Raw genomic sequence first — 57,671 nt, forward strand, 5'->3', positions numbered from 1 at the left:
GCAAACGCTTCCACTGGTAAACCCATTTGATGAATTAATACGCCAATCATCACCATACCGCCGCCAGGTACGCCACCAGCACCAACAGACAACAAGAACACACTGAACAATAACGCCGGTATTTGATCGTTGCTGATTGGCATGCCATAGGCATTAGCAACAAAGAAAATAGCAATAGTGATATAAATAGACACCCCGCCCATATTCATCGTTGCCCCTAACGGCACACCAAACCCTGCGACAGCTTTACTGACACCAAGCTTGTCAGTCAGGGTTCGCATTGTGACTGGAATGGTAGCATTTGATGAAGCTGTCGACAGTGAAAACAGTATTTGCTCTCGGGTTTTGACACGAAATGTTTTCGCTGAAATAGGCGTAAAGAAACTAACCGCATAGGGGTAAACCACAAAAATCCACAACAGTAACAAGCTCAAAATCAGGACTAAGTATTCTGCCACACTGACAAAAATTTCAGGCTCTAAGGTCGCTCCCAACTTAAACATCAAAGCAAATACACCGATAGGCGCAAGGCTCATTACCACCGAAATCAAACGCATCATAATCTTGTTAGCGGTTTGAAAGCCTTTTACTGCACCGTCTACCGCACTGCCCATTGACTTCATCACGCCGCCTAACAGCAACGCCATAAAGATCACCTGCAGCATATTACCTGAGGTAAAAGCAGAAAAAGGATTATTGGGTACAATACTGACAATTAAACTAACTAGATCGGGTAACTCAGTGGCGGTAATAGCAGCGGTATCACTACTGCTCATATCAACGCCTTTACCGGGTTCAATCAGCATGGCGACGATAAATGCCGCCAGAATGGCTATCACAGTATTAATGATATAAAAACCAAAGGTTTTACCCCCTAGACGGCCAAAGCTTTTTAAATCTTGTAGTTCACATACGCCACAAACAATACTGACAAATACCAATGGCACCACAAGCATCATGATCATATTAACGAACATGGTGCCAATGCCGCCGGTAATATTAACTAGCGTACCAGAGAAAAATACAACATCTGCCAGTGCAAATTGCACAATACTGCCAAAAATTACCCCAAGAAAGAGACCCGTGAAAATACGGGCTGATAATGACTTCATCATCGACTTATACATCCTTTTTATTGCCTAAATTTATTTAGGCTTGTTGTTTTAGTGCCAAGATACTGAGCCATCAAAATTCAGATTTCAATTAGTTGATCAATAAAAAAATTAATTCGCAGGTAAAAAATCGGTACACTAAATGTAAGACGCTAATTTTAAATACTAAAAGTATAATTAGAATAGAAGTCGAAATAAAAAACCAATTACCCAACCGAAAACAGCATAATCGATTAAAAAAGCAGATTTAAAAGTTAAAAAGATAGGTTATTTTATTCACTAATGGGAATTAATGTTAGTTCAAGCTGATGCGCTAACATATGCTGCTGTTTGATACTGATACGATGTTGTTGCAGCAAGTTTACTAATTTACGCCAATCATCTAACGCCGCCTTATTAAGATACTTTTGCTGTCGCCATTGTTTATCAAAGTCATCAGGATCATTTAATGTTAATATCAGAGGAGAAAGTTGAGCTTGTTGTGGTATCTGAAACGGTTGTGGCTGTTGTAATCGTTGAAACTGCTCAATAGCGGTTTGATTCACTACTACAGGTGCAATTAACTGACTACAACCTTGAAGTAAATGTGCGATTTGCAGTCCTGCGGGATCTAAGTCCGTAAAGGCGCTGATCTGCATCTTAGGCTGTAACTCTTGGTTTTGCGCAATCACATGCAATAAGCGCTTACAGCCGGCAGGTGAATGCGCGCCACTGCCTCGATACACAATAACCGCTTGCGATATAATACTGGCTAGCAGCGGATCAAATTTAAACTGCAACACATCATCAAAACTGTCTAAGTTTTCAACCACGATAAGATGTAATAAGTTAAATTGCAGGCAAATAGCGATTAGCTGTTCCACCGTCATTCTCAGGCTATATTGGGCCGCTAAGGATGGATAACACTGAATAGGTAGTTTCACTAAAACGTAATTGGCATCGGGGCGAATATTGGCGTACTTTTCTTTTTTACCTTTGGCAGCTAAGGTGCTTCGAGGCTGATTAAAGTTCGTATTTAACACATCAAAACCGCTGTCTAGCTGTGCCATTTCTTGCAATAAAGCATGATCTTTAGTTCCAAAGCTAAGCCACTTACTCGCTCCGTCGACTTCTCCAATATCAAATAGCTGTGAAATTTGCCGCCAATTAGAAGTGAGTTTAGTTCGAGGTAATCGTTTAGTTACCACGGTTTTTATCACATCTAATTGTGTTCTTGTCAGCTTAGCCACAAACCCCTCTCTACCATAGTGCTACCCAAAAATAGCCTTATGCCAACCATAGCTCAACATCGGTGACGATGAAGTTACCGGTATAAACCGGATCCGGCTTACCGATAGGTTCCAACTCAAAGTATTGTTTATGCTCCATAGGTAAGGCTTCATAACCACCAATCACTTGATACAACCAACTTTCGCTGTCCCAGTTAAGTTGCTGCTGATCTAAATACTCTAGTGCAGACTGACGTAAACCTGAGTCAATAATGGCGCAAAAATACTCATCAACGGCGACTTTAAGCGGGTTGTCAGGAATATCAAAATCTTCCACTTCGGTCATTTCAAACGTGAAATTAGCATCACGCTGAGTCACTATACGTTCATCACGGCTAATGGCTTTAACCTGTGCCACCATCTTCATTAAATCAAGCTCATGGTGTGGATTACTGACATCCACATGCGCAGGTTTCAATATTGCTTCAGCATAGTTGAACAACACAGGTACATTATTGTGCCCAGCATGATTATCGGGCTGATAATCAGGGTGTAAATTGGTGTGTAACAGCCAACCTTTTAATAAACGAGTACGACCTCTAATTTGTCTAAAACGCCCCAGTAATTCAAATAGCCGTCCCTGCACTACGCTGAGTTCTTGGGTACAGTAACTTAAGGTATCCTGTAAGCTGGTGATCAATAAACGGCGCAGCTCGCGAATATCGCCAGCAATTTCGCCCAGTTCACTGAACTGGAACATTTCTAAACCGTTCAATAGTTCACTGACTTGGCTTTGGGCTAGTTCGTTTTCTCGAATTTTGGCGTTAATGGTGCCGACATAACCAAACTCATTGTTGATTCGCCCCCATAACACGCGGATAGAATAACGTAAGCTGTCGGTAAAACTGTAAACATGCTCACTTAAATCGGCAAGGTATGCTTCTGCGCCGCCGTGATCCACATTATGACGGGCTTCTTTATAATGATCGGCTAAGGTTTTTATGGTCGCTAATGCCGAGCCGACATTGGAGTCGATTTGACGATTGCGCTCATCACTCAAACCTTCTTCTAATAATGCCCGCACTGAACGCTTTAAACGTAATGCTTGATCTGGCTCTGGTCGCCACAATAGACCACTTTTTTTAAGCTTTTCTATCACTGCAGGGTCATGACTTGACTCATTCACTGAACCCGCTAGATAGGCGTCCATAATCACATCGGCATGCCGAGCCAGCTGCTTAAGCAGCTTTACCCCTGCTTGATGCAAGTTGTTGCTCATATTAACTCCCGCTGGGTGGCGGTTTCAGCCTGTGCCTCTAAGCTTAACCCTTCGGTTTCATCAATAAAGCGGATCACTTCATACAAGTAATCTAGCTTACCAGTGGCAATATAAATCTGTTTTTCAGCGTTTGGTTTGGTTAAATAACCCAATTCAACCAAGCGTTTAAATACCAGCTTAATTTGGCCGTCAACATTGGTACTACTCGAGCCAAATAAACGATAGTGGCTTAGCTTGGTTAATTGTTCACTAAAAGCAGGCGTATCTTCAATGCGGGCTTGTAGTTCAGTTAATCGAATTGGCGCACCTTCACTTAATGGCGCATCTTGACCACTGGCCTCTTGCACTAACACCAGCCATTCCACAAGAGGAATAAGCGCGCCGCAGATTTCTTTAAACTGGCTAGACACCACTTTGCGTTCACTTTCACCCAGCTGCAAATAACCACAAAAAAATACTTCTCCTTCACCGGCGCTGGCAATGGTGCGGTTAATTTGATTCAAATAACTTTCTACTCGCTCGCGGGTACTGCTATTTTTCAGTGCTCGCCAGCCGTCTTCATTGGTCACCCGACAAATAAACTCACCGCGTAGCAATTGTTCTATGATGGCGCCTGCGCCAACTAATACAGTGTCATGGTTATCATAAACTTCGCTAGTCATTATGCTAACTCCTCTGTTTTAGCATTGTGCTGGTTTAAACGTGCCGCTAATGGATTCGCTTTAGGCTTAACCACTTGTAATTTCTTAGTCTGTTTGTTGATAATATAACGGTTAGCAAACAGATTAAGCACTTCTGATTCAGGGTTAGGGAATGCACCTAACACACTGATATTATTGTTTTCACAGGCATCGAAAATCTTCTTCACGTTAGTGTGATGTAAGGTACCTAATTCATCAATTGGCCAATGAATGGTGACATCGGCTTTACCGCGCAATAATCGGGTAAAGGCCAGTAAGAACTTACATAAAATAAGGTAAGCCATACCGTGACTAGATGATTCATTTAACTGACGATCGGTACGAATAATCAGGTCACTGTTGCCCTCTTTTAGGCGCAACTCAATTTCTAATAACTTAGCAATACCGCCAGTTAATGCCGCGCGACCAATAATATCCAGCGCTCGGCGCATACTATTAGTGTAGTGCTCGTCAGGTAAGGTACTGAAGTTATCGGCTTTCCAGGCTTTAAAGGCTTTTACAAACACTTCAAGCTCTGGCCAAAACTCTAACTCACTAATACGTGAACGAATTCTTACCGCTGATTCTGATACGCCATCAAGGAATAACTCTTCACCAACTTCACGGGTAATACGGGCACTTTGTGAAGCGATACGGCGATCAATATCAGCTAATACATCATAATATGCGCTTAAATCGACGCCAAAAATTCGTCCTTGTTCACGAATCGCCATTAATGACTGAGGCACCATCACGTTTAATAACTGCTCAAGCTGTGGCACTAATTTACGGTAGTCGAGTAAGCGAATGCCTTTGTCATTCACAAAGCTCGATTCTTCACGGGCTCGCTCCCAAAACTCAGCCAAACTAGAGCCTGATTTGCTGGCTATCACGCTATCAAAGTGCTCGATATATTGCTTCACTGACCCCTGTAAATAGTCACGCTTAAGCAATAAGTCTTCACCCTGACGTAACCGTTCACCAATGCCGCCGCTGGCTTCTTCTTTATTCGCTGGCAGTTTTAACTCCGCCAACTTACGCATCACAGCACGCAGTTTAGTCAGGTTTTCTGATGCTTCAACCTGAGCAGCATCGGATGCTTTACGTTGGGTCTCTAAGTCGTTTCGACGGCTTTTGATCTCATTGGTTTTGTTGGTTAGCTGCAGCTCAAGCGCCAAAGCCGCTCGTTTAACATCGGCAAGCTGGGTTTGTAATTTCGGTTTTCTAGATAGCCAAGTATGTTGATACCAATCGTCATAGCGTAATACATCACTACGGCGTTGTTCTGCATGACTAATTTTGGCTTCTAATTCACGTATTTCACGTTTAAGCGCCAAAATGGCGCTTTCATCTACACCGCGGGATTTAAGCTCATTTTTATACCAGGTTTCACAGGCTTTTTGCTCTATTTTGGCATTGGCTCGACGCTGTTCAATATTGGCTTTAATCTGCCCCAATTGATTATCGATCGCCCCGACCACTTCTTGCCAATAGGCATTTTTTTCCATCCGCGCTTCAAGCGCTTGGGATTTTTGCTCTGACAACCATTCAACATGCTGGTTTTTAAGCTGTTTTAATTCATTGTCTAACTGCACTAATCGCTTACCTGACTCGGCTTTACGTAGCGTGACAGCTTGATCTATTTTTTGTTGTTCACTGCGTTTTTCATCGAATAAACGACGTAAATCTTCACGGCTATTTTTATAAGCAGTACGCGCAAAGGTTAACTCACGGTTAAGCTTATCTAACGCATCGTTCATAGCAACTAGCTGATCTTCATGCTCAGCTTGCAACTCCTGTGCACTTTTAAGCGCTTCTTCAGCCTTAGCTAAACGAATACGCAAATCTTGTTCAGATTGTGCGTAGTCAGGCACCTCAATCGCTTTTAAGTCAATATTGACCCCAAATAGCGCATCGCTGTCTTGGTTAGCTAGGCTTGGATGTAAGTCAGTGCGATGCAGCAACTCTGGTGCTATCACTTTGCCAAAAGAGTGTTCCCAACCTACCGCTTCTTTGCGCAAAAACTCTAGCAAGGTATGCGATTGCGGAAACAGCATATGGTGAATATCTTCTTTGGCTTGCTCGCGCTCATTAACACGAATGCTGGCAATACGAAGGGACTCATTAGCTTGGTCACGCTTAGCGCGCTGCTTGCGCTCTTCTGTGGTTAACCGTTCTACCTTTTGATTACAACTTTCTTGCTCTTCGTCAGCTAAGCTAATGCGCTCATCAAAAATAGCCAAACGCACTTTTTCGTCTTCTGTGTATGACACACTATCGACTTGATGTTTAAGCTCAGCGGCGGTTAACTTAAGTTGATATTCTTGTTCGCTAAACTTAGCTTTACCAGCATCGGTTTGTTCGCGCCAAAAGCCTTCAAGTTGAGTTAAATCGTCATTAGCTAGCTCGCGTTGTTTGTCACGGGTTTCACGCTGAGTATCTTGCTCTTTATGTAGCGTGTCTAATTCACTGTGTAATTGCTCGGCAATTTTTGAACGTCTACCATTAAAGGCGGCTTCAATGTCTTGATGTTTTTCAGTTTGTAATTTGTGGCGTTCATTGAGGTTTTCAACATCTTGGCGCCAGCTGGGCAAACTGTCTAAATCTGCTTTTGCTTGATCGATATCCGCATCTAAAAAACCGCCATGCTGTTCTTCAATCGCATCTAGCTCATGTTCACACTTCTGCATGTCACCTTTAGCGGCAGATATTTCCGTTTGTAACTCATCGCGGATATCTTTCCACTCTTCATCCAGCATTTTAAGCTTAAGATTTAACTCTTTTGCCAGAGTTTGATTGTCATCTTGGCGATTGGCTTCTAAGGTTTCATCATTACGGTAACCGCGAGATAAACTAGCAAGGCGCATTTCAGCGCTCAATAACTGGTTAAATTCTTGTTCAAGCTTTTCAAATTCTGGACGAATTTGCTCAAATCCCTGCACAAGCTGGCTTTCTCGTATCCAAGATTCAACTCTTTGTGGGTTTAATCGAGACGTTGGCGGATTAACGCCATCTTCTTCTAAAATGGCGGCGATCATCGATTTGACCGTTTCCATTTTACCTTCTTTGGAATGTACGGCTTTGGCCAGCTTTTCGATGTGGCGTAAAGAGTGTTCACTGTCGCATAGGGAGAATTGACGCGCGTAAGTACGCAGCTCATTACGATTAGCACCAGTATTTAGCAAACTGCGATCATTTTGGATAATCGCTCTAAATTCACGGGTATTCAATAAATTGGTGTGAGCAACATCTTGGCGTTTAACTTCACGGCCAAGCTCCGCCATTGAGTGACAAATAATGGTGTCGCCACTACGGTTTTTAACGTAATCCTCAAGCTCAAAACCTCGGGCAATAAAGCGATAATTAACCCCTTTGCCATCACCTGCAGATGCTAGTACCGCTTGATAAAGTAACCCATCATCTTTTTGATATTCATAAATAATGTAACTTGAATCGTGCGGTAAATACCAACGCTCAAAACTGTCACGTGTTGATGGCACAACACGGCTTGGATACTCACCATAAAACACCGGAACTAGACGTTGCAAGGTGGTTTTACCTGATGCGTTGGTACCACAAATATTGGTATGGCCATTTAATGCCAGCTCTACTACACCGGTAAGTGAGTATTAATGAGCACGATTCTTATCAAACTAGGCATGGGAGTCCTTTATTAAAACAAAACAAGCGATTCAATTCACTTCGGGATAAAGCCGCGTTAATTAATGCCGCTATTTTAAAGCAACAGAGGGGCTTTAAGTTAAATTAATCCGTCAACGATGGCAATGACAATCCAGCATGGGATCATACTGTAAATTAGCCTGTGATGGCGGTTAACAAAGTAGCAGTCGATTCAAATTGAGTGAATTGTTGAGCGAAAAAGACGTTCAGGGGAGGAACTATGAGTATTATTTATAATCACATGGTAGTTATCAAGATAACGCTGAAAAGCGCCCATAAAAAAACACCGCCTATAGGCGGTGTTTTTTTTAAAGCACTAACTATAATTAAGCTTCTGCAACAACAGAAATCTTAACGATAGCTTTAACTTCAGTGTGTACTTGCACTTCAACTTCGAAGTTACCAGTTGTGCGTAAAGCACCTAAAGGTAGACGGACTTCAGATTTAGCAAGTTCAACGCCAGCTGCAGTTACTGCATCAGCGATGTCACGGTTGCCAACTGAACCGAATAGTTTACCTTCATCACCTGCTTTAGAAGCGATAACAACGCCTTCTAATGCAGTTAATTTCTCAGCACGAGCTGTCGCTGTAGCTAAATCAGCAGCTATTTTAGCTTCTAAATCAGCACGACGAGCTTCAAATACTTCAACGTTTGTAGCATTCGCAACAACCGCTTTACCAAATGGTAAAAGGAAGTTACGTGCATAACCAGCTTTAACAGAAACTTGGTCGCCTAAGCTGCCTAAGTTTGCAATTTTGTCTAGTAGAATTACGTTCATTATCAAATCCTCTTTATTCGATTAGGAATTTAATACTGCTATATTACTGATGTAAATCAGTATATGGCAGTAGAGAAAGATAACGAGCACGCTTGATAGCGCGAGCTAGTTGGCGTTGGTATTTAGCACTAGTACCAGTAATGCGGCTAGGAACAATCTTGCCACTTTCTGTTACGTAGTTCTTTAAAGTTACGATATCTTTATAATCAATTTCTGTAACGCCTTCAGCGGTGAAGCGACAGAACTTGCGACGACGGAAATAACGTGCCATTTTGACAGTCTCCTAAGTTTTCAATTCGACATTTTCAGCATGCAAAACTAAACGGTTTTGACCATTTCGTCCTTGTTGTAGTGAAAGAAACCCTTCAACTTCAACCTGCACACCTGCTTTTAATTTATCTGCTACGCTATTAAAGCGTGGACCACTCAACACCACTTGTATAAGGCAGTATACGTTTCGTAATAACTCTGCGTCATACTTTTGTGACTTATGTTCTAGGGTAATAATCGTATGATTAATCCCGCTAGGGCTACTCATTTGTTTTGAACGCGTTATGGTTCCAAACAAAGTTAAGTGGTTATTCACAGAGTAAATTATTCAGCGTTTTCTTCAGCGCTTTCTTCGTCCATACGGTCATCAGAAGATGAACGACGTGTTTCACGTTCGTCTCTTGCTTTTGCCATAGGTGAAGCTTCAGTAACAGCAGCTTTAGTGCGCATTACAAAGTTACGCAGAACAGCGTCGTTGAAACGGAAAGCTGTCTCTAACTCTTCAATAGACTCTGCAGTGGCTTCTACGTTCAAAAGAACATAGTGAGCTTTGTGTAGGTCTTGAATTGGGTAAGCCAATTGACGACGGCCCCAATCTTCTAAACGGTGAATTGTACCGTTAGCAGCGGTGATAACACCGGTGTAACGCTCAATCATACCTGGGACTTGTTCACTTTGATCTGGGTGAACCATAAATACGATTTCATAATGACGCATTTATTGCTCCTTACGGTTAAGTAGCCTCTTTTCTGGCTCAGTCATACCAATGTGGAGGCAAGGAACGAATTAAAGTGACTGATTTGAGCGCGCGATGATACCGAAACTCCCTCACAAACTCAAGTAATAAAGTATTCTTTCCTGTGTAATTGAATACAGGTATCATGTCGACAGTTGAAAATGAGTTGTAATGGATAACAAGAAATAGTGATCACTATGAAAAAAGCGCTGTCTATCTGCTGTTTACTGATATTGTCCCCTTCCGCGTGGGCTTTGGTACCACCTGACTATCAAGAGCCCGAAAATGATTTTAATGCTGAAATTGAAGCTGGGTTGCAACTTAATAGTGGCAATAATGAAACCAAAAACTTCAACGGGCGTACGTATGCAACTTACGACACCCTTAATACTAAGCAAGAAGGCACCTTAAAAGCCTACTACTCTGCTGACGGAAGTGAAGCAACCTCGGAGAAATATGAGGTTTATCTACAAAGTAACTATAAATTAGAGCGAGGATACGTTTTTGGCCGCGGTGAATTTACCTGGAACCAGTACGGCTCGTTCACCAAAATTTATACTATTTCCTCAGGTTATGGTTTTGATTTAATCAAAAACTATAGAACCAAACTCAGTTTAGAATTCGGCCCTGGTTATCGTTATGACTTACCCTCTTCATCTGTTGCTGACCCAGAGCCTGCGCCGAACAGGGATATCATTTTACGTTCAGCGGCTAAGTATTCTGTAAAACTACAAGAATATACCAGCCTTAATGCCGACGTCACCGCTGAAACAGGTCAAGATAACAACACCTTAACCTTAGATATGAACTATAGAAATACCTTTATTCAAGATTGGGCATTTAAAATTGGCGTCAACGTTAAATATACATCAGATGTCCCACAAGACAGTCAAAAAACTGATACGATTACGACATTCAATTTATTGTACACATTCCAGTAATTACTCTTATTTAAGTGGAGTAATAAATAACCTACTAGAGGCAGTGTGATGACCAGTCCATTACGTAGTTTTACCTCGTTATACAGTACTACCTTTATGATGGTACTGGCAGCCGGTCTACTGACTACATATTTAGGCCTAAAACTCACTACGATGGAAGTACCACAAATATGGGTAGGTGGCATGATGTCTGCCTACTATATTGGTTTGGTATGTGGCTCCAAAGTAGGTCACAAACTCATCGCACAAGTGGGCCATATTCGCGCTTTTGTTGCTTGCGCAGGTGTGGTCACTGCATCTGCGTTAGGTCATGCATTAATTGACGACTTAACCATTTGGTTAATACTGCGAGTCATTGTTGGCATGGGTATGATGTGTCAATACATGGTGCTTGAAAGCTGGCTTAATGAGCAGTCTGAGCCAAGCCAGCGCGGTACCGTTTTTGCCAGCTATATGATTGTATCTTATCTTGCACTCATGGCTGGTCAAGGCGCTATTAGCTTGTATCCTGACTTAGGCATTGAACCTTTGTTACTTATCGCAATTTGTTTTGCCTTATGTACCGTGCCGATCTCGATTACCCGTCGCATTCACCCAGAACCATTGACACCTGCACCACTTAACATGAAACACTACTGGAAGCGCGCGCCACAAGCACTCACTACCATAGCTTTAGGCAGCATGATTGTGGGGTGTTTTTACGGTTTAGCGCCAGCATATGCCACAGCGCAAGGGATTGAACCGCAATCTGTCGCCTTATATATGACCTGTACTATTTTTGCAGGTTTATTAGCCCAATGGCCGATGGGTAAACTGTCAGATTTAATGCCAAGAAGCCGCCTTATTCGGATTAATTGCGGTCTGCTTGGTATATTAGTGCTAATTATTGCACTGGTACCTTTTGATGCTCAAATCTCGTTAGTCTTAACCGCAATATTTGGCGTGTTAGCTTTTACGCTCTATCCATTAGCCACAGCGTTAGCCAATTCACGTGTCGAGCAACATGAACGTGTCGGGTTATCGGCGACCATTTTAGTGACATTTGGTATTGGAGCCAGTATTGGCCCGCTTGTCGCGTCATCCCTTATGCAGCATCTAGGCAATGATATGCTATATGGTTTTATGAGTATTTGTGCCTTCACTTTAGTTATTCGGTTATTGTTTATTAATAACAAACAAAAAGCAGAACAGGGCTCAAGCCATGATTATGTCATGGCTGGCGGAGATTTAGTCTCGTCGCCATTGGCTGCATCTTTTGACCCCAGAGTAAATGTGCAATCGGTGCAAGATCAAATGATCAATCCAGATGACAATGCATTTGATATGGTTGGCAGCGAAGACGATGTGTTAGACGATGAGCCTGATTACTCTCAAGTTGTTGATGATACAAATGATGATGACATCAATACCCACACAACCCCAAATGATGTCATTACCCCTATTGAAATACCAAAGCCAAGCGAGAAATAGACCTTCTAGGTACTTTTGTTACAAAACAAAAAAGCGAGCAGATGCTCGCTTTTTTACCATTATCAAATGACCGCTATACTAAACGTTGACGTACTGCTTCAAATAAACAAATACCGGTAGCAACAGATACATTTAAGCTTGAAACTGTACCAGACATTGGAATAGAAATAAGCGAGTCACAGCTTTCGCGGGTTAAACGGCGTAAACCCTTGCCCTCTGCGCCCATCGCAATCGCTAACGCGCCTTTAAAGTCAGCTTGATACACATTACTATCTGCCTCGCCTGCTGCACCTACAATCCACACACCTTTTTCTTGGATGTGACGCATTGTGCGTGCCAAGTTAGTCACTTGAAATAACGGCACAACTTCTGCTGCACCACTCGCAACTTTGCTTACAACTGACGTTAGGCCAACCGAATTATCTTTAGGCACAATAACCCCGTGCGCACCAGCAGCATCAGCATTGCGAATACAAGCACCTAAATTATGCGGATCTGTGACACCATCGAGTATCAAGAAAAATGGCGTTTTCTGCTCAGCACTGAGCTTATCCAGTAAAGCGTCTAACTCATTTTCAGCAAGCACTTTAGCTGCAGTTACGCGTGCAACCACACCTTGGTGCTGGGTACTTTCTGCTTTTTCATCGAGCACTTTTCTAGCTGAACGCTGTGACTTAATACCCGCTTCTTGAGCGGCATTAACTAATGGCTCTAAACGTTCGTCATCACGACCTTGCATTAGCCATAATTCAATCACGCGTTCTGGACTGTTTTTTAAAAGGGCTTCAACTGCGTGAATACCAAAAATAACATCTTGTTTTTTCATTTAATTACTTTCTCTTACTGCTTTTGGCTTCAGCCGCTTTTGCGGTTGATTCGCTATTGTTGGCTTTATTAGCATCTGGCTTCTTAGCTTTCGATTTACTCGCTAAAGGCTTTTTGACAGTCGTTTTTTTAGCGTCAGTCTTTTTGGCGCTAGGTTTTTTTACCCGCGGCTTTTTGCTAGTCTGTTCTTTAGCGGAACCCTTGTTAGCTGAATCTTTGCTAACTGCTGAGCCGGTACTTTCAGAAGCTACTTTTTTGCGTCGACCTTTAGACGGCTTATCACCCTCTTTAGCGCCACGTGTAGTCTTAGCACCTTCTAACTTAACGCGATCACGTGCCGTAAGTGGCTTGTTACTGTTTCGACGTTTGCCCTGACCTTTGCTGTTGTCACCAATCATGATTAAATCGATTTGACGATCATCTAAGTTAACTGCGGCAACTTTGACGCTAACGGGATCACCAACTTGGTAAACTTGACGGGTATTTTCACCGACTAAACGCTGGCGCATAGCATCAAACTGATAGTAGTCACTGGCTAAGCTGGATATATGCACCAGACCATCGATGAATAAATCATTTAAGCGGACAAATAAACCAAAGTTGGTCACTGATGCAATGACAGCTTCGAAGTCATCACCTACATGATCTTGCATGTATTCACATTTAAGCCAGTCGCTGACATCGCGAGTCGCTTCGTCGGCCCTGCGCTCAGTAGTTGAACATTCTTCCCCTAATGAATCTAACTCAGCTGTGGTGTACTGATAGCCACCGTCCTGAGTCCACTTGTCTTTAACTGTGCCTTCACTATTAGCCAGTAAAAACTTAATCACGCGATGAAGAACAAGATCAGGATAACGGCGAATAGGCGATGTAAAGTGAGAATACTCTTCTAAAGCTAAGCCAAAATGCCCTTCATTATCTGGGCTATAAATAGCTTGGCGCATAGAGCGTAATAACATGACCTGAATAAGCTCAGCATCCGGTCTGTCTGCTATTTTCAGCATAATACCTTGGTAATCTGCTGGTGTAGGCTCTAAGCCACCGTCCATCGATAAACCACGCTCCGCGAGAAACTCTTTAAAGTTAACTAACTTTTGTTCAGATGGCGCTTCATGCACACGGTATAACACTTCACCTTTGTTCTTTTTAACGAACTTAGCAGACGCCACATTGGCTAAAATCATACATTCTTCAATAATTTTATGCGCTTGGTTACGGCCTCTAGGAACAATCTTATCAATTTTGCGTTGTTCATTAAAAATAAATTGCGTCTCTAATGTTTCAAATGCAATAGCACCTCGCTCTGCTCGTCGCTCATCTAAGGTTAAGTACAAAGACTGTAAACACTGTAAATGCGGGAACAATGCTTTATGTTCAGGGGCAATCACGCCACCTTCTAGCATGTCGGCAACTTGGGTATAAGTGAAACGCGCATGGGAATGCATTACTGCGGAGTAAAATTTATAGCCTGACAGCTTACCGCTGGCGGCAATAGTCATTTCGGCCACCATACACAAACGATCGACATGAGGGTTTAACGAACATAATCCGTTAGAAATTTTCTCTGGCAACATGGGAATCACTTGCGAAGGAAAATATACCGAGTTGCCACGCTCACGAGCTTCGACATCTAATGCCGAATCTGTGCGCACATAATGGCTTACATCAGCAATAGCCACCCACAAGCGCCAACCACCACCGGTTTTTTTCTCCGCATAAACCGCATCATCAAAGTCACGAGCATCTTCACCATCAATAGTGACGAGTGGTAAATGACGTAAATCTACTCGGCCTTGTTTGTCTGACTCAGGCACTTCATCAGGTATACGCTTAAGCTTTTTTCAATAATATCTGACCAGGTATGGGGTAAATCATAATTGCGCAGTGCAATTTCAATTTCCATACCCGGAGCCATCGTTTTGCCTAGTACTTCAGTGACTTTACCCGCAGCTTTCACAAATCGACCTGGTCGTCTTGTTAGCTCAACCACCACGACATCACCAGCACGGGCACCGTTTCTATCTTCATCGGCGATTAAAATCTCTTGGTTGATACGACGATCATCGGCAATAATAAATGCCATCCCGCCATCAACATGATATCGGCCAACTAATGCCGCACTTCGCTCTTGAACCAAACGAACTATTCTTGCTTCTCGGCGTCCACGACGATCTGTACCCGCTTTTTGTGCCAGCACTTTATCGCCATGAAAATACATCAGCATGTCACGGTTATTAATAAATAAATCGTCACCACCTTCTTCAAGCTTTAAAAAGCCGAAGCCATCTCGGTGGCCAATAATGGTGCCCGATAATAAATCCATTTTCTCAGGTAACCCGTAGCTTTGACCCTGGTAAATACTAACTGGCCATCACGCTCCATCGCACGCAAACGGCGACGCAAAGCCTCTAATGGTTCTTCCTCAGTTATTTTTAACGCTTCTGCTATTTTGTCACGGGTAACGGGTGACTTTTGCGCGCGCAAGTACTCTAAAATGTACTCACGGCTAGGAATAGGATTATCGTACTTGTCTTGTTCTCTCTCAAAATGAGGATCGGTGATCATTCAATTTCCAAATCATCGGCATAATATTGTATGCCTTATTGCATATAAAGTTGTTGCTGCTGAGCCCTTTCAACAATACTTGTGGGCATTTTCACAGCAAGTTGTTGTAATAGTGAAGTCGCTTTCTTTTGCTGACTCTCACCATCGAAAATACTGTTATAAAGCCAATGATAGCCTATTTCATAATCTTTTGGGCTACCATAACCTTCAGTAAACAGTTTAACTAACATCATACGTGCATTTACATCACCATTTGCTGCTGCCGGTAACGTGTATTGCACTGAACGATGTCGATCTTTTACTACTAATTTTCCTTGGTAGTAATAATCTGCTAATTTTAACATTGCTTCGGCACTGCCTTGTTGGGCGGCCGTTTGTAACATAGCAACTCCACGAGCAGGATGCGCTTTCACACACACGCCGTGATTTAACATTTCGCCCCATAAAAATTGATATAAGGGCTGCTGTAGCACTTCTGCTCTAGCTTCAATATCTTGTACTAACTGACATTCATCAAGCTTCACACGTTGGAGATATTGATTACTGCGGATCAAATTAATGAGTTGTTCATCACTATAAATGTCATAGGCGGCAGAGACAGCCCTAGCCATTTGAATAGAAGAACCAAATAATAACGTGAATATGAGAAGTAATGAAAGCCGTAACATAAAAATTCTCGATGACAGTTTGATTAACTCATTAATCGGCCGCTACAGATTTTTCTTAAGTATTGAGCCAATACTTTCTTAGCTGCTTTCATTAAAAAGGCCGCTTAACGCGGCCTTTTACGATATTGATTTTAGTTAAATGGATTAACTAGAATCATGGTCTCGTTACGGTCTGGACCGGTTGAGATAATATCGATTGGCGTTTCTAATAGCTCTTCAATGCGTTTGATGTAGTTAATTGCCGCAACAGGTAGTTGCTCAATTGAAGTTGCACCAAAAGTCACTTCTTTCCAACCTGGCATAGTTTCATAGATTGGTGTAACTAACTCATAGCCTTCAGCGGCTAATGGGGTAATTTTAGAAACAGTACCATCTGGATATTGATAACCAACACAGATTTTAACTTCTTCTAAACCATCTAATACATCAAGTTTAGTTAAGCAGAAACCACTTACGCTGTTAATTTGAACTGCACGGCGCATTGCCACAGCATCTAACCAACCTGGACGACGCTTACGACCCGTCGTCGCACCAAACTCTTGGCCTTTCTCACCAATGTAATCACCAATTTCATTGGCTAATTCAGTTGGGAAAGGACCAGCACCTACACGGGTAGTGTAAGCTTTCATGATACCAAGTACATAATCAATATGACGAGGACCAAAGCCTGAGCCTGTAGCAACACCACCAGCAGTAGTATTAGAAGAAGTTACAAATGGATATGTACCATGGTCGATATCCAATAGTGTACCTTGAGCGCCTTCAAATAGAATTGGCTCACCAGCCTTACGGGCGGTATCTAATAACTCAGTCACATCAACACACATACTCTTTAGATAATCGGCAATAGCTAATGCATCATCGAGAGTTTTTTGGTAATCAACGGCTTCTACTTGATAGTATTCAGTTAGCATAAAGTTGTGATATTTCATCACTTCTTTTAGCTTAGTTGCAAAAAGTTCTGCATTGAATAAGTCGCCGATGCGAAGACCACGGCGTGAAACCTTATCTTCATAAGCTGGTCCAATACCGCGACCCGTTGTGCCAATCGCTTTATTGCCACGCGCTTTTTCGCGAGCAATATCAAGTGCACAATGGAAAGGTAATATTAGCGGACACGCTTCAGATATAAGTAAACGCTCTTCAACCGGTACGCCGCGCTCTTTCAGCATGTTGATTTCTTTCATCAACGCATCAGGCGCAACAACTACACCATTACCAATCAGACATTTTACGTTGTTACGTAAAATTCCTGACGGAATTAAATGAAGTACCGTTTTTTCACCATCAATTACCAAAGTATGACCGGCATTATGACCGCCTTGGTAACGAACTACGTATTTTGCCTGTTCTGTTAAAAGGTCGACAATCTTACCTTTGCCTTCGTCACCCCATTGAGTGCCGAGTACGACTACATTTTTGCCCATTATTAGCTGCAACGTCTTGTGGTATAAAATAGAATTTTAACAGATTTTAGGGGGTTGTAGGCAAGTATTTTATTAAAAAATAATCAATATAACGATCCCTGCTGTGACTAAAGATCCACCTAAGCGCCTGAGAACATTTTGGTTTTGTCCAGAAAGCTCAAATAAATACTTTTTCCATTTTTGTGGAAACAATAACGGACCAAGCCCTTCAACGATAAATACTAAGGCAATTGCAGTCATAAAAAGCTGTAAGGTCATCTAAAACGCCCTCGATTTAGGTGCGATAATCTTATCATCATAAAATTCAGCCAATAAAAAACCCAGCATAAGCTGGGTTTTTTGTATTCCAAAGGCGAATTAACGCTTCGAGAATTGTGGCTTACGACGTGCTTTACGTAGACCAACTTTCTTACGTTCAACTTTACGAGCATCACGGGTAACAAAACCAGCGGCACGTAGAGAAGGACGTAAAGTCTCATCTAGTTGCATTAACGCACGAGTAATACCGTGACGAATTGCACCTGCTTGGCCAGTGGTTCCACCGCCTTTAACAGTTACATATATGTCGAATTTATCAGTCATTTCAACTAACTCTAATGGTTGACGAACAACCATACGAGCAGTTTCACGGCCAAAATATATATCAAGTGGACGTTGGTTAACAACGATTGTACCACTACCTGCTTTAACGAATACGCGAGCAGTTGATGTTTTACGACGGCCAGTGCCGTAGTACTGAGTTGCAGACATTAGCTTACTCCCGTTTTAAATATCAAGAACTTGTGGTTGTTGTGCGGCATGGTTATGCTCAGTGCCTGCGTAAACCTTAAGTTTACGGAACATAGCACGGCCCAATGGACCTTTTGGCAACATACCCTTAACAGCTTTCTCGATAATCATCTCAGGTTTATGAGCTTGCAATTTCTCAAAAGAAATTTGCTTAATCCCACCGATGAAACCAGTGTGCGAGTAGTAAATTTTACCCGCAGCTTTGTTACCAGTTACAGTAACTTTCTCAGCATTAATAACGATGATGTAGTCACCAGTGTCAACATGAGGTGTATACTCAGGCTTGTGCTTACCGCGTAAACGAGTAGCAATTTCAGTAGCCATACGACCTAAAGTTTTACCTTCGGCATCAACGACGAACCAGTCACGTGTGACTGTTTCTGATGTAGCATTAAATGTAGTCTTCATTTTTTACAAAAACCCAATGTTTAAAATTCTGTCTCACATGCCAACTGCAAGTCGCAATTAACACAAAATGGACCGATTCTTGCCCCTTCGAGCATGAATATTGGCTTAAAACTTCCGCCCAATTCGACGGAGTAACGAGGGCAGGTGCGGATTATACGCAAACATAAGATAGAAATCACCTGATATTTATGAAAAGCGTTAAATAGTTTGATCGTTTTATCAGCAACTCTACCGTTTCCTTTTGCTCAAAATAGCAGCAAATTTAGTATCTATACTATTTTAAGGTAGATGCTCTAAGGTTAAATAATCATGGGATTGCATTTCTATAAGTCTTGAGCGGCAGCGACGAAACTCAAAGTTCAACATACCTTGGGTGTAAATATCCTCTAAAGGCACCTGAGCTGAAATAATAAGTTTTACATTTCGCTCGTAAAACTCATCCACCATAGCTAAAAAACGCCTTGCAATATCATCACCGGTTAATTGCTCACCCATTTGTTCAAGCCCACTGAGTAGGACGGTATGATAAATTCGGGCAATCTCCATATAATCTCGCTGAGAACGCGGCCCATCACATACATCTCTAAAGTTGGCCAGTAACACCCCTTGAGATTGCTGACGAATACTGATTAAGCGGCCATCAATATTGATGGCGTCGGTCAACACCTCCGACTCTGGTGCAAGCTGTTTAAAGTAAGTGTGTAAATTCAAGTCAGCCTGTTCATCAAGCGGGTAATGATAAATCTCAGCTTGCTCTAAGGTTCTTAAGCGATAGTCTATACCTGAATCAACATTCAAAATTTCACAATGCTGATTAATCAATGCGATAGCAGGTAAAAAGCGTACTCGTTGCAAGCCGTTTTTGTACAAATCATCAGGAATAATATTAGAGGTAGCCACTAATGCCACCCCTTCCTTAAATAGGGCTTGAAACAAAGTGCCCAATAGCATCGCATCGGTAATATCAGAAACAAAAAATTCATCAAAGCAAATGACTTTATATTGATTGGCCATTTTTTTTGCGATCGTCAGTAACGGGTCTTGTACCCCTTTTAACTCGCTTAAATCATGGTGAAGCTGATGCATAAAGCGATGAAAATGCGCTCTGAGCTTTTTATCACCCGGAAGCGCATCATAGAAGGTATCCATTAAGTAGGTTTTACCACGCCCTACACCACCCCATAGATATAACCCTTGCACCGATGTTGTCGGTTTTTTACCAAATACGGCTAATATTTTAGTTAGACCTGAAACAGGTTGCTCTGCAGCAATTAATTCATCAAAGACACGTTGCAATGACCTAACAGCTTGTTCTTGAGCTGGATCATGGGAGAAACTCTCACGGGTGAGATCTTGTTGATAATGCTGCCAAGGGGATAACTGTGACACGACTATGACTCTCTTACATCTGATAATTGCTGCGGATAATAACATTAAAATTTCAATACGAGTAACCGCGTTAAACGATCAAATTAACCTTTGTTAATCGTTAATGAACTATCAAATCGAAACCGACTCCCAATAAATAATATATCCACTTTTGCATCATTGTTACGTTTTACCGCGTACCCAATTGACGCTCATTTTGAAACAACGACTATTTACAGAAACAATTGCTCATAAAAATAATTGCACTTTAATGACCTAATAATTTATCTGATTAACGATATTTAACTTTAATTTACCTCATTCAAGCGCCATATTTTTAGTACTAGGTACTAGCTTGAGTGTCCAAGGAGCCATATTAATGAAAACCAAACTAAGCTTACTTTCTGCAGCCCTGTTAACCGCATCATTAACTGTTATACCAAACAGTTCTTTTGCCGCCATTCCACAATCTGTTGATGGCCAATCAATACCCAGTTTAGCGCCTATGCTAGAACGCACCACGCCAGCAGTGGTGTCTGTAGCAGTGTCAGGCACCCAAGTATCTAAACAACAAGTACCTGATGTATTTCGCTACTTTTTTGGTCCAAACGCTCCGCGCGAACAAGTACAGGAACGTCCGTTTCGAGGCCTAGGGTCTGGGGTGATTATTGATGCTGAAAAGGGTTATATCATTACCAACAATCATGTCATCAACGGTGCTGACAATATTCAAATTGGTTTAAACGATGGCCGAGAAGTCGAAGCCAAGCTCATTGGTGCTGATAAAGAATCCGATATTGCCTTATTACAAATTACTGCTAAAAATCTCACCGCGATTAAACAAGCCGATTCAGACGAAGTCCGTGTAGGTGACTTTGCCGTTGCTATTGGTAATCCATTCGGTTTAGGGCAAACAGTGACATCGGGTATTGTTAGTGCTTTAGGGCGAAGTGGCTTGGGTATAGAGATGCTTGAAAACTTCATCCAAACCGATGCAGCCATTAATAGTGGTAACTCAGGTGGTGCATTGGTTAATTTAAATGGCGAGTTAATGGGGATCAACACCGCCATTGTGGCACCTAATGGCGGTAACGTCGGTATAGGCTTTGCCATTCCTGCTAATATGGTCAATAACTTAGTCCAACAAATTATTGAGCACGGTGAAGTTAGACGAGGTATTTTAGGGGTAGCGGGTCGTGATTTAGACAAAGAACTCGCTACCGCATTTGGACTAGAAACCCAACATGGCGCTTTTGTTAGCGAAGTCGTACCAGACAGCGCTGCCGCTAAAGCAGGCATCAAAGCGGGTGATATTATTACCAGCGTAAATGGTCGAAAAATCAAATCATTCCAAGAGTTACGCGCTAAAGTGGCTACTATGGGAGCCGATGTAAAAGTTGAGTTTGGCCTTATTCGTGATGGCGGCACTAAAACCGTTAAAGCCACTTTAGGTAAAGCTGATGCGATTGAAGCGGCTGCTGGAGCCTTACATCCTATGCTTCAGGGTACTACGCTTAATAATGGCACTAAAGGCGTTGAAATAACCGATGTCGCCCAAGGTTCTCCGGCGGCGATGTCAGGACTTCAAAAAGGTGATTTCATTGTCGGCATTAATCGCACCCAGGTTAAAGATTTAAAATCCTTTAAAGCCTTACTAGAAAAGCAACAGGGTTCAATTGCACTGAAAATACTGCGCGATAACAACTTGAGCTATTTAGTTTTACGATAATGAACAATCGATAAGTGACAGCAATCGATTGATAATAATGAGTGATTATTGAACTGCAATCACTTAAGCCAATGTTAGCATTCATTAATTAAGCATCGAGTATTCAAGCCCGATGCTTAATTTTTTCAGTTATGTTAATATTTGTGCTATTCACTTCACATCGATCAGACTATGAACTTTAAAGACATTAGTATTTATCTGAGCAAATCCATTTTATTTGGTCTGATCATGGCTGCGGTTTTTCTTATCGCAACCTCATTTGACGGCAGCCCTTTCAAAAGTAGTTTGACACAAGGGGCGAATAAGGGCAGTGAGTTATCTTTTGCTAAAGCTGTTCGCCGCGCAGCCCCCGCCGTGGTTAACATTTATAGCTTGAGTATTGATCAACGTGCACCGCTTAACTCAAGTTCACTACAGGGCTTAGGTTCTGGCGTGATTATGAGCAGTCAAGGTTATATTCTCACCAACTATCACGTCATAAAACGTGCCGATGAAATTGTTATTGCACTGCAAGATGGACGGCGTTTTACCTCCGAAGTCGTTGGCAGTGATCCTGAAACAGATTTAGCAGTGTTAAAAATTGAAGGCGACAACCTCCCTGTTGTACCGATTAATTTAAATAACCCAGCCTTAGTAGGCGATGTAGTCTTAGCCATTGGCAATCCATACAACCTTGGGCAAACAATTACTCAGGGTATTATTAGTGCGACTGGCCGCAGCGGATTAAGCTCAGGTTATTTAGATTTTTTACAAACTGATGCTGCCATTAATGCCGGTAACTCTGGCGGCGCGTTAATTGATACCGCTGGCGAATTAATTGGCATTAACACTGCTGCGTTTAAAGTTGGCGGCGACAATGGTGGTAATGGGATCAGTTTTGCCATCCCGATCAAACTAGCACACAGTATTATGGATAAATTGATTGCAGACGGTCGTGTTATTCGTGGCGCTATTGGTATTTCCGGAGAAGCATTAACCCCTGTTGTGGCTCAGATTTTAAACTTACCTGATTTAAAAGGCGTTTTTGTTACTGGTATTGACCCTAACGGACCAGCTGCCAATGCAGAGATACAAGCTCGAGATGTCATTATTGCTTATGCAGATGCTGACATTCCAGGTGTTGAGGTATTAATGGATAAAATAGCAGAAACGCCACCTGGTAATAAAGTATTACTGACGGTAATACGACAAGGATTGAAGCTAGAAATACCTGTATTTGTTGTAGAAAAAAATTCTTTTGATCAATAGTAACAAATACAAAATAATTCCAACTATGATATTAAGTTGAAAAACAGTCATTAAAAAAGCCATCAATTAAAATTGATGGCTTTTTTAATTCAGCGATTAAGTCGTTGCCCTAAAGCTATCAGAATTAAGACACGCGAATAACTTCGCCGCCTAAACCTTTAAACTTAGCTTCAATATGTTCATAACCACGATCTAAATGGTATATGCGATCCACCGTTGTGGTACCTTCAGCCATTAACCCTGCTATGACCAAGCTTGCTGAAGCGCGTAAATCAGTTGCCATCACTTGCGCACCATTTAATGACTCTATGCCTTCAATAATACAAGTATTACCTTCAAGCGCCAGTTTAGCTCCCATACGGCTTAATTCTGGTACGTGCATAAAGCGATTTTCAAAAATCGTCTCAGTTACTCGTCCAGTACCTTCAGCTAGTGCATTCAGTACACAAAACTGAGCTTGCATATCTGTTGGGAATCCTGGATAAGGAGCGGTTTTAATATTAACAGCCTTTGGACGTTGCCCCTGCATATCAAGCTCTATCCAGTCCTTACCTGTCGTAATAATCGCACCCGCATCTTCAAGTTTTGATATTACCGCTTCAAGAGAGGCAGGATCTGCCGCTTCACAGCGAATATGCCCACGAGTCACGGCGGCGGCGACTAAAAATGAGCCTGTTTCAATGCGATCAGGCATTACACGATACTCACACCCATGAAGACGTTCAACGCCTTCAATCGTTAACGTAGTCGAGCCAATACCACTGATTTTTGCTCCCATTGCGATTAAGCAATGGGCTAAGTCAGACACTTCAGGTTCACGGGCAGCATTTTCAATCACGGTTGTACCGTCAGCTAATGCTGCAGCCATCAGTAAATTTTCAGTGGCGCCAACACTGACCATATCCATAAAGATATGCGCACCTTTAAGACGGCCATCTACACGTGCTTTTATATAGCCTTCTTTTACTTCAATTTTAGCCCCCATTAACTCAAGGCCATGAAGGTGCAGATCAACAGGTCGCGCACCAATGGCGCAGCCACCAGGTAAAGACACATCTGCAGTACCGTAGCGTGCTAGCAATGGACCTAAAATTAAAATAGATGCCCGCATGGTTTTTACCAAATCATATGGCGCACAAAACTCATTTAAGTTGGTAGTAGAAATACGTACTTTACCTTGGCCTAACTCTTCAACATCAGCACCTAAACAACGCAATAGCTTACAGCTGGTGCTAACATCTCGTAAACTTGGGACATTAGTTAAAATAAAGTCAGTTTCGGCCAATACACCTGCCATTAAAATCGGCAAGGCGGCATTTTTAGCACCTGAAATAACAACACTGCCAGTTAAAGGCTGGCTAGCTTTAATGGTTAATTTATCCACTTGGCTCTCTAATTACATATTGAAAAGTTTTTCACGCTTCCACTGGGTCGGCGTGAATGTCTTTATAGTTAACGCGTGCAGCTCGCCATTGGCAATATTTTCTGCTAACGGTCCATATATTGCTTGTTGTTGTTTGACTCGGCTCATGCCATCAAAACATTCACCTACAGCAACAACTTTAAAGTGGCTACCGTCAGATGTAGCATGAACCTCTGTCAGTTCTAATGCTTCGGATAGAATTTGCTCAATAACTTTGCAATCCATGAATTTATACCTTTATTGCGACGTTAATTTAACAATATTAACGTCGTGAATGGTGAACTAAATGCCGATCAAATTAACGAGAATTATCAGCAAAAAAAGTGTGTAAATCGTATAGCTCAATCATTTTTTGCAATTGAGCCGCAGGATGCTGCAATATACGCGAAATAGCCCCTGAAGACATATTTTGCTCTGACATTGCTAATCCTTTTAGTGTAAGCAGCATAGCGACACCTGCACTATCGACATAAGTCAAAGCGGACAAGTCTACCACTTGAGTCGATGCAGTAAACAGTTGATGTCGATTCGGCCACAATTGTATGACCTCATCTTGCGTTAAACGCCCTTGCACTAAGCAAGTATCACCTTGCTGTTCAAACTGAATCACGCCGCTTTATCCTCTTTATCAAGTTTACGGTCAATCTTTTGCTTTGTTTTATCATTCAGCATAGTAATGACCGACTCAATGCCCTGCTGGCGAATTAAGTTTGATATTTCAGATTGTTTTGATGCAAGTAAGCTGACGCCTTCTGCGACTAAATCAAATGCTTTCCATGAGTTATCTTTTAAACGACGTACTTTGAATTGAATTTTAATCGGTGGACGACCTTGTTCAATAATTTGCACGCTAACTTCGACCATTTTGTCTTGGCTAAAGTCTGACGGTGGTTCAAATGCCACAGTTTGATCAGTATATGCAGTTAACGCTTGTGCATAAGTACCGATTAAATAACCTTTAAAAGCTTCGACAAACCGTACTCTTTGATCATCACTGGTTTCACGTAAATACTGTCCCATCACTTTATAAGCGGCGTATTTATAATCCACATAAGGCATAAGTTCGTCAGCCACAATGACTTTTAAATGACTTAAGTCTTGATCAATTATTGCTTTGTCTCTTTTAAAGCGATCAAAGGTCTGATTTGAAACTTGTTCAATTAACTTATATGGATCTTGAGTATTAATCTCTGCCGCCCAGGTTTGAATACTGGTCAACAATATAACAGCGCTAACGATACGCACTAATAATGCTTGCATAAAACCGCTCCTATTTATCTTTTGACGACATGCTATATAACAATTGGCCTATTAAGTCTTCTAAAATCAACGCGCCGCGGGTGTCATCAACTTTGTCACCATCACTAAGCATGTCAATATCATCATCCATAAAGCCTGGGGTTAAACCAATAAACTGCTCACCTAACAAACCTGATGTTAAAATTGACAGGCTACTGGTTTCTGGGAAATGATCATAACGCTTATCCATAGTTAAGGTGACTATAGGGACAAGTTTACGGTCATCTAAAGTAATATTAGCCACTCGGCCAACCACGACGCCACCAACTTTGACTGGCGCTCGAACTTTTAACCCGCCAATATTATTAAACTCAGCAATTAACGAATAATTATTGTTTTGGGTATCAACTTTGACATTGGCTACATTAAAAACCAGTACGCAAAATGCTAACACCCCTGACAATAAAAATAGACCAACAAGTAACTCAATCTTTCGTGTCAACATACGCTTAAACCACTTAAATAGTTAATAAATTAATCTTAATTTCCGAACATTAATGCGGTTAGCAAAAAGTCCAAAGCTAGAACAGCTAAACTGGCCTGCACTACCGTAGAGGTTGTCGCCCGACTAATCCCTTCTGGATTAGGCTTGACTTCATAACCTCGATATAATGCAATCCATGTCACCACAATACCAAATACAGTGCTTTTAATAAGGCAGTTAACAATATCTTGTCGCCACTCAACTGAAGCCTGTAATATCGACCAAAAAGCACCAGTATCAATACCTTTCCATTCCACACCGACTAAGTGACCACCTAAAATACCGACTAAGCTAAACATCATTGCTAACAATGGCATACTGATCACACCGGCCCAAAATCGTGGTGCAATAATCTGCTTTAACGGATCGATAGCCATCATTTCTAAACTTGATAATTGCTCTGTTGACTTCATTAAACCAATTTCAGCAGTTAATGCAGACCCAGCACGCCCAGCAAATAACAGTGCAGTGACAACAGGCCCAAGTTCACGTAATAAGCTTAAAGCGACCATAGGACCTAAGCTGTCTTCGGTACCAAAACCCACTAAAATATTATACGCTTGAAGCGCTAATACCATGCCAATAAATAAGCCCGATACGATAATAATAATCATTGAGCGTACGCCCAATACATAGATCTGTTTGATCAATAAGGGCAAGCCTTTTTTGGGATTTGGCACATGCACTATCGCGCGCCATAACATGACGCCAGCCTTCCCATAGCCACTGACTAAACCAATGGCATAACGACCAATTGCAGCAATCAAATTAATCGGATTCACTCAACAACTCCTGTTGATAATCAACTGCTGGATAATGAAATGGTACAGGGCCATCTGGCGCACCATCAATAAACTGTATTAGCTGTGGATTATCTGATTTTCTCAACTGCTCAGGCGTACCTTCTGCAATGACTTTCTTATCGGCAATCACGTAAACATAATCAGCAATGCCTAAAACCTCTTTGACATCGTGGGACACAACCACAGAGGTGAGTTTTAAGGAATCAGATAATTCCCGAATTAACTTAACTAACATGCCCATTGAAATTGGGTCTTGTCCCGCAAAGGGCTCATCATACAGCACCATTTCAGGCTCTAAAGCGATGGCTCTAGCCAATGCTGCACGACGCTGCATTCCGCCCGACAATTCGCTTGGCATCATATAAGCCGCACCACGCAGTCCAACAGCTTGTAGTTTCATCAATACAATTGAACGAATAATCGTCTCTGGTAAGCCAGAATGTTCACGTAATGCAAAAGCCACGTTATCGAACACATTCATGTCTGTGAACAAAGCGCCACTTTGGAATAACATACTCATACGTTTACGAACTTGGTATAGCTCAGTACGGGATAATTGATGCATATTTAGACCATCAAACAGTACTTCACCAGAATCTGGGATTAACTGAGCACCAATTAATTTAAGTAAGGTGGTTTTACCAATACCACTGGGCCCCATAATAGCGGTCACTTTCCCTTTGGGGATCGTTAAAGAAATATCATCATAAATGACTTTCTCACCCCGACTAAAACCAAGGTGTTTAATTTCTACAAGCGGATTTTGCAACACGATTGATGTCTCAGACATAATATTTGAAGAGATAGCTGCCATCCTGGCGCGTAAATGAGGGTTAAATTTTACGTGAATGTTGCTCACCTAACAACCTCATCTCAATAAAAATACCCTAACCTTAAATGAAATTAATCTTTATCAAAGGTTAATCGACTGATTGATTCGGTTATTTATAGTTATTGTTCCTTTCAATTTGATTCATTTACAGAGAAAATACCCATGTTCAAATAAAATAAAGGGATGACATGTTAGTTAATATTTTGATGCTTTGCGTTGGATTAGCCGTACTGGTAATTAGTGCTGATAAATTTGTGTATGGCGCATCTGCATTTGCCCGTAACCTTGGCTTACCCCCCATGTTAATTGGGCTTACTATTGTTGCTATGGGTAGCTCTGCACCTGAAATGTTTGTTGCTGCGACCGCATCAATGGAGGGCATGAACGATACCGCTATAGGTAACGTCCTTGGCTCAAATATTGCCAATATCACCCTTATATTAGGTATTACAGCCTTACTAGGCGCTATCAGCGTTAGCTCTAAGACTCTAAAACGTGAAGTACCACTCATGCTTGCTGCAACTGTATTGGCGGGATATTTGATCCATGATGGTTTTCTAACTCGCATTGAAGGAATGATTTTAGTGGTGGCTTTCTTGCTTGTTATGGGCGGATTTATTTATCAGGCCTTAAGTAATAAAGAAACTGACGCACTTGATGATCAAATCGACGGTGAGATCCCTAAAGATGTCCCTACCTTTCATGCTATCATGTGGATTGTTGTCGGCATTGTTTTTTTACCATTATCAGCTGGTTGGATGGTCGACGGTGCAGTAGGTATTGCAAAAATTTACGGTTTGTCTGATTTAGTGATTGGACTGACCATTATTGCTGTTGGCACCAGTTTGCCTGAACTAGCAGCATGTATTGCCGGAGTGTTAAAAAAAGAGCACGATTTAGCCATTGGCAATATTGTCGGGTCGAATTTATTTAATATTCTTGCGGTTCTAGCTATTCCGGGGCTAATCTCACCAGGTGAGCTTGATGCCACTGCTGTGAATAGAGATTTTTACATGGTTCTGGGTACTAGTGCCGCATTAGCAGTATTAGTGTTATCCAGCGGTGCCAAGCGACAACTTATGCGTTGGCATGGCGTTTTATTACTATTAACCTTTGTTGCGTACCAATACGTTGTTTTCAACGCTTCTTAATGGAGCGCAAAGGACTTTACTAAGAGAAACAGATATGGCAAACCAAACTCAATTTCGTCAATGGGGCCGTAAAGTCATTGATATTGAAAAAGCGGCACTAGAGCATCTCTACCAATTTGTAGATTCAGATGCTTTCGGGCAGGCATGTGAATTAATCATGCAATGCACAGGTAAAGTTATCGTAATGGGTATGGGAAAGTCTGGCCATATTGGTAATAAGATTTCAGCGACCTTTGCCAGTACTGGCACACCGGCATTCTTTGTTCATCCTGGAGAAGCTAGCCATGGCGACCTTGGCGCATTAGCTAAAAATGACATTATTTTAGCGATTTCGAACTCAGGCGAGTCTAGTGAAATTTTAACATTAATGCCTGTTATTCAACGTATGGGCGTGCCTGTCATTGCTATTACTGGCAAGCCTGAATCTAATATGGCGAAGCTGGCAAAATTGCATCTGTGTATTGAAGTGCCTGAAGAAGCTTGCCCACTTGGTTTAGCGCCAACATCAAGCACGACAGTAACATTAGTCATGGGTGATGCCTTAGCGGTCGCACTATTACAAGCAAAAGGATTTACCCGTGATGATTTTGCCCTCTCACATCCAGGGGGCTCTTTAGGCCGTAAATTATTACTCAAGGTGAATGAAGTTATGCACCAAGGCAAAGATCTCCCCTTGGTAAAGCAAGATATTTGCATCACTGAAGCCTTATATGAAATATCGAATAAAGGCTTAGGCATGACAGCGGTGGTTGATGATAATAATGTCTTAGTCGGTATTTTTACCGATGGTGATTTACGCCAGGTTATCGATGCAGAAGTCAATCTTCGCACCACACCAATTTCACAGGTTATGACCAAAAATTGTGTCACCAGCCCAGCCAACATCTTGGCAGCTCAAGCATTACAAATAATGGATGAAAAAAACATCAACGGTTTGATTGTGGTAAATAACGCACATCAACCCATAGGCGCATTAAATATGCTCGATATGGTTAAAGCAGGGGTAATATAAGTATGACAATGAATACGCAAACTCATCTAGGTTTTTATGGCCCAATTAGCGATGATACTTGGCAACGCGCCCAAAAAATAAAACTGCTTATTTGCGACGTTGATGGGGTTTTTTCTGACGGCCGTATTTACCTTAATAATAGCGGCGAAGAGTCAAAAGCATTCCACACACGAGACGGGTACGGTGTTCGTTCAATATTAACCAGTGGCATTAATGTTGCCGTTATTACCGGACGAAAATCTAAAATTGTCGAAAATCGCATGACAGCCTTAGGCATCAAAGATATCCATCAAGGGATCGATGATAAATTGACTCCCTACGAGGCATTAATCAAAAAATATAACGTCACCGCAGAACAAGTAGCTTACATTGGCGATGACATGGTAGATTTGCCTGTTATGAAAGTAGTAGGACTGGCTGTCAGCGTTGCCGATGGACATCCATACGTTAAACAACACTGCCATATGATAACCACAATTAAAGGTGGCCATGGTGCGTTAAGAGAGCTAACTGACTTGTTGCTTTTAAGCCAAAATAAATTTGAAAGTGCCCATGGTATGAGTATATGAATCGAACCACACTGGCTATTTGCGCATTTTTTGGCTTAGCCTTGATATTGTATTGGCAAGTACAAGTCAAACGAAATCAAATGGCATTAATCAAAGATCCTAGAGTTGAGCGACCTGATTTTGTGGCCGATGATCTTCGCACTACAGAATTCAACAAATTGGGACTCGTTGACAGCAAAGTCAGCGCCCAACATATGGAACATTTTACCAGCACAAACACCACTTTATTTACCGCGCCAGTACTGCTTCTTTATCCTGAAAATGGTAAGGCGCAATGGCAAATAACGGCTAAAAATGCAACGTTAGATCAGCATTCAAATGAAGTCAGCTTATATAACGATGTAGTAATCGATGCCATTGATATTGAAGAGCCGTTACAATCACTTGAAACTCAGCAAGTCACCTTTAATTTAAACACTATGATAGGGCGTTCTGAAGAGTCAGTTACCATTAAAGGTAATGGTTTTATTATTCAAGGCTTAGGGCTATTTGCCGATCTCAATGCAGAACAAATTACCTTACTCAGTCAAGTAGAAGGGACATATGAACCACATTAAGTTTTTAACCACATTGCTCGGTAGAAGCAGTGTTATTTGCACTTTAGCTATTAGTGTTTTGGCTGGCAACGCCGTGGCCAAAGAAGGCGACTTAAAGCAAGAGCTTAAAATTGCTGCCGTGAGCCAACGAGCTGATGTTAAAAATAACCAAATCATTTTTAACGGACCAGTAAAAATCACCCAAGGCTCGATCAATATCGAAGCCGATGAGCTGCGGGCATTTTCTGCTGAAAACGGCCAAACTAAAACGCTAATTGCCACCGGCAACCCTGCTACGTTCTCACAAGAGCTTGATGATGGCCGCATAGGTACAGCCAGTGCCAATGAAATTCGTTATGACTTAGCAACGACCGGACTCTTGCTAACCGGAAACGCTAAGCTAGATCAAGCAGGCAGTAAAGTGACAGGAAACGTAATCCGTTACAATATCAATGCCCAAGAGCTTATCGCGGAGAGTACCGGTAAAGGTGAAGATCGTGTGATTACCATTATTCAGCCGGAAAACTTCCAAAATGATGCATCACCCGCACAAAAACTACCTGAAATTCCGTTAAAAAAGCAAGGTAACCAATGACCCAAATTACCTTAACAGCTGAGAATTTAGCTAAAAGCTATAAAAATCGTCAAGTGGTTAAAAGTGTCAGTTTAACCGTAAAAACTGGCCAGATTGTTGGGCTACTAGGTCCCAATGGCGCAGGTAAAACCACGACGTTTTATATGGTTGTTGGCTTAGTCAAAAGTGACCATGGCCGCATTTTAATCGATGACGATGACTTAACCGCTGATCCAATGCATTTACGGGCGCGAAAAGGTATTGGCTACTTACCCCAAGAAGCCAGTATTTTTAGAAAACTCACCGTGCACGATAATATTATGGCTGTCTTGCAAACCCGTAAATCGATGACTCCAGACGAGCGGATCCAGGAACTTGAACATCTTTTAGAAGAATTTCATATCACCCATATTCGCGATAGTTTAGGTATGTCACTATCTGGCGGCGAAAGACGACGGGTAGAAATTGCCCGCGCTTTAGCAGCCAACCCTAAATTTATACTATTAGATGAGCCCTTTGCTGGTGTTGACCCTATTTCAGTGATTGATATTAAAAAAATTATTCTGCAACTCAAACACCGTGGTCTAGGGGTATTAATTACCGACCATAACGTCCGTGAAACACTTGATGTGTGCGAGCGTGCATATATCGTTAGTCAGGGTAATTTAATTGCCGAAGGAACTCCTACTGAAGTACTAAACAATCAACAAGTTCGGGCTGTATACTTAGGGGAACAATTCAAGCTATAGTGAATCTAAAGAGGCTCTGAAACACTTGCTTAACATTGTATTCTGGTGGCTGAGCTATCTGATGATAGAGTTAATCGCTCATATGTAACTAAAGTCAGAGCATTTGTTAAAAAATTTGCGACTCTCACTCACTTTAACCAGTGAGACGCCGAATTATTCTAGGGATCAGCAGTAATGAAAGCTTCACTCCAACTTAAAATGGGTCAGCACCTCACTATGACCCCACAACTGCAACAAGCGATTCGTTTGTTGCAGTTATCGTCTTTGGAGTTACAGCAAGAAATTCAACAAGCATTAGATTCCAACCCTTTGCTTGAAATGGAAGATGAATTTTCAGTACTTAGCGATAAAAATGAAAACTCAAAAGACCTGTCAGACACTGACTTCAACGAAGTCAGTGTCCCTGTTGTCGAAAAAGACACTTCAAATATCGATACCGCAGAGTCAATGACTAAAGAGCAAATGTCTGACGATCTGCCAATGGATACCACTTGGGATGAAGTGTACAGCGCCTCCCCAATGGCAAGCCCAGGTTCGGGGTCAGGCAGCATGCCAAATGATGACATGCCTTTCCAGGGTGAAACATCTGAAGGCTTGTATGAACATCTAGAATGGCAAAAAAATCTGACTCCCTTTTCTGAAACAGACTTAGCTATCGCAACTGCGATTATTGATGCTATTGATGACACTGGCTATCTCACCCAAAGTACCGAAGACATTTTAGAGGCCATGGGCGATGACTCTGTCGAACTAGACGAAGTAGAAGCTGTGCTAAAGCGCATACAACATTTTGATCCACTTGGTGTTGCCTCACGCAGCTTAAGTGAATGCTTGTTGATTCAACTTGTTCAGTTTGCACCAAACACACCACATATTGATAATGCCAGAATGTTAATCAAAGATTATTTAGATTTGATTGCTGGGCGTGATTTTCGCACCTTAATGCGTAAAACAAAGCTAAAAGAAGATGAGCTGCGCGAAGCAATTGAATTAATACAATCTTTAAATCCACGTCCTGGCACCATGATCACTCCACCAGATGATGAATATGTTATCCCAGATGTGTCAGTAACCAAAAAGAATGGCCGTTGGGTAGTTGAGTTGAACCCTGACAACATGCCAAAAATAGGCATCAATCAACAATATGCTGCCATGGCAAAAAGCAGCAAAAGCTCAACAGACACTCAATTTATTCGAGGCCACTTACAAGAAGCCAAATGGTTCATCAAAAGCTTAGAAAGCCGTAGCGATACCTTGCTTAAAGTATCAAATTGTATTGTGCAATTTCAGCAAGGTTTTTTTGAATACGGCGCAGAAGCCATGAAACCTATGGTGTTGAATGACATAGCTGAAGCTGTCGAAATGCATGAATCAACTATCTCGCGTGTCACCACACAAAAGTATATGCATACACCACGCGGACTATTCGAACTTAAGTATTTTTTTTCTAGCCATGTAAGCACCGACGATGGCGGAGAGTGCTCATCGACAGCAATTAGAGCCTTTATTAAAAAGCTGGTTGCAGCTGAAAACCAGAAAAAGCCATTAAGTGACAGTAAAATGGCTGATCTTCTGGCTGAACAAGGGATTAATGTTGCACGTCGCACTATCGCAAAATATCGCGAAGCGATGATGATCCCTCCCTCAAACCAACGTAAGAGCTTATAATCTACCTAGGCAATTGGAGGATAAATATGCACATCACCTTAGCGGGTCACCATATTGAAATTACTGAATCACTGAGAGAATATGTTACAAATAAGTTTACAAAACTTGAACGACATTTCGATCAGATCAATAATGTCCAAGTAGTATTGAATGTCGAAAAGCAGTTACAGAAAGCTGAAGCAAAAGTCAGCCTAAATGGCACTGAAGTATTTGCCACTGCTGAACATGCTGACATGTATCACGCCATAGACGCCCTGATTGACAAGCTCGATCGTCAGGTCATTAAACATAAAGAGAAATTAACTAAACATTAATGATGGAACTTAGTACCATCCTGCAGCCGGAATGCACCTCCTGTGCCACACCGGGCAGTAAGAAAAAGGTACTGGAACTTATCAGCGATTTAGTCGCTGCCCAGTACCCATCCCTCTCCTCACAAGAGATTTTTGAAAGCCTAGTGGCTAGAGAAAAAATGGGTAGCACAGGAATCGGCTCTGGCATTGCAATTCCGCATGGACGACTCACGACCATCGAGCGCCCTATCGCCGTTTTTGTAAAGTGCGAAGAGGCTATTTCATTTGATGCTATAGACAAACAACCTGTGGATCTCTTATTTGCACTTTTAGTACCCGCTGATCAATGCCAACAGCATCTGAGTACTTTATCCTTAATGGCAGAAAAATTGTCAGATAAACATATCCTTAAACAGTTACGTAAAGCGAGTAACGCAACCGAACTTTACCAGGTCATCACAACATGAAATTAGTTATTGTATCCGGTCGTTCAGGCTCGGGTAAATCTGTCGCACTAAGAGTACTAGAAGACCTAGGCTACTATTGTGTTGATAACTTACCATTACCTTTGATTGGACGGCTCTTAGAGCAGCTTAGAAACACCAATGAACTGGTGGCGATTAGTGTTGATGTTAGAAATATAGAAGAGCAAGGTAAAGTATTAAAGCAGCAGCTTGCGTGGTTATCTAACGATACTGAAATTATTAGCTTTTTTTACAAGCAAGTGATGAAGCCCTGTTAAAACGATACAGTGAAACCCGAAGACTGCACCCTTTATCGAAAAAGAATATGTCCTTACAGGATGCTATTCAATTTGAAGGTGAATTACTCGCGCCTATTTCTGAATATGTAGATCATTTTATCGACACCTCAAAGTTGAATATTTATCAACTGAGTGATCAAGTACGCGAAATTCTAATGGGCAGTGTTGATAAAGAGCTGGTCATCAACTTTGAATCATTTGGTTTTAAATATGGTATGCCCGCTGAAGCCGACTTTATGTTCGACGTACGTTTTTTACCTAACCCACATTGGGAAATAGAATTACGTCCCTTTACTGGATTAGATAAGCCAGTGCAAGAATTTCTTGGGCAGCAACCTTTGGTAAACAAGTTCATTTGGCAAATAGAAAACCTATTTGAAACATGGATGCCTCACTTAGAGCGCAACAACCGTAGCTACTTAACCATAGCTATTGGCTGCACCGGTGGTCAGCATCGCTCAGTTTATATAGCAGATCAACTTGCTAAACGATTTTCAAATAGTAAAAAGCATGTTGTTCAAGCAAGGCATAGAGAGCTTACAAATAAGCATAAATAATGGCGATTGTGTTACTTGTCGGAGCTTAATTAAATGAGTATTTTACAGCGTCAAGTCATCATATCAAACAAGCTTGGATTACACGCTCGAGCAGCCACCAAACTGGCCATTCTTGCTAATGCATTTAATGCCAATGTTACCTTAATCCAAGGTGAAAAAAGGGCCTGTGCAGCCAGTGTATTAGGCTTATTAATGTTGGAAAGTGGCATAGGTAAAACTATAGATATCACAGCAGAAGGCCCAGATGCACAATCTGCACTTGATGCTATATGCAATTTAATTAATGACAAATTTGAAGAAGGCTGTTGATCCAAATTTCTTTTCTTGTCATTGAGTCCAATTTTCAACATAAATTAATATAAACTTTGTTTAAAACTTGCCTCCCACAATTAGTGCAATTGCACCAATATCTTGCATCCCCCCTACAATCACCATACAAACAAAAAACATAACCGCCTGAAAATAAACAAAAATTAAAATATAAAATAGTTGGTATGTTCTTTTCATATAGAAACCTACACTCATAAAGTGGTATTTAATTTAATGCTAACGAAACTTGTCGGAGAGAAAATTATGCGAAATACACAATTAACCTTAAATACGATTAATATTATTTTTGAACATACTCTTAAATTAGTTAGCGCAATTTTTACTAAGGTTCAGCAGCACTATACATTCTTTACCAATGTTGGTTTTAGTCAGTGGGAAGTGGAACAAAGATAAATATCTAGATTAACCAAGTGGACTTTGACTATGAAAAAATATCTAAGCAACCGTTATCCTGACACACTGATCAGTGAAGTGATAAACCAGATCACTCATCATAATCGCTTGTTATCAGTAGTCGCCAAAGAATATGGCGTGTCATCTCGAGTGGTTTACCAATGGGTAAAACTAACCACTGAACCTGTTGAGATTAAAAAAGATTTACTCACAGAACAAATAGCGTCTTTACAACGGCAAATACAAAACTTGAATAAACAATTGCAAATGATTGCATAAACCAGTTTCGGCAAGGGTGTTTGGATATATTCAATTATTCCCCAGTAATGGGATATATCAATGCAAACAACAACCACACATAATAATATGGCGCTAGAAGCCTAAAAGTGACGCACTTACCCCCTTGCCACTTTATCTACTCCAATGCCTAGGCTAAACACCATTTAGTCTCCCTCAATAATGAATTGTATTGCTACGGTTAACACCCGTACTAAAGCAATAAACATGAGTCAAATCTGAACTTAAACTACTACTTTCTGCTAACTCTTATTAAGATTGTCAGTTTTTTGTTAAACAATTTAGCGCACATACATCTTAGCAACTACACTTACCATTATTAACTAAAATCAATTACGTATGAACTTTCAACTCCCAGTATTTATAATGCTTGTGGCACTATTATTGGCCTGCCAGCCAAATTCAACGGTTAATTCACAAAAAAATACCGCTAGTGTCATCAAAATAGCAGTATCAAACACGCCTTTATCAACACCTTTATTTGTTGCACAAGAAAAGGGTTTTTTTAAGCAGCATGGTTTACATGTTGAATTAATCAAACATGAAGGGGGAGTAAAATGTTTTGAAGCACTTATCGCTCAACAGGTAGATTTTGCCACCTCATCAGAAACAGTAGTGATGTTTAATAGCTTCTATCGGAGTGATTTTTCTATTTTGGCCAGTTTTGTTGAGTCAGATAATGACGTTAAATTAATCAGCTTATCGGCGAAGAAGTACCATAACCTAGCGAATCTGAAAAATACAAAAGTAGGCATAATAAAAGGGAGCGCGAGTGAATTCTTTTTTGATAGCTTGCTGATGCTTCATCACCAGCAAGACTTACCAATAGAAAGGGTTTATTTATCACCTAAAGAACTGATACCCGCGCTAGAAAGCGGTGAAGTAGATGCCATTTCAGCTTGGGAGCCATTTGGGTATCAAATATTACAAAAGACTAACAGTGCTAACCAGGTTATGAGCACTAAAGGACTTTATGATCTGTCATTTAATCTGCTTGGGTTAAAAGAAAATCAAGTCAGTCTTAAAAAACGTCAAAGTTTACTTAAAGCGCTCAATGATGCAATTGACTTTATTAGCGAAAACCCTGCGGAATCACAGCTTATTGCCAGTCAAACATTAGACATAGATTTGCAAGAACTGCGTTATCTATGGAAGGATTATTCTTTTCGAGTATCATTAAGTAATGCTTTAGTGTCAAACATGCAGTCGCAAGCCCAATGGGCAATTGACAACAGACTAGCCCTTGAAAATAATCGCATTGATATCAGGATGATTATTGATAAACAGTTATTTGAATCCGCAATCAGTCAGCATCAGGATGAGCATTAATGACACTTGCAACACGATTAAAATTGACCGCTATTTTGTGTGCATTGTTAACGCTTGCGGTCGGTGAAGCTTCATTTCGAGCACACAACTACCAGCAGAAGATCTATCAACAACTTAACCATTCTATGCAAATTCAGCTCAGTATTGACAGCCTTCGCAGCCAATTATGGCTTTATGAAGAGTACGCTGATCAACTCAGTTTAACTGAATTAAATGCTAGACAAGCAAGCTTGGCATTTGAACTATCACAAAATATGCAGTGGAATGCTCAGCAGCAGCAAGTATTAGATAACCTCAACCGGCTGAACACCAATATTAGAGTACTGTTTAATACACAGCAAAACTCCAAAAATGGCGTAACTCCCACACAAAGAACCTCAAATTCAGTGCGGTTACTTAAAGTAAAATACAGCATGAATATTGAAAGAATGACTGAGGATATGTTTCGTCTGCACCAACTGACCATTTCACAAGCAAAGCAAACCCAGCAATCTTTATTAATATCTATTTCAATGGTCGTGTTACTGCTTTCTACCATAGCAACCCTTTGGTCATCTATTACTCTGATTAGGTTTAAACGTGGTATGAAAGCACTTAATAACGGTATGAAAAAACTAGCTTCTGGTGACTTAGAGAGTCGTATTACTTATACAATTAAGGATGAGTTTTTCGAAATGATCTACAACTTCAACCATATGAAGTCCTCACTACAAAAAATCACCGTAAAAAAAGATCAACTAAAGTTAGAAGTCGCTAGGCAAACAGAAAAGTTAACCGCTCAACAGGTAAAGCTAACCTATCTGGCTGAACATGATGAACTCACATCGATTTACAATCGCAGGGCGTTCATCAAACAAATTGATATTGCTATTGATAGGGGCATACGAAGGAGTGAGAAAGCGGCTTTATTGTTTATCGACCTCGATAGATTTAAAGAGATTAATGACACTTTAGGCCACCAAATAGGAGATGAGGTATTAATTACCATTGCACAACGGCTCACATCCCATTTACGTAGTAGCGACTTTGTCGGCAGGCTGGGTGGCGATGAATTCGTTGTCTGGTTGGATTATATTGATGATCTAGATGATATTATTGCCAAAGTTAATCAAATTAACATGCTGATAGAGCAACCGATAATAGTCAATGGTGAAACACTTTGTGTAGGGGCCAGTATTGGCATAAGCCAATTCCCATTACATGGCAATAGTAGCGGTAGCCTTATCACAGCGGCTGATACGGCAATGTATTTTGCAAAACAAGATGTTAATAACCATTACTGTTTATTTCAAACGATAAATGAAACCCGTTCGTTATAGGTCATAAACAAGCCATTCCACTCATGCCTTTTGCGCTTTTTATCTCTTTATTCTACTTTGACATAGCTCTCTGTTGACCAATCATAAGCATACTTGATGCCTTGCCATTCATATAAGGTTTTCCCCTCTAGCTGAATCACTCTAGCATTGTCAGGTAAGGTTTTTATTCCATGGTCATACTGTATAGAGGTTGTTGTTCTTTCTGGCGGAGCAACCACAACAGGGTCGACTCTGACTTCACGGCGAGGATAATTATTATATCGGTTATCGCCATAAGAAGAGCGCCAACCATTATTCCAAGGGTTTTGGTAACCCCAATTATTACCCCATCGATAACCAGAATTCCAGCCAATGCCGACAGTTGGCCCCCAGTGATTATTCCAACCTGCGCCCCAACGCCAAGGGTGTTGGTAACCATATTGATTATTTTGCCAATAGGTTTGTCGATGATTTGGTTGATAATGCTGCCGATGACTCTGCTGATAACCTTGACTGACGCTATGTTGCTGACCAATAGATGCTTCTGTATCTTGGTTGAATAGATCAAACCTTAACGGCTCTTGTGCTAAAACTAGATGACTACCACTCATAAAAATCGCAAATAACAACGTCTTTATAATATTGATTTTCATAATTATTCACCTTTACATTTCGCTAAATACACAAATAGCTTTGCCAATGTCAAACCACTCAACATCAGTTTACACCTAAGCCTATTAATCACACATAGATAACGTATATATAGCACACCGATAGGGATCAAATGGCTTAACCTCAAATTATAAAAATGCTATAGTGCGCGCCACATCGAATTGCATATATAGGCGGTAGGTATGAGTTTCAAGGATTTACGCAGCTTCATTAATCATCTTGAAGCCAATGGTGAGCTCAAACGCATTAGTCATCCAGTTGACCCTCACCTTGAAATGACTGAAATCGCCGATAGAGTATTGCGCTCAGGTGGCCCAGCCTTGTTGTTTGAAAATCCAGTTAACAATTCTATGCCTGTTTTAGTCAATTTATTTGGCACACCTAAACGTGTTGCTATGGCCTTAGGTAAAGAAGATCCGCTCGCGCTTCGAGAAGTTGGCGAATTATTAGCATTTTTAAAAGAACCTGAACCACCAAGCGGCTTCAAAGACGCTATTTCAAAAATCCCAATGTTTAAACAAGCGTTAAACATGCCGCCTAAAACAGTGCGTAATCCCCCTTGCCAAGAAGTGGTTAAAACCGGTGACGAAGTTGATTTAACCTCTCTACCTATACAACATTGTTGGCCAGGCGATGTCGCCCCTTTAGTCTCCTGGGGATTAACAATTACCAAAGGTCCACGTCAAAAACGGCAAAATCTAGGTATTTATCGTCAACAGCTTTTAGGTAAAAACAAACTCATTATGCGTTGGTTAGACCATCGTGGTGGTGCATTAGATTTTAAAGATTTTAAAGAGAAACACCCAGGTGAGAACTATCCAGTAGTGGTTGCGCTAGGAAGCGATCCAGTGACTATTTTAGCCGCGGTAACACCAATACCAGACTCTATGAGCGAATATGCTTTTGCAGGGCTGTTACGTGGCGAACGTACCGAAGTCTGTAAAGCAATCAGTTGTGATTTAGAAGTGCCCGCTACCAGCGAAATCATCCTAGAAGGCTATATTGCCCCCAATGAAGTGGCTGAAGAAGGCCCTTATGGTGATCATACAGGTTATTACAATGAAACCGATGCATTCCCAGTCTTTACGGTAACCCATATTACTCACCGTAAAGATGCTATTTATCACAGCACCTATACTGGCCGACCACCTGATGAGCCCGCCATGTTAGGCGTAGCACTCAATGAAGTATTTGTGCCCATATTACGTAAACAATATCCTGAAATAATTGACTTTTATTTGCCGCCAGAAGGCTGCTCTTATCGCATGGCAATTATCTCTATTCGTAAACAATACCCAGGTCACGCAAAGCGAGTCATGATGGGCGCATGGTCATTCCTACGTCAGTTCATGTACACCAAGTTTATTGTGGTAGTCGATGACGATGTAAACTGCCGTGACTGGCAAGATGTTATTTGGGCAATCACCACTCGTATGGACCCTACGCGTGATACAGTGATGATAGATAATACTCCTATCGATTACTTAGATTTCGCTTCTCCAGTGGCTGGTTTAGGCTCAAAAATGGGCTTAGATGCCACCAATAAATGGCCTGGTGAAACCAATCGAGAATGGGGAACCCCCATTGTGATGGATGAGGCTGTAAAAGAGAAAGTTGATCAAATGTGGGATCAACTGGGTATTGATGGCCAAGCTACGTTATAGGGTATGTAAGCTTTTCAAGGTACATTTTAACCATGAAAAAGTAACATCTCAGTAAAGCGTGAGTTAAGAGTGACTAAGCGCTATAATTTAGCAAATGATAAACCACCTTCAAGAGAAAGGGCCTAAAGGACGTTAGATGAAAACCATTCGTTGTCAGATTAAAAAAATCACCCCGTTTAATGACGCTGTGTTCCAGGTCGTGCTTAAACCTGATACCGCTTTTGATTTTAAAGCGGGCCAGTACCTCAGTGTTGTTATGGGTGAAAAAGACAAACGTCCTTTTTCTATTGCATCTGCGCCTAATGCTGACGAAATTGAATTACATATCGGTGCAGCAGTTAGCGAAAGCTACCCAATGCAAGTAGTAGAACGTTTAAAAAACTCTACACATATTGATATTGAAGCCCCAGCTGGTGATGCCTATTTTCGTCAAGAGAGTACCCGTCCGCGTGTGTTAATTGCTGGCGGCACAGGTTTTTCATATATAAAAAGTATTATTGAGCACCAAATTGCTATCGGCGAAAAAGTGCATACCCAGTTTTATTGGGGATGTCGCACCGAAGATGCTATGTATTATCAAGATATAGCACGTCAATGGCACCAAGCCCATGACTGGTTAGAGTTTATACCTGTTATTGAACAGGCCAATGCGGACTGGACTGGTAAACAAGCCAATTTACTCGAACAAATTAAGCAGGACTTTATCAGCCTTAATGGTTATGACGTCTATATTGCTGGACGCTTCGATATGGTCGGTGCTGCACGTGAAATATTTCGAGCCCAAGGTATTGAAGAAGCCCATCTTTATGGTGATGCTTTTGCATTCATAAAGTAGTTATCTCTACCGTTAAATCTATTTAAAAACCGACTGACTAAGTCGGTTTTTTTGTATTGATAATTGTAACTTAATGTCTCTTTTACAAGATCTAACGTGAAAGTTATCTCTTCATCATTTAATATTAGCGATAACTAACAATTAAAGCCTACGCCTTGCGTACGTAAAATTATGGATGTACCTGATGCGAAATAAGCCCATTATCAATAAGGAAGTTGAACTAAGAACGGGCGATGAGTTGGTTTCAATAACCGATACTCGCGGTATTGTTACCTATGCAAACGCCACTTTCATTCGAATATCGGGTTTTAGTGAAAATGAGCTTGTTAACCATAACCATAATCTCGTGCGTCATCCCGACATGCCTGCAGAAGCATTTAAAGAACTCTGGAGCAAATTGAAAGCGGGTGAGTCTTGGCGTGGTATCGTTAAAAACCGTTGTAAGGACGGCAGTTATTATTGGGTTGATGCTTTTGTATCCCCTCTATTCGAAAATGGTAAAGTCATTGGTTATCAATCTGTTCGAATAAAAGCAAAACCTGAATATATTGCTAGGGCCACTAGCTTATATGCCAAAATCAAACAGGGTAAAAAGCTTTCTTCACCCATGAGTTTTAGCCATAAAAAAATGGCCGCGGCTATCATACTCATAGTAACGGTTATCGCGATGGCTGTTGTTATTAATACTGGCACCGCACTATTCACCCTTGCATTATCCATTTTAATGGCCAGTCTTTTTAAAGAGGAACTGTTTACTATTCCCGCAAAAATACAGCAATTACAACAACAATATGATTCTGTTAGTCGATTAGTCTTTTGTGGTAATAGCAACAGCACAGTATTAGATTTTCAGCTGATCCTTAATCAAGCAAAAATGCAGGGTGTATTAGGACGTGCACAAGATCAAGGCAATAATCTTGATCAAATAGCCAATGAACTGGTTGCTTCATCTAAGCAAGCAAATCGAAGTATTGAGCAACAACAGCATCAGATTAGTCATATTGCTACCGCGATAGAAGAAATGAACGCCACAGTGTCAGATATGGCACAACACGCCTTATCCACATCACATCATGCCGAACAAGCCCAGATAGTATGTGTAGATAATCGTCAAACAATGCAACACAATAAAAAACAAATTGAACTGCTTAGCCAGTCGGTGAGCGAGGCGGCTGAAAACTCGCATTTATTGACCAAAGAAGCGGAAAAAGTGTCTAATGCAATGCTTGAGATTAATGGCATTGCTGAGCAAACTAATTTACTGGCGCTCAATGCCGCCATTGAAGCCGCCAGAGCCGGTGAGCAAGGTCGAGGTTTTGCGGTTGTTGCAGATGAAGTTCGCGCATTATCTAGCCGAACGCAGCTTTCTACCAATACTATCTCTAAAAGTATTCAGTCAATGCATACCATGCTACATGACTGGTCTGTTCAAATGCAAAACAGTAAGCAACAAGCCGAAGTTTGTGCAAATGAAATGGGTCAAGTGACTGAAAAATTTGATCAAGTATATCAACGCATGAGTGAAATAAATCAGTTTACCCAGCAAAGTGCGGTGGCAACAGAGCAACAAAAAAATGTAACCGTTGAAATGACCCATAATATTCATCAAATAAGTCAGCTTAGCCAAAGTAATGTTGATAATTTAAATGTGATAGGATCGGCGGCAATCAACATTCAGCATCATGCTGAAAAGGCCAAAGGCTTACGTAATACATTTGGGTAACGTTATTAAACCTAACACAGTTACTTTATCACCCAATAAATAAACAGTTCATTACTAATTTATAAGGCTCCACATGCAATTAAGTCAGTTAACTCAGCCCATTTTTGATCACCTTTACCATGATATTTTTGAATTTCGCAGCACATTTGACCTTCCGGTTGCCGACGAATCAAGTTTAGACAGTAAAGCAGATACCCTTCACACCTCGCTTATTATTGAAGAGTTAACTGAGCTAGCTGAGGCAGACTGTAAAGTTGAGCAGGCTGATGCCATTGTCGACTCTGTATATGTGTTAATGGGGCGTTTAGTGCACTTAGGTGCGGCTCAGGTAAGTGATCGTTTAGAAATTAGCTATCTGATTGATCTATTGTTAAATGTGGCTAAAAACCGTCAAATAGATTTTATTAAATGCTGGGATGAAGTGCACTCAAGTAATATGAGTAAAGTGTGTCGCAACCAGCAAGAACTTGATGAAACGATTGCCCATTATGCCAAACAAGGCGTAGAGATTGTGGGCAGTCAAAAAGGTGATTTTTTAATTGCTAAGTGCGCTAAAGATGTCGAAATGGCAGGAAAAACAGTTCGCCAAGGCAAGGTACTTAAATCAGTTTATTATCGCCCTGCCGATTTAACCTTGTTAGTGCAAGGCTAAAGTCCATCTAAAGTGCCTGCAAAAATACTCGTAATGAATATGGCAACATAGCCAACTAAAATGCGCTTACCTTATTAACGGTAAGCGCATTTTTTGTATTTAATTTACAAAGATAATCGCGTTTACCCTGCCCACCTAAATTTAAACTCAGTTAAATTTTTATAGACGTAAAAGATGACTCCATGTGCAGATTATCCAGCGAGACGCCGCAAGCACGTCCATGTGGGCTTAACCAAAACGTCCTGTTTTGGATACTCGCTGGCTCATCTGCACCCGAATTTTTGTCTCTTCGATTTAGCTTCATTGATGGCTGTGGGGAAGTGCTCTACCAAACAAGATAACAGCTGAGCTGTTAATTTATTTCTTATAAAGTTTACCCGGCCCCACTAAATCCCGGACTCTATTTGTCATTGTCTGACTTCTTAAATCTTTTAGAATCAAAAAATAACGGCTGATTGTTTCTGATTTCAATTTGTTGAGCAAGCCTATTTTTTTTAATGTCACTTACTTTTAGGGTAAACATAATATCGCTTACAGTGTAAATGGTAATAATTAACTCAAGCGTTACAAGTAGGCCGTAAAATAGCAAAAAGGAGCCGATAAACTCACCCTCTATTAATTCTGGTGCAAATGCTTTATTTATCCCAGAGAGAAGCAATATGAATATATAAACAACAAGAGGGTCTCTTGTTAGCGAGTTACTTTACTTTGTAAATTTCTACACTGCCAACTTTCTTACCTTCTGCACTACCACCGTGATGGTGATAAGTTCTGCGGAAGAAAAACTCTACGTCTGTATTTTTTGAAATTAACACAAAATCAATTTTTGCACGTTTTAGAGTAGAAATGGCAGTTTTAATTGCTTTATTTGGACAATCAAAAGTTTGATCATCTTTTTGAAGGTTTCCGCTTTGTCTCAATATTCTAACTAGATATTTTCCATTGTGTTGTAGAGTTGAAACTTCTTCGAGTTTATCTAGATACACAACACTATCATCATTGGGATCATCAAGTTGTTTCTCTCTACTTGATGATACTGCAAATGTAATCAATATCATGATTACACCAGCGATTATTGTGAGTGCTACTTCCACTTAATGTGCTCCATACTAAACTAATTCGCTAACGCCTGGCTCACCGAGAAAATTTTTGATGGCGGTTTTTGTACGTGTTTTTGAACAAAAGGTGACAGCGGAAATTTGTCCGATGCAGCCGTTTGTTAGCGCTGCACGATATAAGCATGATCTGACGGAACAACCAATGCAACACGCCCATCTTTCCCCTCAACCTCAATTACAATGTTCTTTCCGAAGCCATTAAACAAAATTGAAGTTTTTTCAAATTTCGAATAGTCACTTCCGAAGTTACTTTGCAGACCTTTTACTCCAAATTCAGCCGCATACTTAACATACGGCTCTTTCACATGCACAACAGCGGCATCTGCTCTGACATTCGCGAGACGCATTGCCCCGTCCAAAAGCTTTCCTGATACGCCGCCTATCAATAATGGTACAACCAAGATCACCCCAAGCAAGAAAGGTTGAAAGTCAACCAATCGCTTTAGGCGTTTCGATTCCTCATCCGTAAAATTGTCACTGCGTTCTAGCAAATCGATTTCACGTGAATTCTGTTGATAAGTGCTCCACAGTAATGCACATCCCCAAACACACAACACCAAGGTTGAAAGAACCTTAATATCAGAAAAGCTAAAACCCCAGATAAAAAACAACCCAAATATTGCGAAAATGAATAATTCAAAACCACCCTTTTCTATAGTAAAAGGTGTGTAGCTAGCTGTTCTTCCGGAAACTCTTTCGTATCCTTTTAGTAATAGCAAAAATAGCTTTTGAAGCCCGTGCCACACTGGCCTCAGCGATAAACCAAGGCTTGTCAAACACACAACGAAAAACAGATAGACACCACCGAATGCAATAGCCAACAATATAAATAGCAAGCCATCACCAACCGACACATCCTGTGGGAAATAACCGATTTTCCAACAATAAAAGAGCAATACTGTTCCACCAACTACGACTCCAAGCTTAAAGGCAAGAGAAAAAAGTTTGTCTATCAAATCAAGTTTTTTGTCTAAATTGCTAATTTTTTCCACGACCTTTCCTTTGGGCGCTAACGTTTTAGTATTTATGCGTTGCGCTGTTGGCAAGGCATAAATCGCTTGTTGGACTTGGCCGATGCCACATCCAAATTAACCGGTATAATTTATGCTATAGGAATTTGCTTTTTAACGGTAGTGGTATTTTGTAAACCTTTCGGCTAATTGTTTGTTCTGATTACACCTTTTAAGGTGGCTATCACGTAATGGGGCAAAACCAAGTCAGTGTTTTGAAATAATCTTTTGTGACTCTCTCTTTAAAACTCGTTCATTCAGTAAATACTGAAAAGGTTCATTATGGTGATTTACGAGCCGACCATCCGACCCAGGGATGGGTTGGTTGAGCTACAAGGACGTACTTGCGCGTGTCGGTGAGTAAATATCATGCTGAACCTACATAGATAAACTTCACGATACATTCTTTGCTATGAGCGAAGCTTCATGTTCGTAGTGGCCGTAGGCTGTACACCTAATCTAACCTTGAGGCAGAAACGCTTTAAAACATCCCTCTTTTGAACAAAATAATGCGAGAAATGATCAGACTTTAATATAAACCCGCATTTAGCCTCGTATAGCGTATTACTCACAGGTCATTGCTGTTCTGCTAGCTTCAATCGCTGTAATCACATCTTGTGGCTTATCAACACTTAAATGAATGATTCTCATCGGCTCGGGTAACTGCCCCATGCCTCCGTGGTAAATTACCGGCTTAGATAAACTGAGGGTTAAATTAGCCTGTCCACGTCCAATTGAGAGGGTCTCGTTATCATCTTTACTATCAGCCTTTGCTTCTTGATTAAGCATGCAGGTAATATCAACCATATCAATCACCATAAAACCCCATAAGGCATTATTGATAACAAGCTTATTACGTAACATATATATTGAGTAGTAACGCGATACTCTGTGGTTAGCCACTATCGACATCAAGGTATAACCAATGAAAGACGATACTATAATGGCAACTAATTGGCTCCACGAGTGCAAAAACATATAGCTGGCACTCAAGGCCGCAAGGCATCCCAGTATCATTAACCCTAAGTGCCACCTTGAAGCACTAATAAGCTTGATATGAGCAATTGCAGGCTTTTGATTACGTGAAAACCAAGGGATAGCATAAAGCCAGTTGGTGGCTTCACTGGCCAGAATAAGCGCAATGGTTAAGCTTTTATCATCACCTTCTCGGTAGGTTTCAACAGCACCAACTCTAGGGTCGCCTTTAAGCTTTCTCACCTTCAACAACCCACGAATCACGCTTACCACAAGATACAGCTCAATCACCAACAAAACGGCAATAATAGGATAACGTAACCACATAACAAACTCGAAATAATGACTCAACTCTGCGGGGTAACTCAATCTTGCGACTAAGCTACTTAAGCTGAGCACCATGATGATTTTCCACAGCTTTTGTTGACCCACTTTGATGATGCAGTACCAATACGCCGCAGGCAGTAGGATAAAATAGGCGGCAGAAATAATGCTAAGCAAGTATTTCTCATTGTCTGTACTCAAGGCGTCGGGCGTAATATTAACCCCAACCACAAAGCAAATTAATGCCAATAGCAGAAACAGTAACCGAAATTTTACTTGTGATCGCATCAAACAATCCTTGTTAATTTAATAGCTTAATTAACCTGAGCATACAGTTTAACAAAAAACTAACAAACCAGAGTTTTGTTAATAAACATGTCTGCTGAATCATAGATAGCAAAAAACCGCTTAACAGCGGTTTCGAGCTTTTTAAAGTTAACGCTTGAAACAGCTAATACTTAACACTGTTGGTATTTAAAACGGCTAATAACACTAAATCAAATAATCGGCACTTAAGGTTAAAAACAATACCAAGCCAGCCCAATTATTATTTAAAAACGCTTTAAAACACGCTGCACGTTCCCGCCTATAAATCATCCATTGCTGATAACAACTGAAGCCGATAAAAGCGATAATGCCTAGTGCATATACTAAGCCACGTTCAGCTAATAACCCCGCCATAATAAAACACCCCAGCGCGGCTAGCTGAAACAAGCCAATCCACTGTCTGTCATATCGGCCAAATAAAATGGCGGTAGATTTAATGCCTACTTTTAAATCATCATCCCTATCGACCATGGCATACATGGTGTCGTAAGCCACTGTCCAGCACCAATTGGCCATAAATAGCCACCATGCTTCAACAGGCACAGTGCCTAACTGGGCCGCATAGGCCATAGGAATAGACCAGCTCCACACAATGCCTAAGAACATTTGTGGCATGTTAGTGACCCGTTTCATAAACGGGTACATAACCGTTAAAATGATACCTACAACCGACAGCTGCACCACTAAGGTATTTAACAAAAGCACCAATGAAAAAGCCACTAAGCCTAAAATAGTAAATAAGGTCAGTGCTTCTTTTACACTAATCTCACCTGAAACCAGTGGCCGGCTTTGAGTCCTTTCCACGTGAGCATCTAACTTGCGGTCGGCAAAATCATTAATAATGCAGCCACACGCACGCATAATAATCACCCCAGCAATAAAGATAACCAGCACTTTAATATCTGGCATTCCCTTTGCGGCCAGTAACAGCGCCATCAAGCACGGCCATAATAACAGCAAGGTTCCTATAGGTCGGTCAATGCGCATTAGGCGCGCATAAGCGTGCAATTTTTGTTTCACATCAAGTTCCTTCTTGCTTAACAGGCTTCGAGTTTAGCTAAACTTACCAGCAACCATTTACTACCAAAGTCGCGAAAGTTAACTTGTACTCGCGCTTTTTCACCTGTGCCTTCAAAGCTGGTAACCACGCCTTCAGAGAACTTAAAGTGTTTCACTTTTTGGCCAACACTGAATCCTGTGGTATTCGCTGATGACTGACTAAAAGTAGGACTTGTTCCACGAGCAGGAAAACGCTGACTTATTGACGGCGACACCTGGGCGCGAAGTCGAATTTGCTCGACGTATTGTTCAGGGATTTCACTAATAAATCGAGACGGACGGGCATAATCTTCACGGCCATAAATACGTCTGGACTCGGCATAACTAATATACAGTTTTGTCATCGCACGGGTCATACCCACATAACAAAGGCGACGTTCTTCATCTAAACGATCGCCTTCATCTAATGCCATTTTGCTGGGAAAAAGCCCTTCTTCCACCCCAGACATAAACACCATTGGAAACTCTAATCCTTTGGCTGAATGCAAGGTCATTAATTGCACCGCATCTGTAAAGGCATCCGCTTGACCTTCGCCAGCTTCTAACGCGGCATGGGATAAAAAGGCATTTAATTCGCCCATATCTTCCAGCTCTTCTGGCATTTCAAAGCTTTTTGCTGCGGTCACTAGCTCGTTTAAGTTTTCTATACGGGCTTGGGCTTTTTCGCCCTTTTCAGCTTCATACATGGCCCGTAAACCAGACTGATTAATCACGGTATCTGTCATGCGATATAACAACATATCTGCGGTATCGGTGCGCATATTAATGATTAAGTCCATAAAGCCACGCACGGCATTAGCGGCGCGACCAGCCAGTACTTTTTCTTCCAATAACCGTAAACTTGCCTGCCATAAAGTTAATTGCTGCTGTCTTGCGGTTGAGCGCATAATTTCAAGGGTGCGATCACCTATGCCACGTGTAGGCGTATTCACCACACGTTCAAAGGCGGCATCATCATCTTTGTTATTAATGAGTCGCATGTAACCCATGGCATCTTTAATTTCTTGGCGATCAAAGAAGCGTAAGCCGCCATAAATGCGGTAAGCCACCCCACGATGTAATAAGGCTTCTTCAAGCACACGAGACTGGGCATTAGAGCGATATAAAATAGCGCAGTCGCTTAAACTGCCACCCTTTTCTTGCCAATCATTAATGCGCCCGACAATAAACTTAGCTTCATCCATTTCATTGAAGGCACAATAAACTGAAATAGGCTCACCATCTTTATCTTCGGTCCACAGCTTTTTGCCTAGACGATCAGGGTTATTAGCAATTAAATCGTTAGACGCTTTAAGAATATTGCCGGTCGAGCGGTAGTTTTGCTCTAGGCGGACAGTTTCTGCGCCAGGAAGTCTTTTAAGAAGCGATGTAAGTTTTCAATTTGGGCACCACGCCAGCCGTAAATAGATTGATCGTCATCACCAACAATCATCACATTAGCCGTGTTGCCTGCGAGTACGCGGATCCAAGCATATTGAATCGCGTTGGTATCTTGAAACTCATCCACTAAAATATGGCGAAACCTGTCTTGATAGTGCGCCAAAATATGCGGTTTATTCAGCCATAGCTCATGGGCACGCAATAAAATTTCAGCAAAATCAACTAGGCCTGCGCGATCACAGGACTCTTGATATATTTTGTAAATATTAAGCAGATTTTGCTCAATAGGAAAACCACCAGCATCAATGTGCTTAGGTCTTAACCCTTGATCTTTTTTGCCATTAATATAAGCCTGAGCTTGTCTTGGCGGGTATTGCTTATCATCTAAGTTGAGGCTTTTTAAAATACGCTTTAATAGCCTTAGCTGATCGTCTGAATCAATAATCTGAAAGGTTTGCGGTAAATTTGCGTCTTGAAAATGGGTACGTAAAATTCGATGGGCTAAACCATGGAAAGTACCAATCCACATACGGCCCATATTGCTACCAACCACTTTTTCAACACGCTCACGCATTTCTGCTGCGGCTTTATTGGTAAAAGTCACCGCTAGAATAGAATATGGACTTTGCTGTTCAACCTGCATTAACCAAGCAATACGGTGAGTTAACACCCGTGTTTTACCGCTACCCGCGCCAGCTAAAACCAGCATGTTAGATAAAGGTGCGCCTACGGCTTCGCGTTGCTTGTCATTCAGGCCGTCTAATAATGATGATACGTCCATTTTTCCTCCCAGAAATCTGCGCGCATTATAGCGTCAAACTGATATCAGATGCGATCAAAGCCCATGGATTTATGCCTCAATATAGTCTTCACTTCCTATAAACAATCAAAAATGGCTAACTAACGCTCACTTATGAAGTCTTGAGTAGCCGATAAATTGACAACAATGGACACTAAAACTACTATAATTGCTCATTTATCTAGGCGGGTTATATTAATTTGAACATCAATGATTTAGAGCTATTTATTTTGGTAGCTGAACAAGGCAGTTTTGCTAAAGCTGCGGAATCATTGAATACCCGCCGTGCCTTAGTCAGTCGCCGTATTGCTGAATTAGAAAAACAACTTGGCGCACCTTTATTCACCCGCACAACTCGCGTGATGACGCTCACATCCTCCGGTGAATTATATTTAGAGCAAGTTGCCCCATTACTTAAACAATTAAAAAATGCCTCGTTTATTTTCAAAAATCGCTACAACGAAATACAAGGGCGTGTTCGCATCGGCTTACTGCCTTTTGTCGATAAAATGTTAGATAAAAAAATCGCCAGCTTTGTGCACGCCTATCCACAAGTACAATTAGATATCATGGTGGTTTCAGGCGGTTATAAAGATATACATAGATTAGATTTAGATATGGTTATTGATGTCAATCCACAACATGATAACCAGTTTATTAGTCAGGCATTACTCAGTTTTGAACGCAAGATTTATGCAAGCCCGAGTTACCTTGAAAAATCATCAGTAATAGAGACTATTGATGATTTACAATATCAATCCTTGCTTGGGTTTAGAAGCACCAATGGCTTAGTTGAAGATAAATGGACGTTTCAGCAAACCTCCATTGAGGCTAACCACAAAGTGATTTGCAGTGATTACAATTCTTTATATAATTTATGCTTAGGCGGCGCGGGGATAACTCTGTTACCGCAAACTATTGCTAATGAAGCCATAGACAGTAAGCAACTAGTAAATGTGTTACCTGACTTAAGCGCTGGCTTGACTGATCTGACATTAATTTACCCCCAGGACGCCCACTTATCTAATGCCGCTAAAGCATTTGTAGAACACCTGAGTCGCCCGCTAAAAAGCTGATAAGCGTCTATTTAGTCATAACGATTAAGATAGTGACCCTTTAAGTCTAAGCTTCCACGCGTCAATCTATCGCTTGATTCATCACTTGCTCTGCAAATGTTTGTGGTCCTTTTAGAATAGCCCTGCCTACCGCAGCTAAATCAAACCAACTATGTTGGATAGCGTGATCGATGTATTCACCTGTTTCTATACCGCCAACACCTATAATGCAGGCATTTAGCCCCGCTTGTTTTAAATAAGCAGACTCTTCGACTAAGTAGCCTTCACCTCGACGTTCTTTGGGACGGTTCCAGCCACCAATTCCCGACGATATATCTAAAATAACCACTCCAGCATCAATAAAGTAGCCACAGGATTCAACAATTTGTGCTTGGGTTAGTCCGTGTGGATATAAATCTTGTCCTGGTACTCTTATCATTATCGCTAGCTGAGTCTGCTGCTTAATCTGCTCGATAATCTCAATAATCAGTCTGGCACGATTATGCTGACAACCACCGTATTGATCATCACGTTGATTAGTGACTGGCGAAAGGAACTGATTTAAACCATAGCCATGAGCACAATGCAGCTCAACGTAATCAAAACCGGCTTTCTCCACTCTGATTGCCGCTTCAATAAAGTGTCTTTTCCAAGTATTAATATCATTTAAGGTCATTGCCCTAGGGGTGGGTAACACACGGTCAAGTGCCGGCACTGTAATACCCGATGGCGCCATTAATTGAGGGCAAACATCAAGTTGTGCTTTACCACCACAATGGGTCAATTGTAAGCCTGCTTTAGCGCCAGCTTGATGAATCAGCTCAGCAATAGCCTTTATACCCTCAATACAAGCATCATCATGCACGCCCAACTGATTAGGCTCGCTTTTGCCTGACACATCAACAAAACTATATTCAACCATCACCAAACCGGCTTGAGATTGAGCAAGATTGGCATAATGTTTCAGAGTATTTTCAGTAACCATTCCCTCAAGGGTAGCAGTTTGTGAAGCCATAGGCGCGACAACTAAGCGGTTTTTTAAAACGTGATGACTAAGGGAAGAGTTTGCTACCGATAAAGAGGAAAAACGATTCATAAGTTTAGATCAATGGCTTCAATTGCCGACAGTATAACTGACTACAACACATAAGTTAAAATGCAAATGGGCCAGTAAATACTGACCCATTTAGGCTGTTAGCTTTAGCTTTAGATTTAAGATTTAAAATTTAACAACAAAATCATTTCTTATCGTCTTTCAAACCTATCGTGTCCATCCAGTACTCAAAGTTGACTAAGTTACCTGGTAATACGATACGAGTATCAGTCTTGGTTAGCCCATCTAACTGCTTCATGTATTGCTCACCTAGCTGCATCCGCAATGCACTTTGACCGCCTTCTGAAGAAATCACTTGTGCAAGGCGCTCAATTGACTCAGACGTGGCTTTAGCTAACGTTAAGATCTCTTGGGCTTTACCTTCGGCTTCATTGATGCGGCGCTGCATTTCACCTTCTGAGCGGTTAATGGTTTCAGCCATCACACCTTCAGAACGGTTAATTTTACTTTGCTTATCACCTTCACTTTTTGCTAATAATGCACGGCGCTCACGCTCAGCATTAACTTGCATTTCCATGGCATTTTTCACGGTTTCCGGTGGGGTAATATTTTTAATTTCATATCGATGTACCCGTATGCCCCAAATAGCGCCCGCTTCATCTAATACTTGTACCACTTTGGCGGAAATTAAATCACGCTCTTCAAACGTACGGTCTAAATCTAAAGTGCCAATCACTGAACGAGTAGTGGTTTGCGCCAGTTGAATCGCGGCATAACGGTAGTCGGTAATACCGTAACTGGCTTTGACAGGGTCAGTCACAGAAATATAAATCACCCCATCGACTTCAACATTCACTTCATCGCTAGAAAAACATTCCTGAGGTGGCACATCAATTGTTTCTTCTTTCAAGTCGTGTACGTAAGCCACTTTATCAATAAATGGCACTAGCGCGTGAAAGCCTGCATCTAAAGTACAATGATACTTACCTAAACGCTCTACAATACAAGCTGACTTAGTCGGTACTAAACGAATAGATTGAAATAACTTCATTACGAAGATAACAAAAATAATGCCCCAAATAGCCATCACTGCAATATCGGGATCAATTCCATTTAAGATCATTAGCGCGCTCCTTTTGCTGCTGATTTAGTATTCAGTGACTGTGAACCCGATACCGCATGAGTAACCTGTTCCATACCTTCAAAAAAGCCTTCCAGTTTTGCCATTTCGGCTGGCACCACTGACACTTGGGCTTCAGATAAAATCTTACCAACTTGGCCAATAAACTGCTCTTTCAGTAGCATGTTCATCGCATCATTACCGCCATTAACGGTTAATGCTTTACAAATCATTTCCATGCCATCCGCTTTTGCATTGGCAATAATGGATATTTCTTGCCCGGTACCAATCGCTTCGTTAATTCGTTTTTGTTTTTGACCTTCAGATAAATTAATTGCTTCTTGGCGCTCACCTTGAGACATATTAATCATCGCGGCTTTTTCAGCATTAGCTAAGGTAATTTCGGCACGTTTACGGCGCTCGGCTTCCATTTGCTTTTCAAGCGTATGGATTACATGGTGCGATGGAGTAATATTTTTAATCTCATAGCGCAACACTTTAATGCCCCAGGGATCAGACGCTTTATCGATTTCACGTACAATTGATTCATTTAAGCTATCACGCTCGGAAAACGTTTGTGACAAGGTCAATTTACCAATTTCAGAACGCATGGTGGTTTGGGCAAGATTTACCGCAGCTTTACGATAGTTTTCAATACCGTAACTGGCCAGTTTGCCGTCCATGACTTTTAAGTAAACTAAACCATCAACTTCTAACTGAGTGTTATCTTTTGAAATACAACTTTGCGGAGGGACATCAAGTACTTCCTCACGGGTATCATGTCGGTAGGCGACTCGGTCAACAAAGGGGACTAAAAAATGAAAACCTGGTTGTAATACAGTGCGGAACTTACCTAAACGCTCAATCACATGCACTTCGCGCATAGGTACTATCAACATCAGTTTAAATAAAATAAACATGATGAACAAAAATATTATGGTAAACGTGAACATACTCTCTTCCTTTTGATTCTACACTAGTGACGTTTGCATTTGAGTGAAGGTACTACTCCACCAAAGGCTCAACCACTAACGCAATGTTATCCCGACATATAATTCTAACTTTAGTGCCTGATTGTATCTCAGTACCATCACCAAGTGCAGTCCAATCTGATCCTAAACAACTCACTCGGCCAGTTTGCTGACCAGGGCCAATCGGCTCCTTGACAATCGCAATCTGATTGTACAAATCTAATTCTTCATCTGTGTTATCAACATGTGAGTCACCACCGACAAGTTTTTGGGTGACATGGCGGAAACTGAGTAACATTACCATTGAGGCAATAAACCACAGGGTTAAACTTTGGCTAATACCTTCAACCATACCAACAGCAAGTGCCAAAGCAACTAACAAGCATGCGGTACCCAGCAAGATTACTATACCGCCTGGAATAATAATTTCCGCTAGCATCAACACGATGCCCAGTATTACCCATATTGAAATTGGGTCACTAAAAGTCATATTCACTCCTTATCCTAGAGTATTCGTTATCAGACTATATCAACTCTTTTACCTTATGGCGACATATTATGTCAAACTAACAGCACCTCAACTTTTAGCCTGTAGTAAAAACGTATCCTTCGATGCTAATTTATTTATACTCAGGTAAAATATTGCGTTAACCCTATAAAATTAAACACACAATCGGTATTTTTTTTATGTGTGTTCTGATAGCAAAATAAATAAAGGTATTTAAATGAATAAAAACTGGCTCGCTTTAGCCCTACTAGCCGCTCAACCAGCTATTGCTGATGACATGTTGCAATGGTGGGATTTTAGTGCAACTGCACTTTATGGTGACAACTATGATTTAGCACCATCAGAGACCCAAACAACTATCACAGTTGAAACCGCGGGCGCATGGAAATACGGCGATTGGTTTGCCTTTCAAGATTTTACCCATTTTCATGACGCTAATGGTCAGCAGAGAACAAACTATGGTGAAATCTCTCCTCGCTTTAGTTATGGAAAAATTTCAGGGAATAAGATTAATCTTGGCCCAATCAAAGATGTATCGTTGGCACTGACATTAGAGGAAGGCAGAGGTCCGGTAACCAGTTTTCTTTACGGTGTCGGGCTTGACTTTGATATTGCTTATTTTAGCTATTTTCAACTAAACACCTACCGTCGTAATGCCATGAGCAATGGTAATAACAGCGATGGCTGGCAATTCACACCTGTGTTTAGAATTGATTTCCCTGTCGGCAATTCCAATATTGTAGTCGATGGTTTTATTGACTGGATTTTTGTTGCTGATAAAGGCGGCTATCAAGAAAATTTCCATTTCAATCCACAAATAAAATATGATTTAGGAGCAATTTTATTCGGCCAACATAAAAAGAATAAACTCTTAGTCGGTTT

At 41.2% G+C, this 57,671-nt stretch carries 56 protein-coding genes and 4 pseudogenes (2 of these 60 only partly in view); 25 read left to right on the forward strand and 35 right to left on the reverse strand.

The window, feature by feature from the left end; genetic code table 11:
- From L0B17_RS17660 to rpsF, 9 genes and pseudogenes are all read right to left on the reverse strand, one after another.
- Positions 1-1,115: the 5' portion of a dicarboxylate/amino acid:cation symporter gene (locus tag L0B17_RS17660; protein WP_235086596.1), read on the reverse strand. 145 nt of this gene lie to the left of the window's left edge; only the first 1,115 of its 1,260 coding nucleotides appear in the window; its start codon is at positions 1,113-1,115; its stop codon lies off the left edge, out of view.
- Between the two features lie 269 nt (positions 1,116-1,384).
- Positions 1,385-2,341, reverse strand: coding sequence for a DUF7281 domain-containing protein (locus L0B17_RS17665; protein ID WP_235086597.1), 957 nt, complete (start codon positions 2,339-2,341; stop codon positions 1,385-1,387).
- A gap of 37 nt (positions 2,342-2,378) precedes the next feature.
- Positions 2,379-3,599 (reverse strand): phosphoenolpyruvate carboxylase, encoded by a 1,221-nt coding sequence (locus L0B17_RS17670; protein ID WP_235086599.1) that lies wholly within the window; start codon positions 3,597-3,599, stop codon positions 2,379-2,381.
- Positions 3,596-4,261 (reverse strand): hypothetical protein, encoded by a 666-nt coding sequence (locus tag L0B17_RS17675; RefSeq protein WP_235086600.1) that lies wholly within the window; start codon positions 4,259-4,261, stop codon positions 3,596-3,598. Before L0B17_RS17675 ends, L0B17_RS17670 begins: the two co-directional genes overlap by 4 nt.
- Positions 4,261-7,940: pseudogene (locus tag L0B17_RS17680) on the reverse strand (ATP-binding protein). The gene L0B17_RS17675 and the pseudogene L0B17_RS17680 overlap by 1 nt, the downstream one beginning before the upstream one ends.
- A 346-nt stretch (positions 7,941-8,286) precedes the next feature.
- On the reverse strand, positions 8,287-8,739 hold the full coding sequence (rplI, locus tag L0B17_RS17685; protein ID WP_235086601.1) for a 50S ribosomal protein L9: 453 nt from the start codon (positions 8,737-8,739) through the stop codon (positions 8,287-8,289).
- Between the two features lie 43 nt (positions 8,740-8,782).
- Positions 8,783-9,010: a 30S ribosomal protein S18 gene (gene rpsR, locus L0B17_RS17690; protein ID WP_226411370.1), complete on the reverse strand. Its 228-nt coding sequence runs from the start codon at positions 9,008-9,010 to the stop codon at positions 8,783-8,785.
- 12 nt (positions 9,011-9,022) lie between these two features.
- Positions 9,023-9,277, reverse strand: a complete 255-nt coding sequence (gene priB, locus L0B17_RS17695; protein WP_235086603.1) for a primosomal replication protein N — start codon at positions 9,275-9,277, stop codon at positions 9,023-9,025.
- Positions 9,278-9,333: 56 nt separating this feature from the next.
- On the reverse strand, positions 9,334-9,726 hold the full coding sequence (gene rpsF / locus L0B17_RS17700; RefSeq protein ID WP_226411372.1) for a 30S ribosomal protein S6: 393 nt from the start codon (positions 9,724-9,726) through the stop codon (positions 9,334-9,336).
- A gap of 216 nt (positions 9,727-9,942) precedes the next feature.
- Here rpsF and L0B17_RS17705 point away from each other — a divergent pair, with 216 nt between their 5' ends.
- Positions 9,943-10,686: a DUF481 domain-containing protein gene (locus tag L0B17_RS17705; protein WP_235086605.1), complete on the forward strand. Its 744-nt coding sequence runs from the start codon at positions 9,943-9,945 to the stop codon at positions 10,684-10,686.
- A 48-nt stretch (positions 10,687-10,734) separates the two neighbouring features.
- Positions 10,735-12,156, forward strand: a complete 1,422-nt coding sequence (locus L0B17_RS17710) for an MFS transporter (protein WP_235086607.1) — start codon at positions 10,735-10,737, stop codon at positions 12,154-12,156.
- Positions 12,157-12,229: 73 nt separating this feature from the next.
- On the opposite strand, the gene rlmB is transcribed toward L0B17_RS17710, so the two are convergent.
- From rlmB to zapE, 8 genes and pseudogenes are all read right to left on the reverse strand, one after another.
- Entirely contained in the window at positions 12,230-12,982 is a 753-nt protein-coding gene (gene rlmB, locus L0B17_RS17715) for a 23S rRNA (guanosine(2251)-2'-O)-methyltransferase RlmB (protein WP_235086609.1), read from the reverse strand.
- 4 nt (positions 12,983-12,986) lie between these two features.
- A pseudogene (gene rnr, locus L0B17_RS17720) lies at positions 12,987-15,546 on the reverse strand (ribonuclease R).
- Positions 15,547-15,581: 35 nt separating this feature from the next.
- A complete protein-coding gene (locus L0B17_RS17725; protein ID WP_272491876.1) occupies positions 15,582-16,214 on the reverse strand; it encodes a tetratricopeptide repeat protein in 633 nt (210 codons plus the stop codon).
- Positions 16,215-16,345: 131 nt separating this feature from the next.
- The gene (locus L0B17_RS17730) at positions 16,346-17,641 is read right to left on the reverse strand and encodes an adenylosuccinate synthase (RefSeq protein WP_235086610.1); all 1,296 of its coding nucleotides are present in this window, start codon (positions 17,639-17,641) and stop codon (positions 16,346-16,348) included.
- A 72-nt stretch (positions 17,642-17,713) separates the two neighbouring features.
- Positions 17,714-17,899 (reverse strand): DUF2065 domain-containing protein, encoded by a 186-nt coding sequence (locus L0B17_RS17735; protein WP_235086612.1) that lies wholly within the window; start codon positions 17,897-17,899, stop codon positions 17,714-17,716.
- Between the two features lie 99 nt (positions 17,900-17,998).
- Complete coding sequence (gene rpsI, locus L0B17_RS17740; protein WP_235086614.1) at positions 17,999-18,391, reverse strand: 30S ribosomal protein S9; 393 nt, start codon at positions 18,389-18,391, stop codon at positions 17,999-18,001.
- A 15-nt stretch (positions 18,392-18,406) separates the two neighbouring features.
- Positions 18,407-18,838 carry a 50S ribosomal protein L13 gene (gene rplM / locus L0B17_RS17745; RefSeq protein ID WP_226411384.1) on the reverse strand — a complete coding sequence of 144 codons (432 nt, stop codon included), beginning with the start codon at positions 18,836-18,838 and terminating at the stop codon, positions 18,407-18,409.
- Between the two features lie 279 nt (positions 18,839-19,117).
- Positions 19,118-20,227 (reverse strand): cell division protein ZapE, encoded by a 1,110-nt coding sequence (zapE, locus tag L0B17_RS17750; protein ID WP_235086615.1) that lies wholly within the window; start codon positions 20,225-20,227, stop codon positions 19,118-19,120.
- A 358-nt stretch (positions 20,228-20,585) separates the two neighbouring features.
- Here zapE and degQ point away from each other — a divergent pair, with 358 nt between their 5' ends.
- Together degQ and degS are read left to right on the forward strand one after the other, a co-directional pair.
- Complete coding sequence (gene degQ, locus L0B17_RS17755) at positions 20,586-21,935, forward strand: Do family serine endopeptidase DegQ (RefSeq protein WP_235086617.1); 1,350 nt, start codon at positions 20,586-20,588, stop codon at positions 21,933-21,935.
- 171 nt (positions 21,936-22,106) lie between these two features.
- The gene (gene degS / locus L0B17_RS17760) at positions 22,107-23,183 is read left to right on the forward strand and encodes an outer membrane-stress sensor serine endopeptidase DegS (protein ID WP_235086618.1); all 1,077 of its coding nucleotides are present in this window, start codon (positions 22,107-22,109) and stop codon (positions 23,181-23,183) included.
- 124 nt (positions 23,184-23,307) lie between these two features.
- On the opposite strand, the gene murA is transcribed toward degS, so the two are convergent.
- The 7 genes from murA to mlaF all read right to left on the reverse strand — a co-directional run bounded on the left by murA (position 23,308) and on the right by mlaF (position 27,982).
- Positions 23,308-24,567, reverse strand: coding sequence for a UDP-N-acetylglucosamine 1-carboxyvinyltransferase (gene murA / locus L0B17_RS17765; RefSeq protein WP_235086620.1), 1,260 nt, complete (start codon positions 24,565-24,567; stop codon positions 23,308-23,310).
- 12 nt (positions 24,568-24,579) lie between these two features.
- A complete protein-coding gene (locus L0B17_RS17770; protein ID WP_235086621.1) occupies positions 24,580-24,831 on the reverse strand; it encodes a BolA family protein in 252 nt (83 codons plus the stop codon).
- A gap of 73 nt (positions 24,832-24,904) precedes the next feature.
- Positions 24,905-25,216 carry an STAS domain-containing protein gene (locus L0B17_RS17775; RefSeq protein WP_235086623.1) on the reverse strand — a complete coding sequence of 104 codons (312 nt, stop codon included), beginning with the start codon at positions 25,214-25,216 and terminating at the stop codon, positions 24,905-24,907.
- On the reverse strand, positions 25,213-25,866 hold the full coding sequence (locus tag L0B17_RS17780) for an MlaC/ttg2D family ABC transporter substrate-binding protein (protein ID WP_235086624.1): 654 nt from the start codon (positions 25,864-25,866) through the stop codon (positions 25,213-25,215). Before L0B17_RS17780 ends, L0B17_RS17775 begins: the two co-directional genes overlap by 4 nt.
- Before the next feature lie 10 nt (positions 25,867-25,876).
- Positions 25,877-26,350: an outer membrane lipid asymmetry maintenance protein MlaD gene (mlaD, locus tag L0B17_RS17785; protein WP_235086626.1), complete on the reverse strand. Its 474-nt coding sequence runs from the start codon at positions 26,348-26,350 to the stop codon at positions 25,877-25,879.
- A 35-nt stretch (positions 26,351-26,385) separates the two neighbouring features.
- Positions 26,386-27,171, reverse strand: a complete 786-nt coding sequence (mlaE, locus tag L0B17_RS17790; protein WP_235086627.1) for a lipid asymmetry maintenance ABC transporter permease subunit MlaE — start codon at positions 27,169-27,171, stop codon at positions 26,386-26,388.
- Entirely contained in the window at positions 27,158-27,982 is an 825-nt protein-coding gene (gene mlaF / locus L0B17_RS17795) for a phospholipid ABC transporter ATP-binding protein MlaF (RefSeq protein ID WP_235089924.1), read from the reverse strand. Before mlaF ends, mlaE begins: the two co-directional genes overlap by 14 nt.
- 230 nt (positions 27,983-28,212) lie before the next feature.
- On the opposite strand from mlaF, the gene L0B17_RS17800 reads away from it, so the two are divergent.
- The 11 genes and pseudogenes from L0B17_RS17800 to L0B17_RS17850 all read left to right on the forward strand — a co-directional run bounded on the left by L0B17_RS17800 (position 28,213) and on the right by L0B17_RS17850 (position 36,205).
- Entirely contained in the window at positions 28,213-29,175 is a 963-nt protein-coding gene (locus tag L0B17_RS17800; protein ID WP_235086629.1) for a calcium/sodium antiporter, read from the forward strand.
- 34 nt (positions 29,176-29,209) lie between these two features.
- The gene (locus L0B17_RS17805; RefSeq protein ID WP_235086631.1) at positions 29,210-30,187 is read left to right on the forward strand and encodes a KpsF/GutQ family sugar-phosphate isomerase; all 978 of its coding nucleotides are present in this window, start codon (positions 29,210-29,212) and stop codon (positions 30,185-30,187) included.
- A gap of 8 nt (positions 30,188-30,195) precedes the next feature.
- Complete coding sequence (kdsC, locus tag L0B17_RS17810) at positions 30,196-30,756, forward strand: 3-deoxy-manno-octulosonate-8-phosphatase KdsC (protein WP_235089925.1); 561 nt, start codon at positions 30,196-30,198, stop codon at positions 30,754-30,756.
- Positions 30,753-31,313, forward strand: a complete 561-nt coding sequence (lptC, locus tag L0B17_RS17815; RefSeq protein ID WP_235086632.1) for an LPS export ABC transporter periplasmic protein LptC — start codon at positions 30,753-30,755, stop codon at positions 31,311-31,313. Before kdsC ends, lptC begins: the two co-directional genes overlap by 4 nt.
- Complete coding sequence (lptA, locus tag L0B17_RS17820; protein WP_235086634.1) at positions 31,300-31,887, forward strand: lipopolysaccharide transport periplasmic protein LptA; 588 nt, start codon at positions 31,300-31,302, stop codon at positions 31,885-31,887. The genes lptC and lptA overlap by 14 nt, the downstream gene beginning before the upstream one ends.
- Positions 31,884-32,615, forward strand: coding sequence for an LPS export ABC transporter ATP-binding protein (gene lptB, locus L0B17_RS17825; protein WP_235086635.1), 732 nt, complete (start codon positions 31,884-31,886; stop codon positions 32,613-32,615). Before lptA ends, lptB begins: the two co-directional genes overlap by 4 nt.
- A gap of 174 nt (positions 32,616-32,789) precedes the next feature.
- On the forward strand, positions 32,790-34,283 hold the full coding sequence (locus L0B17_RS17830) for an RNA polymerase factor sigma-54 (protein WP_235086637.1): 1,494 nt from the start codon (positions 32,790-32,792) through the stop codon (positions 34,281-34,283).
- Positions 34,284-34,309: 26 nt separating this feature from the next.
- Positions 34,310-34,597 carry a ribosome hibernation-promoting factor, HPF/YfiA family gene (hpf, locus tag L0B17_RS17835; RefSeq protein WP_235086639.1) on the forward strand — a complete coding sequence of 96 codons (288 nt, stop codon included), beginning with the start codon at positions 34,310-34,312 and terminating at the stop codon, positions 34,595-34,597.
- Positions 34,598-34,599: 2 nt separating this feature from the next.
- Positions 34,600-35,043, forward strand: coding sequence for a PTS IIA-like nitrogen regulatory protein PtsN (ptsN, locus tag L0B17_RS17840; RefSeq protein ID WP_235089926.1), 444 nt, complete (start codon positions 34,600-34,602; stop codon positions 35,041-35,043).
- Positions 35,040-35,896: pseudogene (gene rapZ / locus L0B17_RS17845) on the forward strand (RNase adapter RapZ). The gene ptsN and the pseudogene rapZ overlap by 4 nt, the downstream one beginning before the upstream one ends.
- Positions 35,897-35,929: 33 nt before the next feature.
- Positions 35,930-36,205, forward strand: coding sequence for an HPr family phosphocarrier protein (locus L0B17_RS17850; protein WP_235086641.1), 276 nt, complete (start codon positions 35,930-35,932; stop codon positions 36,203-36,205).
- A 60-nt stretch (positions 36,206-36,265) separates the two neighbouring features.
- Here the strand turns inward: L0B17_RS17850 and L0B17_RS17855 are convergent, their stop codons facing one another.
- Positions 36,266-36,403, reverse strand: a complete 138-nt coding sequence (locus L0B17_RS17855) for a hypothetical protein (protein ID WP_235086642.1) — start codon at positions 36,401-36,403, stop codon at positions 36,266-36,268.
- A gap of 66 nt (positions 36,404-36,469) precedes the next feature.
- Between L0B17_RS17855 and L0B17_RS17860 the strand changes: the two genes are divergently transcribed.
- The 4 genes from L0B17_RS17860 (at position 36,470) to L0B17_RS17875 (ending at position 39,564) form a co-directional block, all read left to right on the forward strand.
- Positions 36,470-36,619, forward strand: coding sequence for a hypothetical protein (locus L0B17_RS17860; RefSeq protein ID WP_235086644.1), 150 nt, complete (start codon positions 36,470-36,472; stop codon positions 36,617-36,619).
- A 30-nt stretch (positions 36,620-36,649) separates the two neighbouring features.
- Complete coding sequence (locus tag L0B17_RS17865) at positions 36,650-36,898, forward strand: transposase (protein WP_235086646.1); 249 nt, start codon at positions 36,650-36,652, stop codon at positions 36,896-36,898.
- A 357-nt stretch (positions 36,899-37,255) separates the two neighbouring features.
- On the forward strand, positions 37,256-38,245 hold the full coding sequence (locus L0B17_RS17870; protein WP_235086647.1) for an ABC transporter substrate-binding protein: 990 nt from the start codon (positions 37,256-37,258) through the stop codon (positions 38,243-38,245).
- Positions 38,245-39,564 carry a GGDEF domain-containing protein gene (locus L0B17_RS17875; RefSeq protein WP_235086649.1) on the forward strand — a complete coding sequence of 440 codons (1,320 nt, stop codon included), beginning with the start codon at positions 38,245-38,247 and terminating at the stop codon, positions 39,562-39,564. Before L0B17_RS17870 ends, L0B17_RS17875 begins: the two co-directional genes overlap by 1 nt.
- Before the next feature lie 47 nt (positions 39,565-39,611).
- Here the strand turns inward: L0B17_RS17875 and L0B17_RS17880 are convergent, their stop codons facing one another.
- Positions 39,612-40,196: a hypothetical protein gene (locus tag L0B17_RS17880; protein ID WP_235086651.1), complete on the reverse strand. Its 585-nt coding sequence runs from the start codon at positions 40,194-40,196 to the stop codon at positions 39,612-39,614.
- 201 nt (positions 40,197-40,397) lie between these two features.
- Here L0B17_RS17880 and ubiD point away from each other — a divergent pair, with 201 nt between their 5' ends.
- The 4 genes from ubiD to L0B17_RS17900 all read left to right on the forward strand — a co-directional run bounded on the left by ubiD (position 40,398) and on the right by L0B17_RS17900 (position 45,089).
- Positions 40,398-41,879, forward strand: coding sequence for a 4-hydroxy-3-polyprenylbenzoate decarboxylase (ubiD, locus tag L0B17_RS17885; protein WP_235086652.1), 1,482 nt, complete (start codon positions 40,398-40,400; stop codon positions 41,877-41,879).
- Between the two features lie 136 nt (positions 41,880-42,015).
- A complete protein-coding gene (gene fre, locus L0B17_RS17890) occupies positions 42,016-42,714 on the forward strand; it encodes an NAD(P)H-flavin reductase (protein WP_235086654.1) in 699 nt (232 codons plus the stop codon).
- A 184-nt stretch (positions 42,715-42,898) separates the two neighbouring features.
- Positions 42,899-44,437 carry a methyl-accepting chemotaxis protein gene (locus L0B17_RS17895; RefSeq protein WP_235086656.1) on the forward strand — a complete coding sequence of 513 codons (1,539 nt, stop codon included), beginning with the start codon at positions 42,899-42,901 and terminating at the stop codon, positions 44,435-44,437.
- Positions 44,438-44,510: 73 nt separating this feature from the next.
- Complete coding sequence (locus L0B17_RS17900; protein ID WP_235086658.1) at positions 44,511-45,089, forward strand: nucleoside triphosphate pyrophosphohydrolase family protein; 579 nt, start codon at positions 44,511-44,513, stop codon at positions 45,087-45,089.
- Between the two features lie 698 nt (positions 45,090-45,787).
- Here L0B17_RS17900 and L0B17_RS17905 read toward each other — a convergent pair.
- The 5 genes and pseudogenes from L0B17_RS17905 to uvrD all read right to left on the reverse strand — a co-directional run bounded on the left by L0B17_RS17905 (position 45,788) and on the right by uvrD (position 52,063).
- Positions 45,788-46,183: a hypothetical protein gene (locus L0B17_RS17905; protein ID WP_235086660.1), complete on the reverse strand. Its 396-nt coding sequence runs from the start codon at positions 46,181-46,183 to the stop codon at positions 45,788-45,790.
- Positions 46,184-46,308: 125 nt separating this feature from the next.
- Positions 46,309-47,199 carry a hypothetical protein gene (locus L0B17_RS17910; RefSeq protein ID WP_235086662.1) on the reverse strand — a complete coding sequence of 297 codons (891 nt, stop codon included), beginning with the start codon at positions 47,197-47,199 and terminating at the stop codon, positions 46,309-46,311.
- Positions 47,200-47,781: 582 nt separating this feature from the next.
- Positions 47,782-48,804, reverse strand: coding sequence for a hypothetical protein (locus tag L0B17_RS17915; protein WP_235086663.1), 1,023 nt, complete (start codon positions 48,802-48,804; stop codon positions 47,782-47,784).
- Positions 48,805-49,008: 204 nt separating this feature from the next.
- A complete protein-coding gene (gene ubiA, locus L0B17_RS17920) occupies positions 49,009-49,830 on the reverse strand; it encodes a 4-hydroxybenzoate octaprenyltransferase (protein ID WP_235089927.1) in 822 nt (273 codons plus the stop codon).
- Between the two features lie 50 nt (positions 49,831-49,880).
- Positions 49,881-52,063: pseudogene (uvrD, locus tag L0B17_RS17925) on the reverse strand (DNA helicase II).
- A gap of 218 nt (positions 52,064-52,281) precedes the next feature.
- On the opposite strand from uvrD, the gene L0B17_RS17930 reads away from it, so the two are divergent.
- Positions 52,282-53,157 (forward strand): LysR family transcriptional regulator, encoded by an 876-nt coding sequence (locus L0B17_RS17930; protein WP_235086665.1) that lies wholly within the window; start codon positions 52,282-52,284, stop codon positions 53,155-53,157.
- Between the two features lie 61 nt (positions 53,158-53,218).
- Here L0B17_RS17930 and L0B17_RS17935 read toward each other — a convergent pair whose 3' ends face one another.
- The 4 genes from L0B17_RS17935 to L0B17_RS17950 form a co-directional block, all read right to left on the reverse strand.
- Positions 53,219-54,232, reverse strand: coding sequence for an NADH:flavin oxidoreductase (locus L0B17_RS17935; protein ID WP_235086666.1), 1,014 nt, complete (start codon positions 54,230-54,232; stop codon positions 53,219-53,221).
- Positions 54,233-54,374: 142 nt separating this feature from the next.
- Positions 54,375-55,313: an SPFH domain-containing protein gene (locus L0B17_RS17940; RefSeq protein WP_235086668.1), complete on the reverse strand. Its 939-nt coding sequence runs from the start codon at positions 55,311-55,313 to the stop codon at positions 54,375-54,377.
- Positions 55,313-56,263 (reverse strand): SPFH domain-containing protein, encoded by a 951-nt coding sequence (locus tag L0B17_RS17945; protein ID WP_235086669.1) that lies wholly within the window; start codon positions 56,261-56,263, stop codon positions 55,313-55,315. Before L0B17_RS17945 ends, L0B17_RS17940 begins: the two co-directional genes overlap by 1 nt.
- A 52-nt stretch (positions 56,264-56,315) precedes the next feature.
- A complete protein-coding gene (locus L0B17_RS17950) occupies positions 56,316-56,771 on the reverse strand; it encodes an NfeD family protein (protein ID WP_235086671.1) in 456 nt (151 codons plus the stop codon).
- A gap of 235 nt (positions 56,772-57,006) precedes the next feature.
- Between L0B17_RS17950 and L0B17_RS17955 the strand changes: the two genes are divergently transcribed.
- Positions 57,007-57,671, forward strand: the 5' portion of a protein-coding gene (locus L0B17_RS17955) for an ion channel protein Tsx (protein WP_235086672.1). Its footprint extends 85 nt past the window's final position; 665 of the gene's 750 nt are visible here — the first part of the coding sequence; it begins with the start codon at positions 57,007-57,009; the stop codon falls past the right edge of the window.

It is taken from the genome of Shewanella sp. OMA3-2 (genome assembly GCF_021513195.1).
Lineage (GTDB): Bacteria > Pseudomonadota > Gammaproteobacteria > Enterobacterales > Shewanellaceae > Shewanella.

Coding starts and splice junctions, on each gene's coding strand:
- L0B17_RS17670 (WP_235086599.1), bottom strand. CDS start 3,599: ATGAGCAACAACTTGCATCAAGCAGGGGTAAAGCTGCTTAAGCAGCTG.
- L0B17_RS17675 (WP_235086600.1), bottom strand. CDS start 4,261: ATGACTAGCGAAGTTTATGATAACCATGACACTGTATTAGTTGGCGCA.
- rplI (WP_235086601.1), bottom strand. CDS start 8,739: ATGAACGTAATTCTACTAGACAAAATTGCAAACTTAGGCAGCTTAGGC.
- rpsR (WP_226411370.1), bottom strand. CDS start 9,010: ATGGCACGTTATTTCCGTCGTCGCAAGTTCTGTCGCTTCACCGCTGAA.
- priB (WP_235086603.1), bottom strand. CDS start 9,277: ATGAGTAGCCCTAGCGGGATTAATCATACGATTATTACCCTAGAACAT.
- rpsF (WP_226411372.1), bottom strand. CDS start 9,726: ATGCGTCATTATGAAATCGTATTTATGGTTCACCCAGATCAAAGTGAA.
- L0B17_RS17705 (WP_235086605.1), top strand. CDS start 9,943: ATGAAAAAAGCGCTGTCTATCTGCTGTTTACTGATATTGTCCCCTTCC.
- L0B17_RS17710 (WP_235086607.1), top strand. CDS start 10,735: ATGACCAGTCCATTACGTAGTTTTACCTCGTTATACAGTACTACCTTT.
- rlmB (WP_235086609.1), bottom strand. CDS start 12,982: ATGAAAAAACAAGATGTTATTTTTGGTATTCACGCAGTTGAAGCCCTT.
- L0B17_RS17725 (WP_272491876.1), bottom strand. CDS start 16,214: ATGTTACGGCTTTCATTACTTCTCATATTCACGTTATTATTTGGTTCT.
- L0B17_RS17730 (WP_235086610.1), bottom strand. CDS start 17,641: ATGGGCAAAAATGTAGTCGTACTCGGCACTCAATGGGGTGACGAAGGC.
- L0B17_RS17735 (WP_235086612.1), bottom strand. CDS start 17,899: ATGACCTTACAGCTTTTTATGACTGCAATTGCCTTAGTATTTATCGTT.
- rpsI (WP_235086614.1), bottom strand. CDS start 18,391: ATGTCTGCAACTCAGTACTACGGCACTGGCCGTCGTAAAACATCAACT.
- rplM (WP_226411384.1), bottom strand. CDS start 18,838: ATGAAGACTACATTTAATGCTACATCAGAAACAGTCACACGTGACTGG.
- degQ (WP_235086617.1), top strand. CDS start 20,586: ATGAAAACCAAACTAAGCTTACTTTCTGCAGCCCTGTTAACCGCATCA.
- degS (WP_235086618.1), top strand. CDS start 22,107: ATGAACTTTAAAGACATTAGTATTTATCTGAGCAAATCCATTTTATTT.
- L0B17_RS17770 (WP_235086621.1), bottom strand. CDS start 24,831: ATGGATTGCAAAGTTATTGAGCAAATTCTATCCGAAGCATTAGAACTG.
- L0B17_RS17780 (WP_235086624.1), bottom strand. CDS start 25,866: ATGCAAGCATTATTAGTGCGTATCGTTAGCGCTGTTATATTGTTGACC.
- mlaD (WP_235086626.1), bottom strand. CDS start 26,350: ATGTTGACACGAAAGATTGAGTTACTTGTTGGTCTATTTTTATTGTCA.
- mlaF (WP_235089924.1), bottom strand. CDS start 27,982: ATGTCTGAGACATCAATCGTGTTGCAAAATCCGCTTGTAGAAATTAAA.
- L0B17_RS17800 (WP_235086629.1), top strand. CDS start 28,213: ATGTTAGTTAATATTTTGATGCTTTGCGTTGGATTAGCCGTACTGGTA.
- L0B17_RS17805 (WP_235086631.1), top strand. CDS start 29,210: ATGGCAAACCAAACTCAATTTCGTCAATGGGGCCGTAAAGTCATTGAT.
- kdsC (WP_235089925.1), top strand. CDS start 30,196: ATGAATACGCAAACTCATCTAGGTTTTTATGGCCCAATTAGCGATGAT.
- lptC (WP_235086632.1), top strand. CDS start 30,753: ATGAATCGAACCACACTGGCTATTTGCGCATTTTTTGGCTTAGCCTTG.
- lptA (WP_235086634.1), top strand. CDS start 31,300: ATGAACCACATTAAGTTTTTAACCACATTGCTCGGTAGAAGCAGTGTT.
- lptB (WP_235086635.1), top strand. CDS start 31,884: ATGACCCAAATTACCTTAACAGCTGAGAATTTAGCTAAAAGCTATAAA.
- L0B17_RS17830 (WP_235086637.1), top strand. CDS start 32,790: ATGAAAGCTTCACTCCAACTTAAAATGGGTCAGCACCTCACTATGACC.
- hpf (WP_235086639.1), top strand. CDS start 34,310: ATGCACATCACCTTAGCGGGTCACCATATTGAAATTACTGAATCACTG.
- ptsN (WP_235089926.1), top strand. CDS start 34,600: ATGGAACTTAGTACCATCCTGCAGCCGGAATGCACCTCCTGTGCCACA.
- L0B17_RS17850 (WP_235086641.1), top strand. CDS start 35,930: ATGAGTATTTTACAGCGTCAAGTCATCATATCAAACAAGCTTGGATTA.
- L0B17_RS17855 (WP_235086642.1), bottom strand. CDS start 36,403: ATGAAAAGAACATACCAACTATTTTATATTTTAATTTTTGTTTATTTT.
- L0B17_RS17860 (WP_235086644.1), top strand. CDS start 36,470: ATGCGAAATACACAATTAACCTTAAATACGATTAATATTATTTTTGAA.
- L0B17_RS17865 (WP_235086646.1), top strand. CDS start 36,650: ATGAAAAAATATCTAAGCAACCGTTATCCTGACACACTGATCAGTGAA.
- L0B17_RS17870 (WP_235086647.1), top strand. CDS start 37,256: ATGAACTTTCAACTCCCAGTATTTATAATGCTTGTGGCACTATTATTG.
- L0B17_RS17875 (WP_235086649.1), top strand. CDS start 38,245: ATGACACTTGCAACACGATTAAAATTGACCGCTATTTTGTGTGCATTG.
- L0B17_RS17880 (WP_235086651.1), bottom strand. CDS start 40,196: ATGAAAATCAATATTATAAAGACGTTGTTATTTGCGATTTTTATGAGT.
- ubiD (WP_235086652.1), top strand. CDS start 40,398: ATGAGTTTCAAGGATTTACGCAGCTTCATTAATCATCTTGAAGCCAAT.
- fre (WP_235086654.1), top strand. CDS start 42,016: ATGAAAACCATTCGTTGTCAGATTAAAAAAATCACCCCGTTTAATGAC.
- L0B17_RS17895 (WP_235086656.1), top strand. CDS start 42,899: ATGCGAAATAAGCCCATTATCAATAAGGAAGTTGAACTAAGAACGGGC.
- L0B17_RS17900 (WP_235086658.1), top strand. CDS start 44,511: ATGCAATTAAGTCAGTTAACTCAGCCCATTTTTGATCACCTTTACCAT.
- L0B17_RS17915 (WP_235086663.1), bottom strand. CDS start 48,804: ATGCGATCACAAGTAAAATTTCGGTTACTGTTTCTGCTATTGGCATTA.
- ubiA (WP_235089927.1), bottom strand. CDS start 49,830: ATGCGCATTGACCGACCTATAGGAACCTTGCTGTTATTATGGCCGTGC.
- L0B17_RS17935 (WP_235086666.1), bottom strand. CDS start 54,232: ATGAATCGTTTTTCCTCTTTATCGGTAGCAAACTCTTCCCTTAGTCAT.
- L0B17_RS17940 (WP_235086668.1), bottom strand. CDS start 55,313: ATGATCTTAAATGGAATTGATCCCGATATTGCAGTGATGGCTATTTGG.
- L0B17_RS17945 (WP_235086669.1), bottom strand. CDS start 56,263: ATGTTCACGTTTACCATAATATTTTTGTTCATCATGTTTATTTTATTT.
- L0B17_RS17950 (WP_235086671.1), bottom strand. CDS start 56,771: ATGACTTTTAGTGACCCAATTTCAATATGGGTAATACTGGGCATCGTG.